The following is a 55,540-nucleotide window of genomic DNA, read 5'->3' on the forward strand; positions in this document are numbered from 1 at the left end:
TTTCTTTCTAGCCGAAACGCCCAGTGATATAGTTCTCGGTCTCCTTCTTCTCCGGCCGGGTGAACATCTGGTTGGTCTCGCCCATCTCGACGAGCCTGCCCGGCTTGCCCGGGGCCGACAGGTTGAAGAACGCGGTCCGGTCGGACACGCGCGCCGCCTGCTGCATGTTGTGGGTGACGATGACGATCGTGTAGTCCTCCTTCAGCTGGTGAATGAGGTCCTCGATCGCCAGGGTCGAGATCGGGTCCAGGGCGGAGCACGGCTCGTCCATCAGCAGCACGGACGGCTTCACGGCCGTCGCGCGGGCGATGCACAGGCGCTGCTGCTGGCCGCCGGAGAGGCCGGAACCGGGCTTGTTCAGCCGGTCCTTGACCTCCTCCCAGAGGTTGGCGCCGCGCAGCGACCGCTCCACCAGCTCGTCGGCCTCGGAGCGGCTCATCCGGCGGTTGTTGAGGCGGGCGCCGGCGATGACGTTGTCGTAGATCGACATGGTCGGGAACGGGTTGGCCTTCTGGAAGACCATGCCGACCTCGCTGCGCACCATGACCGGGTCCACGTCGGGGCCGTAGACGTCCAGGTCGTCCAGGAGGACCTTGCCCTCGGCCCGGGCGCCCGGGGTGACCTCGTGCATCCGGTTGAGGGTCCGCAGGAAGGTGGACTTGCCGCAGCCGGACGACCCGATGAACGCCGTCACCGACCGCGGCTCGATGGTCATCGACACGTCCTCGACGGCCTTGAAGTCGCCGTAGTAGACGTTGAGGCCGGAGACGTCGATTCGTTTCGCCACTGGAAATTCCTCGTGAGTCTGCTCCACGCGCGGGACGTGGGCGGTGGGTGTAGGGATCAACGGGCCTTCGGCGCGAACAGGCGGCCGATCATGCGGGCCAGGAAGAACAGCAGCATGACCACAAGGATCAGCGTCAGCGCCGCGGCCCAGGCCCTCTCGTAGTTGACGGCGCCGCCCATGCGGACCTGGGAGTAGATGAACACCGGAAGGCTCATCATCTGCCCGTCGAACAGGTTCCAGTTGATGGACACCGCCGACGATCCCGCGGTGAGGATCAGGGGCGCCGTCTCTCCGATAACACGCGCGATGGCGAGCATGATTCCTGTGGTCAGCCCGGCGGCCGAGGTGGGGAGCACCACCTTGGTGATGGTCCGCCACTTGGGGACGCCGAGGGCGTACGAGGCCTCGCGCAGGTCCTGGGGCACCAGCCGCAGCATCTCCTCGCTGGAGCGGACCACGACCGGGATCATCAGCACGGCGAGCGAGATCGCGCCCGCGGCGCCGTTGGTCGCGCCCGGTCCGAAGAGGATGATCCACAGCGCCACGACGAACAGACCGGCGACGATCGACGGGATGCCGGTCATGACGTCGACGAAGAACATGATGGTCCGCTTCATGCGGCCCTCGGCGTACTCGACCAGGTACACGGCGGTCATGACGCCGATCGGCACCGAGATGAGCGTGGCCATGCCGGTGATCGCGAGGGTGCCCACGATCGCGTGGTAGGCGCCGCCCGCGTCCATGCTCGGCAGGACGCCGTTCATGGAGACCGACAGGAAGTAGGGGTCGAACCGGGCGAGGCCGTTGCCGAGCACGGTCCACAGCACGGACACCAGCGGCAGCATCGCGAGCAGGAAGCAGCCGTAGACGAGCGAGGTGACCAGGCGGTCCCTGGCCTTGCGGCCGCCCTCGACCCGGGCGGACGCGGTCACGACGATCACCGTGTACGCGACGGCGGTGAGCAGCCCCCACAGGACGAACCCGAAGGAGGAGAAGGCCAGCAGGACCCCCGCCACGACGGCGGCGGTCGCGGCCAGCAGCAGGGCCGGGAAGTGGTGGGGCAGGGAACCGCGGCGCAGGTCGTTGGCGGTGGCGCTCATCCCGGGCCCGGGCGGCGGCGTGGTCGTCAGGCTCATCAGGACTCCTTGTTCCCACGCGCCACGACGTAGCGTGCGCCCATGTTGACAACCAGGGTGATCGCGAACAGCACCAGTCCGGCGGCGATCAGCGCGGACACGCCGTAACCGGTGGCCTCGGGGTACTGGAGCGCGATGTGCCCGGCGATGGTCTGGTTGCCGCTCTGGAGGAGGTTCCAGGAGACGGCGAGGGAGGGGGAGAGGATCATGGCGACGGCCATGGTCTCGCCGAGGGCGCGCCCCATGCCGAGCATGGCGCCGCCGACGATGCCGGACTTGCCGAACGGCAGGACGGCGAGGCGGATCATCTCCCAGCGGGTGGCGCCCATGGCGAGCGCGGCCTCGCGGTGCCCCTGGGGCACCTGGTGGAAGACGTCGCGGGACATCGCGGTGATGATCGGCAGGATCATCACGGCCAGGACGACGCCGGCGGTCAGGATGGTGCGCGCCGACGTGGAGGCGGGGCCCGCGAAGAGGGGGATCCAGCCGAGGTAGCGGGTCATGCCCTCGTACACGGGCACGAGCTGGGGGGCCAGGAAGCCGATGCCCCACAGGCCGTAGACGACGCTGGGGATGGCGGCGAGCAGGTCGACCAGGTAGCCGAGCAGGGACGCCAGCCTGCGGGGCGCGTAGTAGACGATGAAGAGCGCGATGCCGATCGCGACCGGGGTGGCCAGGAGGAGCGCGATCGCGGCGGCGAGCACGGTGCCGAACGCCAGCGCGCCCACGCCGAACGCGGGCGACTCGCGGACGTTGGCCTCCCATTCCTGGGAGGTCAGGAAGTTCGCGGTGTTGGCGGCCAGGGACGGCCAGGCCTGAACGATCAGGAAGGCGGCGACGCCGGCGAGGATCAGCAGGATCAGGATGCCCGAGCCTCGGGCGGTGCCGGCGAAAACGACGTCGCCCATCCGGCGCTTGCCCGTGGGCGGGGGTGCCGCCTTGGGCGCGTCCGTGGTCGTCATGGATTGGCTCCGGTTCGGAAGGGTTGCAGTGCGGGTCGCCGGGGTGGCGCGGTGTGCACCGGACACCCCCGTGTGCGCCTGTTCTCGTTGTTCCGGGCGGTTCCGCCGCTCCCCGCGCGGGGTCGTCCCCGCCGGGGGCGCCGTGCCCGCTCCTGGCCGTCCGGCGGCCGCGGTCTCACGTCCACCGTGCGCGAAATGGTCGTTCCGCGCCGATTGTGAAGGTAGGCGTAGGAGGTGACCAGTTGTCCCAGAGAAGGTGAACGTGGGGTGAACGAGGCGTCGCACTACCGTGGCGGAAGGGCGATTGCCCGGTGAATGTGATCAGCCGCACTCAGGCGGGAGGCCGCCGGTCACCGGTGGCGGGCGGCGCGTACATGACGTCGGTGTCCCACATGCCGAACCCGAGCGACTCGTACAGGCGCACCGCGGCCTCGTTGTCACCGTCCACGTAGAGGTGGACCCACGGCAGGCCGGCGTCGCGCAGGTGCCGCAGACCGGCCAGGGTCAGGGCTCTCCCCAGGCCGCTGCCCTGCCATGACGGGGCCACTCCCACCGCGTAGACCTCGCCGACGGGCTCGCCGTCGGTGAGCCCGGCGCCGTCGGCGTGGGTCTTGGTCCAGTGGAACGCGGCGACCTTCCCCTCCTTGGTGGTGGCGAGGAAGAAGCCGCGCGGGTCGAACCAGTCCTCGACCTCGCGCTGGAGCAGGTCGTCCAGGGTGAGCTGGCCCTGCTCGGGGTGGTCGGCGAACGCGAGCGCGTTGGCGGCCAGCCACGCCTCCTCGTCCTGGCCCACGACGAACTCCCGCACCCGCACGGCGGCGGCCACGTCGGGCCGGAGCGCGGGTTCGGGGAGTTCGGGCGCCGCCCAGGGGCCCCCGGCCTCGTCGGCCGCGATGTCGCGCAGCGGCATCCGCATCTTGTACAGGGAGCGGACGGCGGTCCAGCCGTCGCCCTCCGCGACCGAGACGGCCTGCGGGGTGCGTCCGTGGGCCCACACCCGGACCCCCCGAGGGCCCGCGTCCCGGTCGACGGAGCGGAGCAGGGCCGTGCCGTGTCCGCGGTCCCGGTACTCGGGGCCGACGACGACCTCGCCGGAGTCGGGTTCGCCGGGGACCCGCTCGACGAACGCGAAACCGACCACGCGGCCGTCCTCGGTGACGACGTGGAAGCGGCTGCTCCCGGAGGGCGCGCCGTGGCGGACGCGCAGCAGGGTGTGCTCGGACAGCGGAGCGACGCCGTCCGCGCGGCGGGCGGACTCGGAGAGTGCCAGGACCTGGTCGGCGAGGCCGGAGGCCAGGTCATCGGTGACTAGCGGGGTGCTCATGGACGGAAAGCCTACGACGGGACGCCCATAAAGGTTCCGTCAACCTCGCATAGGGAGGCTTTTGTCCTGTTCAGCGGCTCGGAACCCGGGATGTGGGCCGCGTGGCGCGCTCCTGTTCCGGCGGCGCGGGCCCGGAACGGCGCGCCGGGGCCCGGGACGCTTCCGGCGCCTCCCGGCGTGAAGGGGACCCACGCGGTCCGCGGGGTCACCCCTTGCGGCGCTTGCCCTGGTATCCGCCGCCGATGCGGACGCGGCGCACGGGAGCGAGCGGCGCGGCGAGCAGGAGCGCGAGGAGGAGCGCCGCGAGCAGCACCGCCGGAGCCATGTTCGGCCCCATGTCGCCGTGGTCCGCGGCCACCTCCGTCCCGCCGAGGTCGTCGTCGGACGGGGGGGACACCAGCGGCAGCTCGGCGAGGTCCTCGGAGCCGGGGGCGACCTCGGGCAGGTCGGCGTCGTTGCGCGGCAGGGTCGGGATCTCGGCGCCGGTGGTGGGCACGTCGCCCACGCCGCCGCGGGGGGTACCGGGGCTCGCCGTCGGGCTGCTGGAGCCGCGGTCGCGGTCGCGGCCGTCGCCACCGCCACCGCCACCGGGAGACCGGGTGGGGGCCGGGTCGGAGCTCGAAGGCGGGTCCGACGGGGTGCGGGTCGGTTCCTCGGTGGGCGTTCCGGTGGGTGTCTCGGTGGGAGTCCCGGTGGGCCCGCCGGTGGGGGAGGGCGAGGGGTCCGGCTTGGCCATGGACACCGACCACGTCCCGGTGGAGACGGTGTGGGTGACCGAGGGCTCCAGGACGGAGCAGTCCGCGCCCTCCTCGGCGAGCGCGTAGGTCAGGGTCGCGACGACGTCGGTCGACCGGCGGGGCGAGCCGGTGACGACGCCCGCGGACGCCTCCGCCCCGGGCGCCACCTCCTGCAGGGCGAACCCGGAGGAGGTGAAGTCCTCGCCCCGCACCTCCAGGTCGAGCAGGCAGACGGCGAGGCCGCCGGTGTTGACGGCGGTGACCGCGTTGGGAGGGGCGGGCCTGCCCGGCTCGACCTCGCTGGCGCTGTTCTCGAAGGCGACGACGGCGGAGGGGACGGGGGCGGGGGAGGGGCTCTCGGAACCGGTCTGGTCCGCGTACGCCGGTGACATCACGGCGACGAGGCCGGAACCGACGAAGACGGCGCCGAGGACGACACCCGTACGGCGGCGGTGGGAGGGCGGGGAACTCGCGGCGTTCAGGGGCATCGGGGCGATTCACTCCTCAGGGTGGCGCGCCAAGGCTGCTTCGGCCGCACCCGGCCGCGAGGAGCTCGCCGCGCCTGACCGACCCCGGGGTTCGGGTGCCCCACGATCTTAGGACCTGCGGCCACGGAAGACGAGTGTCCGGGTGATGCCGTTATGTCATCGGTCCGGCCGGGTTCTCCGCGCGCGGTGCGCGGACGACCCCGGGGCGCCGTGCGCTGGTGCGCGGCGCCCCGGAGTGCTCACGGTCGTGGTGTCCCGGCCCTCCTGTGCGGGGCTACTTGGTGCTGGGCTCGGCGGTCCGGGCCGCGGGCAGCGGGTCCGCCGCCTCGGGCGGCGGCACGGGCGCCTTGGCGACCGGGTCGGGGACGAACCTGTACCCGACGTTGCGCACGGTGCCGATCAGCGACTCGTACTCCGAGCCGAGCTTGGCGCGCAGGCGCCGGACGTGGACGTCGATGGTCCGGGTGCCGCCGAAGTAGTCGTAGCCCCATACCTCCTGGAGGAGCTGGGCCCGGGTGAACACCCGGCCGGGGTGCTGCGCCAGGAACTTGAGGAGCTCGAACTCCTTGAAGGTGAGGTCGAGGATGCGTCCCCTCAGTCGTGCGATGTAGGTGGCCTCGTCGATCACGAGGTCGCCCCGGCGGATCTCGTCGGGGTCGTCGGTCCCGGCCTCGGCGGAGCCGACGGCCAGACGGAGCCGTGCCTCGACCTCCGCCGGGCCGGCGGAGGTCAGGATGAAGTCGTGGACCTGCCAGTCGGGTGTGAGCGCCGCGACGCCGCCCTCGGTGAGGACGACGAGCAGCGGGCAGTCCAGCCCCGTGGTGTCGAGCAGGCGGCAGAAGTTCCTGGCCGCGGCGAGGTCGGTACGGGCGTCGACCAGAATGGCGTCGACGGGCGAGTTCGAGTTGCCGCTCACTCCTGACGCCAGCAGGGCTCCGGCCTCCGCGGGAGCCACCCGCACGGAGTGCAGGAGGAGTCCGAGGGCCGGCAGCACGTGGTCGGACGGTTCGTTGGAGTTCGTCAACAGCAGCAGATGGCTCATGCGTCTCTTCTCGTCAACCCGCGCTATGCGGACGATCGAAGGCGCCATTGCCCCCGGTGAAGATTTGTCTAATACGTCGCCTCCGAGCAACACCAAGGATAATCAACAGATGGCGAAGTGCACTATCAGGTACTGGGCAGCGGCCAAGGAAGCGGCCGGAACAGCGCAGGAGGACGTGGAGGCGGACACTCTGGCCGAAGTGCTCGAAGCGGCGTGTCGTCTGCACCCCGACGACCGCTTCCTGCGCGTACTCGGGGCTTCGTCGCTCCTGGTGGACGAGCGGCCCGTGGGAGCGCGGCCCCATGGCGCGGTCGCGGTCGCCGACGGGACTGTGATCGAGGTCCTACCGCCCTTCGCCGGCGGCTGAGATGTTCCGGAATCAGACGCAATCAGGAGGAAACATGACGGAAATCCCCGAATGGGCTGGGCGTGCGCGCGTGGTGATGCTCGGCAGGGCGGGGTGCCACCTGTGCGAGGACGCGTGGCGGACCATCGGCGCCGTCGCGGACGAGGTCGGGGCGAGCCGTGCGGAGGTGGACCTCGACGGGGTGGACGAGGCCGACCGCGAGGAGTACTGGGACAAGATCCCGGTCACGTTCGTGGACGGGAGGCGCCACGACTTCTGGCGTGTCCGGGAGGACCGGCTGCGCTCGGCGCTCGGCGGCTGAAGGGCGGATTCTCCGGGGGCTGAGCGGTTTCGTCCGCGAATACCCCCGCCCGTGCCATTCCGGCTGTCCTGAATCGGTGAGCGTGCTCCCTCCTTTTTCCGAGGGTTCCCGGAGAACCCCGCGCATGGGAACTTCTGATCACGGAGTCACAGCGGGCCCCACTTTGTGCGTGCTTTCACAAGCACGTAATCTAGGTCCACAGCCCCCGTCGGGAGCACACTCGCGCGTATCCCGGGACCCGGCCGCGCACCCGCACCCGCCCCCGTGCCCCGTCCGCACCGACCGCCGCTCAGGAGCGCCCGCCTGTGATCAGTCGTCCACCACGGCCCCGGGAGAGGGGTATCCCGGAGGCCACCGTCGCCCGGCTCCCCGTCTACCTGCGCGCGCTCCAGTCCCTCCAGGACCGCGGCACCCTCACCGTCTCCTCCGAGGACCTCGCCTCCGCCGCCGGCGTCAACTCCGCGAAACTCCGCAAGGACCTGTCCCACCTCGGCTCCTACGGGACCCGCGGGGTGGGCTACGAGGTCCAGTACCTCGTCTATCAGATCTCGCGTGAGCTTGGTCTCACCCAGGACTGGGCCGTGGCCATCGTCGGCATCGGCAACCTCGGCCGCGCACTGGCCAACTACGGGGGTTTCGGCACCCGCGGCTTCCGCATAGCGGCCCTCCTCGACGCCGACCCCGAGATGGTCGGGCAGAGCGTGGCGTCCCTGGACGTGAGGCATATTGACAACCTGGAGGACGTCGTCCGTTCCAAGGGCGTTTCCATAGGAGTCATCACCACGCCCGCGGCCTCGGCCCAGGGCGTCGCCACCCGCTTCGTGGAGGCGGGGGTGAGCAGCATCCTCAACTTCGCGCCGGTCGTGCTCAATGTGCCGGACGGGGTCGATGTGCGTAAGGTCGACTTGTCCATCGAACTCCAGATCCTCGCCTTCCACGCGCAGCGCAGGGCGGACGGCGACGGCCGTGCCGCGGAACGGGCGGGACTGGAACTGACATGAGACGGGTACCGGCCGGAGAAGCCGGTCGGAGCGGTGGGCGAAGAGCGAGCGTGCGCCGCGTTCCGGGGGGCTGGCCACGGGGGCCGGCCGACGTGCCGGAGCATAGAGAGACGCTGTGTCGTGCCTGCATAGGAGAATGCGGATGAGTGTCCTGGCCGTGGGGTTGAGCCACCGGAGTTCGCCGGTGGCGCTGCTCGAACGCGTCGCGCTGAACGGGGAGGCGCGCACCAAGGCGGTCGGGGAGATGGTCGGCTCCGACTCCGTCAACGAGGTCATGGTGGTCTCCACCTGCAACCGGACGGAGGTCTACGCCGACGTCGAGGCCTTCCACGGCGGAGTGGCGGCCATCACCGAACTCCTCTCCTGGCACAGCGGGGTCCCGCTCGGGGAACTCTCCGAACACCTCTACGTGCACTACGAGGACCGCGCCGTCCAGCACCTGTTCTCGGTCACGTGCGGCCTGGACTCCATGGTCGTCGGCGAGGGCCAGATCCTCGGACAGGTGCGCGACGCCCTCAAGGAGGGACAGGACACCGGTTCCGTCGGCCGCGTCCTCAACGACCTCGGCCAGAGGGCCCTGCGGGTGGGCAAGCGCGCCCACACCGAGACCCACCTCGACCACGCGGGCGCCGACATGGTCAGCTTCGGCCTCACCGTCGCCGCCCGCGACCTGGGCCTGGGCCCGACCGGAGCGGACGAGACCACCGCCGACCGGACGGTCCCCGCCGTGGGCGCGGTCCCGCCCGTGGGCTGCCCCATGTCCGCGTCGGCCGGCGACACCGGCGACGGGCCCGGGCTCGCCCGGCCCTCCCGCGGGCCCCTCTCCGGCCTGCGCGTCCTGGTCCTCGGCGCGGGGTCCATGAGCGCGCTGTCGGCCAACACCGTCTCCCGCCAGGGCGCCGCGACCGTCGTCGTCGCCAACCGCACGCCCGAGCGCGCCGCCCGGCTCGCCGAGTGCCTCACCGAGGCCTACGACACCGTCCGCTCCCGGTCCGTCCCCTTCGCGGACGCCGCAGGGGTCCTCGCCGACGTCGACCTCGTCATCTCCTGCACCGGGGCCCAGGGCCTGGTCCTGACCGCCGACGCCGTCGCCGAGGCCACGGCCGGCCGCACCCGGCCCCTGGTCTTCCTCGACCTCGCGCTGCCCCGCGACATCGACCCCGCCGTGCGCGACCTGCCCGGTGTGCGCCTCGTCGACATCGAGGACCTGCGCCTGGCCGCGGCCACCGGCTCCGCCGGCGGGGGCGGCGACCGCTCCAGCGCCCTCACCCTCGTACGCGGGATCGTCGACGAGGAGGTCACCGAGTTCCGCACGGTCCGCCGCGCGAACCAGGTCACCCCCACCGTCGTCGCCCTGCGCTCCCAGGCCAGGGACGTCGTCGAGGCGGAGCTGTCCAGACTCCACGGCCGCCTGCCCGACGACATCGACGACCGCACGCGGGAGGAGATCACCCGCGCGATGCGCCGGGTCGCCGACAAGCTCCTCCACCGGCCCACCGTGCGCGTCAAGGAACTGGCCGCCGCGCCGGACGGCGAGTCCTACGAGGCGGCCCTGCGGCAACTCTTCGACCTCGACCCCAAGACCCCGGAGGCGCTGACCGCCTCCGGCGGTCCCAGCACCGCGGCGCGGTCCGCACAGGAGAAGGCATGACCGGCACTCCCGCCAAACTCGGCACGCGTCGCAGCACCATGGCGACCAGCCAGTCCCGGATGGTCGCGGACGCGATCACCGAGCGCACCGGCCAGGCCATCGAACTGGAGCTGATCACCAGCTTCGGCGACGTCACCAAGGCCCACCTGACCCAGCTCGGCGGCACCGGGGTGTTCGTCAACGCCCTGCGCGACGAACTCGTCGCGGGCACCATCGACTTCGCCGTCCACTCCCTCAAGGACCTGCCCACGGCCCCCGCCGACGGGCTCGTCCTCGCCGCCGTGCCCGAGCGCGACGACCCCCGCGACGCCCTGTGCGCCCGCGACGGGCTCGCGTTCGCCGACCTGCCCGCCGGGGCCAGGGTCGGCACCGGCTCCCCGCGCCGGGTCGCCCAGCTCGCGGCCCTCCGCCCGGACCTCACCTACCTGCCCATCCGAGGAAACGCCGAGACGCGCCTGGGCAAGGTCGCCTCCGGCGAGCTCGACGCGGTCGTCCTCGCCTACGCCGGCCTCGGCCGCGTCGGCCGGATGGACGACGTCACCGACGTCTTCGAGCCGGAGCAGATGCTGCCCGCTCCCGGACAGGGCGCCCTCGCCGTGGAGTGCTCGGCCGAGCGCCGCGACGGCGACCTCGCCTACCTCGCCACCGTCGACCACCCCGCCACCCGCGTCGCCGTCGCCGCCGAGCGCACCGTCCTCTCCGAGCTGGAGGCCGGGTGCGCCGCCCCGGTCGGCGCCTACGCCGAGTACGACGCCGGGACGGGGAGCCTGCGCCTGCGCGCGGCCGTCGTCTCCACCGACGGCACCGCCTCCGTGCGCGGCGAGCGCACCGCCGACCTCGCCTCGACCGGTGACCTGGCCGCCGCCACCGCGCTCGGCCGCGACCTGGCACGCAGCATGATCGGTGAGGGCGCCGACCGGATCGTCGCCGAGGCCTTCGCCGAGAGGGACACACCCTGACCAGGAGTCGACGGCGGGGCGCCTCGGCCGCACCCCGCCGCACCCGCCGGCGCCCCGGAGAACTCCGCGCACGGGGACGCCGGCGACCACACAGAGGAGCCAGTACGTGAACGCCAACGCCAACCCCCAGCCGGAGGAGCCCCGCGCCGCCGCCCGGTCCGGGCACGTCGCCCTGGTCGGGACCGGTCCGGGCGGCGCCGATCTGCTGACCCTGCGCGGCGCCGAGCTGTTGAGGCGCGCCGACGTGGTCGTCACCCTGCGGGAGCCCGCCGCCGAGGAGCTGGCGGGCTTCCGCGAGGAACTCCTCTCCCACTGCTCCGAAGGCGTCTCCGTCCTCCAGGCCGACGAGTGCGGCGGAGACCTCAACGCCCTCGCCGTCGCCCGCGCCCGCGAGGGGCAGCGGGTCGTGCGCCTGTACTCCGGCGACCCGTTCTTCGGCTGCCGCGGCGCCGACCTCGTCGCCGCCTGCGAGGAGGCCGGGGTCGAGGTCGAGGTCGCCCCGGGCGTCTCCGCCGTCACCTCCGTCCCCACGTTCGCGGGCCTTCCGCTGATGGGCGACGGCGTCCCCGAGGTGCGGATCCTCAACGCCCGCCCGCACGGCAAGGCCGAGGTCGACTGGAACGAGGCCGCCGCGAGCGACGCCACCCTGGTCATCATGGGCGGCGACGCCCCCGCCGAGGAGCCGCCCGAACACCGAGGCCCCGGCCTCGACGTGCTCTGCAAGACCCTCGTCGCGGGCGGCCGGCCCGCGAGCACCCCGGTCTCCGTCGTGCGCGCGGGCGGGACCACCCGGCAGACCACGGTCACCTCGACCCTGGCCCGCCTGGTCGCCGACCTGAAGGCCAAGGACGCCAAGAACCACCACGCCACCGCGCCCGCGCTCATGATCGTCGGACCCGGCGCCGCGCGCAGGCCCGAGCTGTCCTGGTACGAGGGGCGCCCGCTCTTCGGCTGGCGCGTCCTGGTGCCCCGCACCAAGGAGCAGGCCGCGGCCCTGTCCGACCAGCTGCGCGGTTACGGCGCGGTGCCGGAGGAGGTGCCGACCATCTCGGTGGAGCCGCCGCGCACCCCGCAGCAGATGGAGCGCGCCGTCCGCGGGCTGGTCACCGGCCGCTACCAGTGGGTGGCGTTCACCTCCGTCAACGCGGTCAGGGCGATCCGCGAGCGCCTGGAGTCCTACGGCCTCGACGCGCGCGCGTTCGCCGGGGTCAAGGTCGCCGTCGTCGGGGAGGCCACCGCCGACGCTGTGCGCGAGTTCGGCATCCAGCCCGACCTGACACCGCCGGAGGACGCCCAGTCCAGCGCCGGCCTGGTGTCGGTGTGGCCGCCCTACGACGACGAGATCGACCCGATCGAGCGGGTCCTGCTGCCCCGCGCCGACATCGCCACCGACACCCTCGTCGCGGGCCTGACCGACCTCGGCTGGGAGACCGACGACGTCACCGCCTACCGCACGGTGCGCGCCGCCCCCCCGCCCGCGCCCGTCCGGGAGGCGATCAAGGGCGGTGGTTTCGACGCGGTCATGTTCACGTCCTCCTCCACGGTGCGCAACCTGGTGGGGATCGCGGGCAAGCCGCACAACACCACCGTCATCGCGGTGATCGGCCCGGAGACGGAGCGGACCGCCGTCGAGTTCGGCCTGCGCGTCGACGTGGTGGCTCCCAAAGCCTCGGTTTCGGCCCTCGCCCGGGCCCTCTCGGAGTACGGTGCCGCCAGGAGCCGCGAAGCCGTCGAGTCCGGCAAGCCCGTCCTCAAGCCCAGCCAGAAGCGCCGCGGACGCCGACGCAAACTGTAGACCGCCCACGCGGTCGGACGCCGTGCAGGCCGGTGCCCCCGGCCGCAGGGGGTGCCGACCCGACGGTGTCCACGGTCCGCCCCGCACGCGCGGGGCCCCGGGAGGCCGGGCCCAGACCACACGTCCACCCCGCGAACCCACGTACGGGAGCCCGCAATGACCGCATCCGGAAACGACGCCGCCTTCCCCGCCGCCCGTCCCCGCCGCCTGCGCCGTGGACCGGCGCTGCGTCGCCTGGTCGCCGAGACCCGGGTGCTCCCGCGCAACCTGGTCCTGCCGATGTTCGTCAAGGAGGGGATCACCGAACCCGTGGCGATCTCCTCGATGCCTGGCCAGGTGCAGCACACGCGCGACAGCCTGCGCAAGGCCGCCCACGAGGCCGCCGCCGCCGGGGTCGGCGGACTCATGCTGTTCGGCATCCCCGCGCACAAGGACGAGCGAGGCTCGGGCGCCGACGACCCCGACGGGATCGTCCAGGCGGCCCTGCGCGACCTCGCGGCCGAGGTCGGCGACGACCTCGTGGTCATGGCCGACCTGTGCCTGTGCGAGTACACCTCGCACGGCCACTGCGGGCCGCTGGAGACCGGCGGGCACGTCGACAACGACCTCACCCTGGAGCGCTACGCGTCCGTCGCCGCCGCACAGGCGGAGGCGGGGGCGGCCGTCGTGGCGCCCAGCGGCATGATGGACGGCCAGGTCGCGGCCATCCGCGCCGGGCTGGACCGCGCGGGGTTCGGGCAGGTGCCGATCCTGGCCTACGCCGCCAAGTACGCGTCGTCCTTCTACGGCCCCTTCCGTGAGGCCGCCGAGGGCGCCCCGCAGTTCGGCGACCGCTCCGGCTACCAGCAGGACCCCGCCAACGTCCGCGAGGCCCTGCGCGAGGTCGCCCTCGACGTCGCGGAGGGCGCCGACATGGTCATGGTCAAACCCGGCCTGGCCTACCTCGACATCGTCGCCAAGGTGGCGGAGGCGTCCCCGGTACCCGTGTCGGCCTACCAGGTCAGCGGTGAGTACGCGATGATCGAGGCGGCGGCGGAGCGCGGCTGGATCGACCGCGAGCGGGCCATCGTGGAGACCCTGACCTCGTACCGGCGGGCGGGGGCCGAGCAGGTCCTCACGTACTGGGCCACCGAGGCGGCACTCCTGCTGCGGTAGCGCGACCAGGCCTTTCGCCCCGGTCGCGGTCGCCGGGCGCGGGGCCCCGGACCGAGGCCGCGCCTGAGCCGAGCACGACCACCGGGGAGGCCCCATGGCCGACGTACTGTACCGACGTAGGCGCCGACATGCGACGGACAGCATGCTCGACGCGGCCCTGCGCTACGCGCGGCTGGGCTGGCCGGTCGCGCGCGGCGCCGCGCCGGGCGAGGACCGCGCGTGCAGCTGCGACCGGATGGGCTGTCCGGACCCGGCGGCGCACCCGGTCACGATGGCCTGGGGGGTGGAGGCCAGCACCGACGCCGCCACCCTCCGGCGCTGGTGGACGGCCACCCCGGACGCCAACGTCATCCTGCCGACCGGCCGGGTCTTCGACGTGTTCGACGTCCCGCGCGAGGCGGGCGTGATGGCCCTGGCGCGGATGGGCCGCTCGGGCGTCCCGGCCGGGCCTGTCGCGGCGGTCGACTCCTCGCGCTACCTGTTCTTCGTGGCCACGCGCTCCCCGGTCGACGAGGACGAGTGGTGGTCCTGCCACCTGGACTGCGTGCCCGAGGACGTCGAGGAGATGCCGGGCCTGCGCTGGCACTGCCGGGACAGCTTCGTCCTCGGCGCGCCGTCCCTGCTGCCCTCGGGCAGCCGGGTCACCTGGATCCGCACACCGCTCGACGCGGGCGAACCGGTCCCGCTCCCCGACCCGATCGCGGTGCTCGGCATCCTCGCCGACGCCAGCGCCGAGTTCTCGGGCTGACGCACGCGGCCCGGCACCGACACGGCGGCCCGGGGCACGGGGCCCCGGGCCGTGGCGCCCCGCCGTCCCGGGGCGGCGGGATCAGGCCCCTCCGCGCTCGCGCACCCACAGCGCCAGCCGCGTCCGGTCCCGCAGGCCGAGCTTGCGCAGGATGCTGGTGACGTGGTTCTTCGCGGTCCCCTCCGTGATGAACAGGGTCCGCGCGATCTCACGGTTGGTGGCCCCGGTCCCCACCAGCCTCGCCACCTCCTCCTCGCGCTCCGACAGCGGGGACGCGGCGGGCGCGGCGGACCCGGTGGCGGGCCCCGCCCCGGGGGCCCGGGCCGGGTCCAGGGCGGCGACGAGCCGCTGGGCGGCGGGCCCGCCCAGGACGGTCTCCCCCCGTGAGGCGCGGCGCAGCGCCGAGACCAGCTCCTCCGGCGGAACGTCCTTGAGCAGGTAGCCGCGGGCCCCGGCGCGCAGACCGCCGAAGATCAGCTCGTCGTCGTCGAACGTGGTCAGCACGACGGCCGGGACGCCCGGGTACTCCTCGCGCATGCGGCCGATGAGGGTCACCCCGTCCATGAGGGGCATGCGGGCGTCCACGAGGGCCACGTCGGGGAGGGGGACGGCCGAGGACAGGAACTCCAGGGCCTCGACCCCGTTCGCCGCCTCGCCGACCACGTCGATGCCCTCCTCGATCTCCAGCAGCTTGCGCAGGCCCTGCCTCAGCAGGATCTGGTCGTCGACGATCAGAACCGAGACGGTGGTCATGCGGTGCCTCCAGCGGTGGTCGGGACGGTCTCCCGTTCGGTGCGCAGCGCGGGGACGGACACCCGGAGCCGGAAGCCCTGCCGCCGCGTCCCCGTGTCCTCCCCCGCGCCCTCCCGGAGCGGGTCCCCGGCCCGGCCGCCCCCGGTGTCCTGCTCCGTGCCAGGGGCGCCGGCCCCGCCCCCGTCGCCGGCCTCCAACGCGCCCCCGACCGAGGCCACCCGCTCCGCCAGCCCGCGCAGGCCGAACCCGCCGAGCGCCGCCCCCTGCGGAGCCCCGGCGCCGTTGTCGGCCACCGTGACCGCCACCCCGGCGGGGTCCGCCGCGACCTCCACCTCCACCAGGTCCGCGCCCGAGTGGCGCATCGCGTTGGTCAGGCCCTCCTGGAGGGCGCGGTAGCAGACCAGCTCGGCCTCCTCCGACAGCTCCGGCCAGTCGCCGGCGTCGGTGAAGGCGATGCGGATGCCCCCGCCGTCGAACGAGTCCGCCATCGCGCGCATGGCGGCCACCCCCGCGCGCCCCTCCAGCCGCAGCGGTCGCAGCGCGCGCACCCACCTGCGCGTGTCGGTGAGGGCCTCGCCCGCCAGCTCCCTGGCCTGTTCCACCTCGCCCCAGGCCCGGTCGGGACGGGCGGTGCGGAAGCGCAGCGCGTTGGACAGGGACATGGCGAGCGCGGTCAGGTAGTGGCCGGTGCTGTCGTGCATCTCCCGGGACATGCGCGCGCGCTCCTCGGCCACGGTCAGCTCCCGTACCCGGGCGGCGCGCAGGCGCAGGTCCTCGTGGGCCTCCTCCAGCTCGGCGAGGAGGGCCGTGGTGCGCTCGGCGCGCTCCCCGGCGACGACGAGCCCCACGAAGGCCATGCCCGACACGGCCACGATGAAGAGGAGGCTCGTCCCCATCACCAGCCCCGCCCAGAGCGGCACCACCCCGGGCAGGAAGAGGGCGAGCACCACGCTGAGCGCGAAGACGGAGGCCCCGTAGCCGACCCCGCCGAGGAGGCCGAACACGGCCACCGCGTTCATCGTCCCCACGCAGACCAGCAGGAACATCGTGTAGTTGTTCGTGATCAGGCACAGCACGGTCAGCACCAGGAAGACCACGCTGGCCGCCCGCCGCAGCGGAGGGGAGTCCGCGGACCAGGCGAGGAACGGCCACAGCGCGCACGAGGCGACCGCCGCGCCGAAGCTGGCGAACACCATGGCCCTCAGCGCGGGCGGCTCGTCCGCCAGGCCCATGTCGAACACGAGGCCCATGGTCTGGAGCACGAGCGCGATCCCCGTCGCACCCCAGAACAGCAGCTGCAGCATGCGCGGCGGGCGGTCCCTGTACAGGGTGACCCAGGCCGACAGGTCGGGGAGCGAACCGGACGTGTTCATCCCACGAGCGTAGCCACGCCCCGACGGTGGGCGGAGTGGCCCGGGGTCATGTCCGGAGCACGTTCCGGCCATGACCTCCGGCATGCCCCGGACGCGGAGAACGCCATGACCGCACCGTGCCGCACGGTCGATGCGGCCGTTCCGCGCCTTTCCCTAATGTTCTCCGTGAAAGGTAGGAGGCGGAGGGGAAAAGCGCGGGAGAACGGCCTCGGCGAACACGGGAAAGTCCCCTCCCCCCTCGGTGGACACCGCCTTTCCGGCGGACGGGACCTCGCGGTACGCCGGCGCGCCGACCGTGCCGGATCCGCCGCTGACCTCACCCGACGCCCCGACCGTCCCCGCAGCGCGGACGGGGGTCGCGGGCGCCGCCGCGCTCCGCACCCGATTCCGACCCGACCCCGAAAGGACACACGGACGCCGATGAACGGCACGCCTGTGATCACCACCGAGAAACTCACCAGGGACTACGGAAACGGCGCGGGAGTCTTCGACGTCGACCTCTCCGTTCCGCGCGGAACCGTTTTCGGACTCGTCGGCCCCAACGGGGCCGGAAAGACCACGCTCCTCTCCGTCCTCGCCGGGCTCAGGAGGGCGGGGAGCGGGAACGTGCGCGTGGACACCGCGGGCGGACGGGTCCTGCTCTGCCCCGACGTCCCGGACTTCGAGCCCTGGCTCACCGCCGCCGAGGTCGTCGTCCTCAGCGCCGAGGCCGCCGGGGTCCCGGTCACCCCGGAGGACGCGGCCCTCGCCCTGGAACGGGTCGGGCTCACGGAGGCCGCGCACCGCCGCAACGCCCGCTTCTCCCGGGGCATGCGGCAGCGGCTGGGACTCGCCGCCGCACTGGTCTGCCGGCCCGAGGTGCTCATCCTGGACGAGCCCGCCTCCGGGCTGGACCCGCGGGGGCGGGTGGACGTGCTCGCCCTCATCCGCTCCCTCCGCGAGCACTGCACGGTCATCCTGGCCAGCCACCTGCTCGGCGACGTGCAGAGGGTGTGCGACGACGTCGCCGTCCTGGTCCGGGGGCGTGTGGTCTACCAGGGGCCCGTCGCCGACATCGCCGACCGCGGACGCCCCAGCGCCTGGCACGTGCGGGTCCGCGGCACGGCCCGGGAGGTCGTGGAGCTCCTCTCCGCCGAACCGTGGGTGACCCGGGCGACCCCCGTCGAGGCCGAACCCGACCTCGTCTTCGTCGAGGCCGTCGCCGCCGAGCACGGGGAGACCGGCATCCCGCGCACGCTCGTGGAGCACGGCGTCCCGCTGGTCTCCATGAACGGCTACGAGGCCGACCTGGAGTCGGCCTTCCTCTCCCTCACCTCGACGGACGCCACCGACGGGAGCACCCGATGAACACCGCGCTCTACCGCAACGAGATCCGGCGCATGACGCGCACCCACACCCTCGCCGGGCTCATGGCGTTCTTCGTCTTCTTCGGGGCGGCCTCGCCGGTCCTGGTGTTCCTCCTGCCCGACCTGCTGGCGGCCATGGAGGGTGTGGAGGGGGTCCAGACCGGCATGGCGGACCTCATGCCGGAGGCCACCCCGGTCGCCGCGCTCGGCTCCTACGTGGAGAACGCGCAGATCCTCGGCGTGCTGTTCGTGCTCCTGGTGGCCGCGGGCGCCCTGGCGCTGGACGGCAGCGTCGGCCGCTCGACGTTCTACCGGGTCCGGGTCCCCGGTCCCGCCGCGCTGGTGCTGCCGCGCTTCGCGGTCCCCGCGATGGCCGCCGTCGCCGCGTACACGGCCGGCGCCGTGGCCGCCTGGGCGACCACGCTGCTGCTGATCGGGGAGCTCCCCCTCGGGGCCACCCTCGCGGGCGCGCTGTTCACGGGGCTGTTCCTGGTGTTCGCCGTCGCGGTGACGGCGCTGGTCGCCGGTCGGGCCGGCGGCCTCCTGCCCACGGTCGGGTTCTCCGTGGCCGCACTGGTCCTGCTCGTCCTGCTGGGCCAGCTGCCGGTGGTGGGGGAGTGGTCGCCCACCACCCTCTTCGCCGCGCAGGCCGCCCTGCCCGACGGTGCGCCGGTCACCGACTTCCTGCCCGCCGTGGTCAGCACCCTCGTGGGGACCGCCGCCCTCCTCGCACTGGCCGTGCGCGGGTTCGGCGCCCGGGAGGTCTGAGGGGAGGGGCGCCGGGAGAAACCGGCGGAGGGGGTCATCGGACGGACCCCCTCCGTCGGCGTCCTGTTGGGCCCGGGGGCGTCCTAGATCTCCGTGGCGTTCACCACGATCCCGTCCTCGTCGCTGTAGAGCCACTCGCCCGGGACGAACACGACGTCGCCGAAGGCCACCGGCACGTCGAGGCGCCCCGCGCCGTCCTTCGCGGACTTGCGGGGGTTGGATCCCAGGGCCTTGACCCCCAGGTCGAGACCGCCGAGGGCCCTGGTGTCGCGCACCGCGCCGAGGATGACGACGCCGGCCCACGCGTTCTCCACGGCCGCCGCGGCGATCATGTCGCCCATCAGTGCGGACCGGAGCGAGCCGCCGCCGTCCACGACCAGTACCGCCCCCTCACCAGGGGTGTTGAGGACCTGCTTGACCAGGCCGTTGTCCTCGTGGCACTTGACGGTGCGGATGCGGCCCGAGAAGACCGCCCGCCCGCCGTACCGGCGGAACTGCGTGGAACAGCTGCGCAGGGTGTCGCCGTGGTCGTCGACGAGGTCCGCGGTGGAGAAGTCGGGGGTCATGTCGGCTCCGGTTCGGGTCGTGGGCGGGCACCGTCGAAGCTACCCGCCGGCGCCCGGAGTTCTTTCGTCGGTCCGGAACGTCTCTTTCGTCTGTGGGGCCGCCTCTCCGGCCCTGAACGGTCGAAGTTGATGACAGGATAAGGACCTTCCCGTCATCACCTCGTGGGAGTCCCGTCACCCGCCGACCGGACGTCGCCCGGCCCTTCCCCCTGCTCGCGCGCGACCCTCCCCGTACGACTTCTTCTGGAGAGAGATGGTCTCCGAGATCTTCGCCGTCAGTGCCGCCTGGTCCCGGGCCGTGATCGAGTTCACCGCCGGCCTCGACCCCTGGGTCCAGCAGGCCGCCTACCTGGGCACCGACCTCTTCCTCGGCGTGTTCGCGGTGCTCTTCCTCGCCGCCTGGTGGCGCGCCAGGTCCCACAGCTCCCGCGCGGTCGGCCTGGCGCTGTTCGCCCCCGTCGCCACCGTCGTCGCCTACGCCGTCAGCCGCACCGTCAAGTCGTTCTTCGAGCAGTTGCGGCCCTGCCAGGCCATGACCGACCTGACCACCATCGCCACCTGCGACCCCATCGGCGACTGGTCGTTCCCCAGCAACCACGCCGCCATCGCCGGCGCCGCCGCCGCGGCCGTCGTCGTCGCCTGGCGCCGCTTCGCCGTCGTCGCCGTGGTGTTCGCCGTCCTCGAGGCCTTCTCCCGGGTCTTCGTCGGTGCCCACTACCCCCACGACGTCACCGTCGGCCTGCTCGTCGGCGCCGCCGTCGCCACCCTCGCCTCCCTCGCCATGGCCCGCCCGATGACCGCGGTCGTCGACCGCATCGCCGCCACCGAGCGCCTCCGCCCCCTCGTCCGGGCCGAGGGCGCCGCCGCCGACGGCGCCGAACCGCCCGCGGAGCCGGCGTCCGGCAACACCTACGCGCGCTCCTGACCCTTCCTCACCGTGCCCCGTCCCGCCCCGGGACGGGGCACACGTGTGCCCGGGGGCCGGGCCAGGGGCGGAGAACCCCTGGGGGCGGACGGCGCCCGGCCCCCGAAGCGGGGGAGCCGCGCCCGTCGACGGGGTCCATGTTCGCGGCCACGGGGTCGTGGCATGCTTGGCGTGTGTGGGTATTCCACGCAGAACGCGGTCGAGCCACTGAAAAACGGGGGAGAAGGCCACGATGCTGCTGAGTTTCCGCGTCGAGAACCACAAGTCCATCCGGGACGAGCAGCAACTCCTCCTCACCCCCGTCTACGACGACGCCCGCCCCGAGAAGGCCGGTTGGGAGGCCTCCACCGTCGCGGGGATCTTCGGCGCCAACGCCTCCGGCAAGTCCAACATCCTGGACTCCCTCTCGCTGATGCGCGACACGGTTCGCTGGTCGATGCGGGACAACGAGCCGGGAGCGGGGATGCGGCGCCATCCCTTCGCCCTGGGCGGGGCCCGGGGAGAGCCCACGACGTTCGTGGTCGATCTCGAGGCCGACGGAGTCCGGTACACCTACGGTTTCGCGATCGACGACCGGAGGGTGGCCGAGGAGTGGCTCTACAGCTATCCGAAACAGCGCAAGCGGGTCGTCTTCGAGCGCGAGGGCAGTGACTTCGAGTTCGGGGAGCACGCTCCGGGGAAGCTGCGGCAGGTCGCGGAGATCACCGGGGAGAACGTCCTCTTCCTCACCGTCGCCGCCCGGGCCTCGAACGAGGTCGTGGAACCCGTCTACCGGTGGTTCTCCGACCGCCTCGTCTTCGCGGCGGAACGTCTTCCCGGACGCCCCCTGTGGCTGCGGCGCGGTGGGGTTCCCGAAGACGCACTGAACGCTCTGTCCGACCTCCTGAGGTCCGCCGACACCGGTATCCGGAGCGTCGAGCTCAGGGAGGAGGAACCGATCGACCTCCTCGACCGGGCCCTGAGCCGTCAGCAGGGAACACGTGACACCTCTACGGAGCGAATTTTCCGTGAGCTGCTGAAGGCCCGGCTCGCCCAGGACGGGGATGTCGAACCGCAGGGCAGACGCCCCCGCAGGGACCTTCCGCCGACGCTTGTGTTCAACCACGGCGGCACGGCCCCCGACCGCCCCCTGCGATGGGAGGAGGAGTCTCTGGGGACCAGAGCCCTCGCCGCACTCGGCTTCGAGGCCCAGCGCGTCCTGGAGCGTGGCGGGGTACTCGTCGTGGACGAGATCGACGCCAGCCTCCACCCCTACCTCTCCGCCCGGGTGATCTCGCTCTTCCAGGACGAGGAGCAGAACCCCGCGGGCGCACAGCTCGTCTTCACCAGCCACGACGCCGCACTCCTCGGACGGGTCCGGGGAGCAGAGGTCCTCAAGCGCGACCACATCTGGTTCGTGGACAAGGACGGCGAGGGCCGCACGTCCCTCTACCCGCTCAGCGACTTCAAGCCCAGGGGCGACGACAACCGGGCCAGGCGCTACCTCACCGGGCGCTACGGGGCCGTCCCCGACGTGGACGACGAGCTGTTCCGCGAGGCCCTCGCCAGGAGGGAACGGCACCCGGCCGAGGACGGGGAAGGGGCGGCACGCCGGTGAGCAAGAGGGCCAGAGGGAGCGCGAGACCGGGCTCGAACGCCGCCGCCCCCACCGGGAGGAACGGCGCGTCTACCTCGTCGTCTGCGAGGGCGGGACCGAGAAGGCCTACTTCGACGGCATGAAGAGGCACCCCGACGTGCACATGCACACGCTGCACGTGCGCAGGTCCAAGCATCCCCAGCGCGAAATCGTGGTGCGGAGCGCGGCCGAGGCAGGACGGGACGAGTACACGCAGATCTGCCGTGTTCGACACCGACGGAGAGGACGTCGCCTCCCTCGTCGCGGAGGCCCGGCGCTCCGGGGTCGAGGCCGCCCACTCCACCCCCACGTTCGAGACCTGGCTCATCCTCCATTTCAAGGACCACCGGTCCGCGCTCGTCGACGGGGCCCGGGCCGCGGGAGCGCTGAAGGCGCCCCTGCCCCGGTGGAGCAAGGGCGGGACGCGCTTCGAGGACTTCTCGGACGGACTCCGCGACGCCTGTGCGCGGGCGGAACGCCTTCCGCCCGGGGGAGATCCGGGGACGCGGGTCCATCTCCTCGTCGGGGCCGTCCTACGCCCCTGACCTCGGAGGCGGGTCACGGTTCCGTGACCGGGCACAGCTGACACACTGGTGAGGTGGGTACTCAACAGACTTCAGCAGAGCTCTTCGAGCGGGCAGCCGCCGTCGTTCCCGGTGGCGTGAACTCGCCCGTGCGCGCCTTCGGCGCGGTCGGCGGCACCCCGCCCTTCTTCGTCCGGGGCGAGGGCCCCTACCTCACCGACTCCGACGGCCGCCGGTACGTCGACCTGGTGTGCTCGTGGGGACCGCTGATCCTCGGGCACGCCGCCCCCGCCGTCGTGGACGCCCTCCACACGGCGGTCGACGCGGGGACGTCCTACGGGGCGCCGACGCCGGGCGAGGTCGAGCTCGCCGAGCTGATCGTCGGCCGCACCCCCGTGGAGAAGGTCCGCCTGGTCAACTCCGGCACCGAGGCGACCATGTCCGCGATCCGCCTCGCGCGGGGATTCACCGGCCGCAGCAAGATCGTCAAGTTCGCGGGCAACTACCACGGCCACGTCGACGCGCTCCTGGCCGCCGCCGGCTCCGGTCTCGCGACGTTCGCGCTCCCCGACTCCCCGGGCGTGACCGGCGCCAGCGCGGCCGACACCCTGGTGCTGCCCTACAACGACGCCGAGGCCGTCGAGCGGGCGTTCGCCGAGCACGGCGACGACATCGCCTGCGTCATCGCGGAGGCCTGCCCCGCCAACATGGGCGTGGTCCCGCCCCGGGCCGGGTTCAACGCCCGCCTCAAGGAGATCGCGCACGCCAACGGCGCCCTGCTGATCCTCGACGAGGTCCTGACCGGATTCCGCGTCAGCGCGTCCGGGTGGTACGGCCTGGAGGGCGTCGCCCCCGACCTGATGACCTTCGGCAAGGTCATGGGGGGCGGCCTGCCCGCCGCGGCGTTCGGCGGACGGGCCGAGATCATGGACCGGCTGGCCCCCGGGGGCCCCGTGTACCAGGCGGGCACCCTCTCCGGGAACCCCCTCGCCACCGCGGCCGGGCTCGCCACCCTGCGCGGCGCGACCCCCGAGGTGTACGAGCACATCGACCGCGTGTCCGCGCAGGTGCGGGCGGAGGTCTCCGGGGCGCTCGACGCCGCCGGGGTCGTCCACCGGGTCCAGGGCGGCGGCAACCTCTTCACGGTGTTCTTCACCGACCGGGAGGCCGTCGACTTCGACAGCGCCCGCACCACGGACACGGGCGTGTTCGCCGCGTTCTTCCACGCGATGCTCGACCAGGGCGTGTACCTGCCCCCCGCGGCCTTCGAGGCCTGGTTCTTCTCCGCCGCGCACGACGAGGCGGCCGTGGACAGGGTGGTCTCGGCACTGCCCCGAGCGGCCCAGGCAGCGGCAGAGGCCCAGGGCTGATCCCCGCGGTCCGCCCCATGACCCCGAAAGAAAGACTCACACGATGACGACGACGACCGTCGTGCACCTGCTGCGGCACGGAGAGGTGTACAACCCGGACAAGGTGCTCTACGGAAGGCTTCCCGACTTCCACCTGAGCGAGCGGGGCCGGCAGATGGCCGAGATGGCCGCGGAGTGGTTCGAGGGCCACGACATCGCCGCGCTGTTCTCCTCCCCGCTGGACCGGACCCAGGAGACAGCCGTCCCGCTCCAGAAGATGCTCGGCCTCCCGGTCACCCTCGACGACCGGCTCATCGAGTCGGCCAACAAGTTCGAGGGGATGGCGCTGTCCCGGAGGTCGATGCGCGACCCCCGCGTGTTCAGCCGCGTCTACAACCCGTTCCTGCCGTCCTGGGGGGAGCCGTACTCCGAGATCGTCACCCGGATGGTCTCCGCCGTCAAGGTCGCCCGCCGTGCGGCCTGGGGGCGCGAGACGGTGCTCGTCAGCCACCAGCTGCCGATCTGGATGGTCCGCCGCGCCGCCGAGGCGAAGAGGCTCTGGCACCGGCCGGACCTGCGCGAGTGCAATCTGGCGAGCGTCACGTCCCTGACCTTCGCCGACCAGCGGCTGGCCAGCGTCAGTTACGCCGAGCCGGCCGCCGAGTTGTACCGCGACGAGCCGTCGGTGCCCGGGGCGTGACACGGAGCGCGTACCCGTAGCGGTAAGCTGGTGCTTCGGGTGCGGTAGGCGTGCGCTTTTCCGGCGTTCGGCCTTCCCGGGGCACGCCCCGGTCGCATCGGCCACCCCGCGCCCTGAGCGCGTCGGTGCCAGCGGGCCCAGCAGCCGCATCCGAACCCCTTGCCGGTTTTCACCGCCCAGCGGTTCGGCATGTCCGTACTCATCGTGAGCGAGAAGGTGATCCCATGGGTTCCGTCATCAAGAAGCGTCGCAAGCGGATGGCGAAGAAGAAGCACCGCAAGCTGCTCAAGCGCACGCGTATCGCGCGTCGCAACAAGAAGTAGGAACGGTCGCGGCGAAGTCGTCTCTCCGCGGGCGTGGGCGTGCCCCCGGTTCGCCCCGGACGCGGAGACACCTTCCCCCTTTGCGCGCGCTTTGCCGCCGCAATGGAATTTTCTGGGTGAGGCGCTGTTGTGTCTCACGGGTCGCGGTCGCCGGTTCACCCTCGTGGTGAACGGTCCGCGGACCTCCCGGAACAGCTCCCGTCTCCTTCCAAGGAACGTGTCGCCATGGCTCGTGTCGTACTCGTCACCGGGGTGTCCAGCCCCCTTGCCGCCAGGGTCGCGCAGACCCTGAGCGAGGAGCCCGGTGTCCGCCGGGTGATCGGCGCCGACTCGTCGCCGCCGCCCCAGGACACGCGGGGTATCGAGTACGCCCATGTCGACCTGCACGACGGGAGCCTCGACCGGATCGTCACCGACTCCGGTGCCGAGCTGGTGCTGCACCTCGGGCTGGACACCGAGGGCGCCCCGAACCGGGAGGACAACCTCCTGGGGACGATGCGGGTGCTGGGCGCGGCCCAGCGCTCCACCTCCGTCCGGCGCCTGGTGGTGCGCTCCAGCGCCACCCTCGACGCCGACGACGCGGCCGAGGTCGAGCGCCACACGCGCGGCCTCCAGCGCCGCCGCCCCGACCTCTCGGTGGCCCTCCTGAGGTTCGCCAACCTCATCGGCCCCTCGGCCGACACCCCCCTCACCCGCTACCTCGACTCGCGCCTCGTGCCCACGGTGCTCGGCAACGACCCGCGGGTGCGCTTCCTGCACGAGGACGACGGCGCCGAGGCGCTGGTGCGCATGGCGCTCAGCGACGGGACCGGCTTCTTCGACGTGGCCGGAGCCGATCCCGTGCCGCTCTCGCAGTGCCTGCGCCGCGTCGGCGGCCAGCGGCTGCCGGTCCCCGCCCGCGGCCTCAAGGTGCTGAGCGGCCTGGCCAAGCACGGCCGCATCGGCTACGCGAGCTCCAGCACGACGCGTGCCGTCCACGCGGGACTGCACACCGCGGGGATGGACTCCGACTCCCTGGAGCGGGTGCTGGACTGGTCCCCCGCGTACTCCTCCGCCGAGGCCTTCGAGTCCTACGCGCACAGCCGCGCGTCGTCCTCGCCGCGGCACGGACTGCGCCCGGTCCACGTGCTCGCGCTCGCCCGGGCCACGCTGGGGCGCTGAGCCCCCCTCTCACGGTGTCCGCGCCCGTTCCGCACGGGACCCGCCGACCCCCGCCGTTCCGGCCCCGAGCGGTTCCCGGCCCGCGGCCCCGCCGCCCTGGGCGTGCAGCCGCGGTCCCCGCGACCCCGTTGCGGCCCGTGCCCGCCGCGCGCAGGCCGTCGTGGACGCCTCCGGGGGCCGTGACGCGCGGTCCCGCCCGGCCGCGGGCCTCCCGCTTCGCCTCAGACCGCTCTGCGCTGTCTGACCGCGCGCATGGCGACCGCGCCCGCCACCGCGCCCGCCACCGCCGCGGGGACCGCCACCTTCAGCGCGGCCCGGTGCCGCCGGAAGTCGTGGACCGGCCAACCGTGCGTGCGCGCGTACCGGCGCAGGTCCCCGTCGGGGTTGACCGCGTGGGGCCGTCCCACGAGGGACAGCAGCGGCAGGTCGTTGGAGGAGTCGCTGTAGGCCGAGCACGCGGCCAGGTCCCAGCCCTCCTTGCGGGCGAGCGCGCGCACCGCCACGGCCTTGGCGGGCCCGTGCAGGAGGTCACCGTTGAGCCGTCCCGTGTACACGCCGTCGACGCTCTCCGCCTCGGTGCCGAGGGCGCCGGTCAGGCCGAGCCGCCGCCCGATGATCTGCGCGAGCTCCACCGGGGTGGCGGTGACCAGCCACACCGGTTCGCCGGCGTCGAGGTGGCGCTGCACCAGCGCGCGCGTGCCCTCCCAGATCCGGTCGGCCATGGTGTCGTCGTAGATCTCCTCGCAGAGGGTGACCAGGTCGGCCAGGTCGTGGCCGGCGACGAACGCCAGGGCGGCCTCGCGCGCGGCGTTGATGTGCTCGGGCTGTTCGCTCCCGGTGACCCTGAAGACCGTCTGCCCCCACGCGAAACGCATCAGGTCGCGCGTGGTGAACAGGTCGCGGGCCGCCAGGCCCCGGGCGAAGTGGTAGATCGAGGCGCCCCGCATCAGGGTGTTGTCCACGTCGAAGAAGGCGGCCCCCGGACCGACCGGAGTCGGGGACACGGCGTCGTATGACACGGTTCTCTCCTGGCTTGGGTGGGGGAGGCGGCCCTCCGGTGTCGGGGTGGCGAGCCCCGCGTAGTGCGAGCCTACGACCACCCGCGGGTCGTGCGGGGCCGCTGGGATGCGGTGACAAACCAGGTGATGAAGCTCACAGTGTAAATCCCTGTTGTGGGCCCCACTCTGCGGGATCTTCCCCGAAACTGCCCCCGCCATTCTGGTCAAAGTGCACATCCACCCGTTGGCGTGCAGCATCATTGTCGGGATGGTGACGGTAGGACTGGCATTCATAAGCGCGTTGGTGGGCTGGAGCGCCACCGCCGCGCTCGCCGCGTACGCCCAACGCCGTCCCGGTGTGGCCGCGATCGGGTGGCTCGTCGCGGCACTGGGGATGACGGTGGGCCTCAGCGCGGCCGTGATCGGGGCGATGTTCGACTTCGGCGAACTCACCTTCCGGCTGCTCCAGATCGGTATCAGCCTCCTCGGGCCGCTCTACATGGCCTGGGGCGCCTTCGAGTACGGCGTCCGATCTCCCCGCGGCGTGTTCACCTCGCGGCTGCTGCTGAGCGCGTTCACCATCGTTCCCCTGGTGGTGCTGTCCGTCGACCGGGTGAGCACCCGGTTCGGCGACACCTTCCCCGCCCTGGGCGACCACTACGACCTCATCCCGCGCTCGCTCGTCAACGTCACACAGGTCGTCGCCGCCGTCCTGCTGGTCACCGCGGTCGCCGCGGTGGCCAGGCGCGCCTCCGCCCACCGCAACGCCGACCTGGCGGTGCTCGGCCTGGTCTCCCTCGCCACGGTGCTCGCGGTGCTGGTCGGCCGGTTCGGGCTCGGCCTCGTCGGGCCCCTGCTGATGCTCGGCGCGGTCGCGGCCCTGTGGTGCGCCGCCGCGATGGTCGCGCGCCCTCGCCGCGACCCCTACGACGATGACGACTACTACGACGACTACGACGACGTGGCCGAGGACACCGAAGACGAACTCCCGGAGGAGCCCGTGCGCCGCAAGCGTCGCAACGCCGACCCCTACGACGACTACTACGACGGTCCGCCGACCCGGCAGGCCCCGCCCGCCAAGCTGCGCGGCGTCATCACGATCTACACGCTCGCCGACGGCCAGGGCCCGGGCTTCGACCGCCTCGCCGACGCCGTCGTCGCCCAGGTCGCCGAGCGTGAGCCGGACACCCTGCTGTTCGCCTGCCACACGGTTCCCAGCGCGCCCTCGCAGCGCATCGTCTACGCGATCTACCGGGACGAGCTGGCGCAGGAGGAGCACGAGCAGCAGCCGCACGTCGTGGAGTTCGCCCGGATCGGCGCGAACCACGTCGTCGCCACCAACGTGATCGAACTCTCCCTGGCGGGCGCCTCGGCCAGCGACGGCCTCGCCGGCCTGCTGATGCCCCGCTGACCTGTGCCTTCAAGGCCCGCATGGCAAGGGCGGACGGCGGTGCGGCCCCTGGCCCCCACCAGGGGAGGTCTCGAACCGGTGTCTTCTCCCCGGAACGCCGAACCGGTCGAGGGGCCCCGGCGTCCAACCCCGGGTGAAGTACCCTTCCCTACAGGTTTCTCCTGACCGGTGCCCGTCGGGCACCGATGGCGTGTGACCGAGACCGGCCGGACAGCCCAGCCGAGAGGCGCGCCGGAGCGAAAGAAAGTGTGCTGGGATTCCCGATGCGTAAATTTCTTGTCGTCCTCCTGATCCTCCTGGTCGCCCTCGTGGTGGCGGCCGACGTCGGGGGACGCAGCTTCGCGCAGAGCGCCGTGGCGCGCCAGCTCGCACAGCAGCTCCAGATGGCGGAGGAGCCGACCGTCGAGATCGAGGGCTGGGCGTTCCTGCCGCAGGTGTTCGGGGGCGAGTACTCCGAGATCCGCATCACCGCCGACACCGCCACCCTCAACGGCGTCACCCTCGAGCAGATCGACGCGACCGCCGCCGGCGTGCGGGCGCCCCTGGCGGACATGCTCGACCAGCCCAGTGTGGTCGCGGGGCAGCTGGACGGCTCGGCCGTCGTCCCCTACTCCTACTTCAACGCCTACCTGCCCGAGGGCATCACCATCACGACGGAGAACGGGCAGCCCCGGATCACCGGTGAGCTCGCCCTCCCGGAGCTCGGCCTGAGCACCTCGGTCAACGCGGGCGGGGAGTTCGGCGTGGACGGCGACACGCTGTCCTTCACCCCCGACGACATCCAGGTCGACGGTGTCCCGGGCGACGTCAGCGGCCTGGTCTCCGGTTCCCTCACCTTCAGCGCGCAGGCGCCCGCCCTCCCCTTCGGCCTGGCCGTCACCGACATGGAGCCCACCTCCACCGGGCTGCGGATCACCGGCACCGGGTCCGACGTCCCCCTGATGGGGGCCGACGCGGCCTGACGGCCCGCACCCGGCGGCGGGGTTCCGGGCGCCGCCGGGAACGCACGGCGCGGGGCGCGCCGACGGCACACCAGGAGGAGGACGGAGCGGTGACGACACGGGGCGAGGGCACGCCGGGGGACCGGCCCGCCGCGGTGCGGCCCGGTGCGGCCGACGCGCTGACCTCCGACGAGATCGGCGCCGAACTGGGCGAGCGGGCCACGCTCGTCCAGTTCTCCAGCGCCTTCTGCCAGCCCTGCCGCGCCACCCGGCGGGTCCTCGGCGAGGTCGCCGGGATGGTCGACGGCGTCGCCCACGTGGAGATCGACGCCGAGGCCCGGCTCGACCTCGTCCGCAGGCTCGACGTCGCGGGCACCCCCACGGTCCTCGTCCTCGACGCCGGGGGCCGGATCGTGCGCCGGGCCGGCGGCCAGCCGCGCAAGGCGGACGTCATCGCCGCGCTCGGCCGGGCCGTCCGCTGATCGGTGGGTCCCCGTACGCCCCGGCGCGAACGTTCCCCCTGTGATCTACCCCACGCGTGACAAACGCGTCACGGGGACTGTAGCGTCTAGAACGTGACTTCCTTGACGAGCGCGTATCTGACGAAGCGACGGGCAGTGGACTTCTGCCGCGTCGCCGCCGCGCTCTGTCTGTGTCCCTAGGGCGGACGGGCTTCCCGGCCCCCGCTCCCTCCGTGCGACTGGCCTTCCACCGTGTACGCAGCAGGGGACGACACACCATGCAGGCCGACCCTCGCGGGCAGTGCTCAACCGCTGTCCCGACCGCACCCGTGACGGCCGCCGCCGCGTACCCCGGGGTCCACGGCCTCCGGGCACCGGTCCTCGCGTTCGCGGTGGTCGCCGGGGTGGCCCACCCGCCGCCCGGCCTGCCGTTCCCCGCCTCCGTACGCCCCCGTTCCGGCCCACCGGCCGAACCGGGGGCCGGCCGGTCGCCACGGTCCGCACAGGGAGCAGGACACGCCTCCGCCGTTCCCGGACCCGCCGGTCACCCGGCGGGCACGGAGCGGCCCGGTATCGCCGCGTCCGCCCCCGCACCCCCCGCAGCCCTCCCCGTAGGCCGTCCGGCCTCCGCCACGGCTGCGGGAAGCACCTTCTCGCCCTCCGCCGCACGGCGTCGGGCAGGACGGCTCGACCCCACGCGTCCCGGGACGGCAGCACCCCGGGAGCACCGACCGCACACGCGACACCGCACAAGAAACACAGGAGGTTCCCTATGAGCCGCTCCGACGTCCTCGTGGACGCCGACTGGGTGGAGGCTCACCTGGACGATGACAACGTGGTCCTCGTCGAGGTCGACGAGGACACGTCCGCCTACGACAAGGGACACATCCGCGGCGCCGTCAAGATCGACTGGAAGACGGACCTCCAGGACCCTGTCCGCCGCGACTTCGTGGACCGGACCGGGTTCGAGAAGCTGCTGTCCGCCAAGGGCATCGGCAACGACGACCAGGTGATCCTGTACGGCGGCAACAACAACTGGTTCGCGGCCTACGCCTACTGGTACTTCAAGCTGTACGGCCACGACGCCGTCCGCCTGCTCGACGGCGGGCGCAAGAAGTGGGAGCTGGACTCCCGCGAGCTGGTGGAGGAGGTGCCCGAGCGCGCCGCCACCGAGTACACCGCCAAGGAGCAGGACACCTCGATCCGCGCCTTCCGCGACGAGGTCGTCGAGGCCATCGGCACCAAGGACCTGGTCGACGTCCGCTCGCCCGACGAGTTCACCGGGAAGCTGCTCGCCCCCGCGCACCTGCCGCAGGAGACCTCGCAGCGCCCCGGCCACATCCCGACCGCGCGCAACATCCCGTGGGCCAAGACCGCCAACGAGGACGGCACGTTCAAGAGCGCCGAGGAGCTGCGGGAGCTGTACACCGGGGCCGGCGTCGACCTGGACAAGGACATCATCGCCTACTGCCGCATCGGCGAGCGCTCCTCGCACACCTGGTTCGCCCTGCACGAGATCGTGGGCCTGGAGAACGTCAAGAACTACGACGGCTCCTGGACCGAGTACGGGTCCCTGGTGGGCGTGCCCGTCGAGCTCGGAGAGGCGGAGGCCAAGTGAGCGACAGCTGCGGAGCGCCGGTCGGCGGGGTCGCCCTCGCCGACGTCGACGCGGGGAACCAGGCGGTCATCCAGGGCACGGTGACGCGTGACGGCGAGCCGCTGCGCGGCGCCTACGCCCGCCTGCTCAACGCCTCCGACGACTTCGTCGGCGAGGTGGCCACCGGGGACGAGGGGACCTTCCGCTTCTTCGCCGCCGACGGCGACTGGAAGGTCCGCGTCCTGGCGTCCAAGGGCTTCACCGGCGAGTACCCGGTGCGGGCCGAGGTGGGCAAGGTCATCGACCTCCGGGTCCAGGCCTGACCCACGGCCGACACGACAGTTCGGGCGCGGAGCGCCGGTACCGACGGGAGACCGTCCGGGACCGGCGCTCCGCGCTGTCGGGGGCCGGGCGCCGGGGACGGCCGTCCCGCCCGGCCCGGGGGCTCCGGAGCCGCCCCGCCGCCGGGGCGGTCGCGCGTTCGTCCACAGGGCGCGTCCTGGTCTGGCAGGCCGTTCAGGGTCCTGCTTCACTGGAGGGAGCGCGGGGCCCGGTCGGCCGCCCGGCCGGTACCGGCGTCCGACAGCGTGTCGACCGCGGTGGGACCGTGACAAGCACGCCGGGCAGCTGGCAGCATCGGGCCCACGCTCCGGCCACCGCCGGGGTCCCGCGTGAACGACCCCGGCCGCTCCCTCCCCAGCGGCCGGTCAGGAGGTGTGAGGACGGTGCCCGACCCCCGAACCGGCGGCACGGCCAGAGGAGAGGCCGGGCGGACCTACGTCGGCTGGCGCCACGCGGTGCTCCTCCCGCCTCCGGGACCGGCACCCCGCAGGCCCGTGCCCGCCGACTCCGAGAGCGTCAGCGAGGAGTGGATCGCCGCCCAGCGCGACAGCGAGGCCCGGACCAACCGCCCCCTCTACTACGCCCTGGGCGGGCTCGGCCTGTTCGCCCTGCTGTGCCCGCTGCTGTGGAGCCTGCGCATCCTCCCCGGCAGCTTCGCCCTCGGCGGCGTGTTCGCGTGCGCCGCCGTCGCGGCCCCCGTCGTCTTCGCCCTGGTCCAGAGCCGGCAGGTCGTCGCGGAGCGGCTGGAGAGGGCCCGTGAGCGGCTGGCGGCCGAGCGCGACGAGCGCGAGCGGGTGCTGCACCAGCAGCAGCGCGACCACGCCCGCCGGTACACCGAGTGGCAGGCGGCCTCCCGGGCCTACGAGGCCCAGCCCCGCTGGTACGGGGTGACCGTCCCCGCCGACGCCGGAGCCGTCGTCGTGGTCGGCGGCACGGAGGCGGGGTGGTCGGCGCTGCTCGCCACCGTCGGCGTCTCCCGGCTCCGGGAGGGGGGCGACCTCACCGTCGTCGACCTCACCGGGCGCTCCGTGGCCCGGGAGCTCGTCCGGCTCGCCCGCCGCTGCGCCGTCGACCCGCGCCGCTGGGTGCTGCCCGCCGACCTGCCCCGGATGACGCTGGGCACCAACCTGGACGCGGGCCAGCGGGCGCGCATCCTGTCCGCCGTCGCCGCCGCGTCCGGCGAGGCCGACGACGCCGACGCCGACGAGACCCTGATCCTGCGCCTGCTGGAGGTCCTGGGACCGCGCGTCGGCATCGCCGAGCTCATCGGCGGCCTGCGCGCCCTCATCACCCCTCTGGAGGACGCGGCCGAGGACGACCCGGCGCTCGCCCTGCTCACCCCCGACCAGCGCGTCCGGGTGCGCGAGCGCTGCGCGGACCGTCCCGACGTCCGTGAGCGGGCCTGGGAGCTCGAACGCCGCCTCAGCCCCTTCGAGGCCGTCGGCACCCGGGCGGACGACGGCGAGTACGCGCAGGTCAAGATCATCTCCACCGACCGGGCCTCCGGCCGTGCCGCGGCCCGCGTGTACGGGACCTACGCCGTCTCCGCGCTCAGCGAGCTCCTGGAGGGGGCGGCCCCGCCCCCCGGCGGCGGGGTCCGGGGCCGCCGGCAGGACCGCACGCGGACCGTCGTGGTCTGCGGCGCCGAGACGCTCCCCCCGGAGGAGGTCGAGCAGGTCCTCTCCGCCGGGGCCGACAGCGGGGTGGAGGTCGTCCTGATGTTCCGCACGCCCTCGCCCGCGGCCCTCGCCAGGTTCGCGGACCCCGCCTGCCTGCCGGTGGTGATGCGCCAGCACGGGGAGTCCGCGGAGACCGTCGAGCGGGCGGTGGCCGCGGCCCCGGGCCCGCACGATCCCGCGCGGATGAGGCTGCACCGCCTGACCGAGGCGGTCGGCGAGGCGGCGGGCGGCCCGCCCCCCGGCGCGGAGGAGGGGGCCGAGGACGAGATCGAGGCCGACGACCGGTTCTTCGCCTCCCCCCACACCGAGTCCGGAGCGGTCATCCGCAACGCCGCCGCCGCTATCGCCCCCTTGGACCTGGTTCGTCATGTGAGATCCGCCACGTCATGGGGTCGCGCCACCGCCCAGGCGGCGGGAATCGACGCACCTGGCGCCGACGGGGAGGAAGAGGACGCCTCCGTCCGCGTCAGCCTGCTCGACGCCGGGGCGCTCCGCGGACTGCCCCCCACCGCCGCGGTGGTCCTGACCGCCGACGGCCCTGTCCTCGCGGACACCAACCCGGGTATCCTCACCCTGTCCACAGCCACACTGGCCACCGTGGACGACTCCCAGAACTCCAGCACCACGCCGCCGGCCGTACGCGGCACCGGGGCGGCCGAGGGCCGCCGGGGCGGGAGGGGACGGCACGCCGAGGGCGGTCGCCCCCGCGCCGACGTCTCCGGCGCCGCCTCCGACACACCCGACGGCACCGCGGTCCGAGACGGATCGCCGGCTCCCGCGGGAGCGGGCGAGTCCCGGGGGCAGGTACCGCCCAACCTGGGACCGCCGCCGGAGAGGCTGGACTGGCGGGTCTGATCCCAGGTGGACAATAAGCTTGGCCCGACACATCGCCCGCCGCCTCCCAGGAGCGAACGGCGCGGGTGATCCAGCAATTCTGGAGAGTAGATGAGCGAGCTTCCCTTGCGCGCCCAACTGGCATCGGTTCTGGGAAGGAGCGCAGCCAGCCTGTCCCGCGCCACCGGGCGGGGAGACGGCTCCGTCATCGGTGGCAGGGTGGCGCTCAAGGTCGAACCCGACCTGCTCGCCAAGCTCGCCCGGGGCCGCAGGCTCGCCCTGGTCAGCGCCACGAACGGCAAGACCACCACCACCAGGCTCATCGCGCAGGCCCTGCGCGAGTTCGGCGACGTGGCCACCAACGAGTACGGCGCCAACATGCCCACCGGGCACATCACGGCGCTGTCCGACAACCGCTCGGCCGTCAACGGCGTGCTGGAGGTCGACGAGAAGTACCTCCCGCAGGTGCTGCTCGCCACCCAGCCGGCGTTCGTGGTCCTCATGAACCTGAGCCGCGACCAGATGGACCGCGCCTCGGAGATCAACCTGCTCGCCAAGAAGTGGCGCACCGCCCTGGGCAAGAGCAACGCGCACGTCATCGCCAACGCCGACGACCCCCTCGTCGCCTGGGCGGGCCTGGGCGCTCCCAACGCCACCTGGGTCTCCGCCGGCCAGCGCTGGAAGGAGGACTCCTGGTGCTGCCCCGAGTGCGGCGGCCACCTCCGGCGCGAGGCCGACCCGCACTGGGAGTGCCCCGAGTGCGGTCTGGCGCGGCCCCGGACGAGCTGGGCGGTCGAGAACGAGACCGACACCCTGGTCACGCCCGAGGGCCAGAGGATCAAGCTGCGCATGAACCTGCCCGGGGACGCCAACCGGGCCAACGCGGCGATCGCCGCCGCGACCGCCGCCGGGTACGGCATCCACCCGGAGCGCACCGTGGAGCGCCTGCGCGAGGTCACCTCCGTCGCGGGCCGCTACACGTCCGTGGTGACCATGGGCGTCGAGGTCCGGCTGCTGCTCTCCAAGAACCCCGCCGGGTGGCTGGAGTCGTTCGCCGTGCTGGACCCGCCCCGGACGCCGGTGATCCTCGCGGTCAACGCCCAGATCCCCGACGGCAAGGACACGTCCTGGCTGTGGGACGTCGACTACACGGTCCTGCGCGACCGCCGCGTGTTCGTCATGGGCGAGCGCCGCACCGACCTGGCCCTGCGCCTGGAGACCGACGGGGTCCGGTTCGAGATCGCCGACCGCGTGGACGAGGTGCTGGGCCGCCTCAAGGCCGAGCAGCCCGACATCACCAAGGTCGACCTCATCGCCAACTACACCGCCTTCCAGCAGATCCGCACGGCGTACGGCCGCGTCCAGTAGGGGAGAGTCATGACGAACACCAGTGCGTTGCGGATCGTGTGGATCTATCCCGACCTCCTGAGCACCTACGGCGACCAGGGCAACGTCCTCATCCTCAAGCGCCGGGCCGAGCTGCGGGGCATTCCGACCGAGATCGTGCACGTCCACTCCAGCGACTCGGTGCCCGAGCAGGGGGACATCTACCTGCTCGGCGGCGGCGAGGACCGGCCGCAGATCCTCGCGGCCGAGCGCCTGCGCGCCGACGGCGGGCTGGCCCGCGCCGCCGCCCGCGGCGCGTGCGTCTTCGCGGTGTGCGCCGGCTACCAGATCATCGGCGAGACCTACGGCGACGACGAGGCCAACCCGCTGCCGGGCGTGGGCATCCTCGACATCCGCAGCGGCCGCGGCCAGACGCGCGCGGTCGGCGAGATCGTCGCCGACGTCGAGCCCTCCCTGGGCGTCGGACGGATCACCGGCTTCGAGAACCACCAGGGCCGCACGGCCATCGGCCCCTCGGCCCGCCCGCTGTCGACCACGGTCCGGGGCATCGGCAACGACGACCGCACCGAGGGCGCCTACCAGGGCCAGGTGCTGGGCACGTACCTGCACGGACCCGCCCTGCCCCGCAACCCGCAGCTGGCCGACCTGCTGCTGCGCTGGCGCGTGGGCCAGCTGGCCCCGCTCGCGCCGTCCTGGGGCGAGCGGCTGCACGACGAGCGCATGGCCGCGGCGCTGCGCCAGTAGCGCCGCGCACGGAGCACGGCCGCGGGGCCCGGCGGACACGGAACCACTCCCTGTCCTCCGGGCCCCGCCCGCGTCCGCGCCGGTGTGCCGCCCGTGCGGGCGGGGCCCGGCGCCCGCGCGGCCGCGGGGCCCGTGGAATGAACGGGCCCCCCACAACGCTGCCCTGGGCATGAAGGCAATGGCACTGCACCAGTACGGTTCCGCTGACGACCTGGCCCTCGTGGAGCTTCCCGAGCCCAAGGTGGCGCCGGGGGAGGTCCTGATCCGCGTGAAGGCGGCGGGGGTGAACCCGGTCGACTGGAAGCTCGCGGCCGGAGGGCTCGACCCCGTCATGGAGGCGGGGTTCCCGCTGATCCCGGGGTGGGACGTCGCGGGCGTCGTCGAGGCGGTCGGGTTCGACTCGACCGAGTACGGGATCGGGGACGAGGTCTACGGGTACCTCCGCAAGGACTGGGCGAAGAACGGCACCTACGCCGAGCTGGTCTCGGCGAGCGTGCGCATGCTCGCCCCCAAGCCGGTGTCGCTGGGCTGGGAGGAGTCCGCGGGGGTCCCGCTCGCGGGCCTGACCGCCTACCAGGCGTCGAGGCGCGTCGGCGTGGGAGCCGGTGACACGGTGCTCGTCCACGCCGCCGCCGGCGGCGTCGGGTCGTTCGGCGTCCAGATCGCGGTGGCGCGGGGCGCCCGCGTCATCGGCACCGCCAGCGAGCGCAACCACGACTACCTGCGCTCCCTGGGGGCCGAGCCCGTCGTCTACGGCGACGGCCTGGCCGACCGGGTCCGGGCCCTGGCGCCCGGGGGCGTCGACGCCGTGCTGGACTTCGTCGGCGGCGGGGCGGCCGAGCAGTCCCTTCCGCTGGTCGGGAGCCCGGGCCGGGTCGCCTCCGTCGCGGACGCCGACGTCCTGGAGAGGGGCGGCCACTACGTGTGGGTGCGCCCCGACTCCGCCGACCTCGTCGAGCTGTCCCGTCTCATCGACGACGGCAAGGTATCCGTGTACGTCGAGCGCGCGTTCCCGCTGGCGGAGGCGGCCGACGCCTGGCGCCTGAGCCAGGCCGGCCGGACCCGGGGGAAGATCGTCCTGACGGTCTGACCGGCACGGGAGCCCCGGAGTCCGCCGAGGGCCTGCGCGGACGCGGTCCGCGCAGGCCCTCGCCCCCTGGTACCGCCGACCGGGACGGGGCGGCCGGGCTCCCCGGGCAAAGAGGTCACAACTCCGGAATGTCGGGAAAGTGACTTGCGTCACATGTATATGGGTACCAGTGATAGACGGCCGTCACCGTCCGGGCGGGGTTCCGTCGTGCGGGCGCTTGCCGTCCCGGTGGCGGTCTTCCTGGCGGCGGCAGGATGCGTGGGGACCGTCGTCTCCCTGAACAGCGTCCCGTCACCCGACGTCCGGGTCACCGTCGGTGAGGAGGAACCCGGCCCGTCACCCGGCCGCGAGCCCGAGGAGGGCGACCCCGGGACCGCGGAGCCGCCCGGATCCGGTACGGCCGGCCCCGAGGAGCCGGAGACCGCCGAGCCGGAGACCGGCGGGACCGGGTCCGTCCCGCCCGGATCGTACGACGGCGTCTCCGTCGCGGTCGGGGAGTTCGCGGTCACGGTGGAGACGGCCTACACCGACGCGACCATCACGGACGGCATGGGCATGCACGACACCGCGCCCGAGGGCTGGGAGTACTTCATCCTCCGCCTCGACGTGACCAACGCGGGGTCCGCGCCGGCGGCCTTCGACCCGGTCGGGTCGCTCGGGCTGGCCACCGACGGGAGCGAGTACACGAACGACCCCGGGGCCGAGTACACGGTCGCCCACGACTACTTCTGGGACGACCTCGCCCCGGGGGAGACGGTCACCACCCACATCCTGTTCCTGGTCCCCGCCGGGACCGAGCTCTCCTCGGTCCTGATCAACGGGGAGGTCAGGCTCAGCCCGAACTGACGGTCGACCGGCCGCACCGCACGCGGGCGTCGTCGGCGCGGCCGGACAGCGCCGGGGGAGACGGCTAGCGGGGGCGCCTGCGGAGGGTGATCTGGGCGTTGGCCCCGGTGTCCGGGTCCACCACGACCTCCTGCCCGGCGGCGATGCCCTCCACCACCAGGTCGGCGTCCACGGGCGCGGAGCGCTTGAGCACGCCGAGGGCGATCGGTCCCAGTTCGTGGTGCCGGGCCGAGGTGCCCACCCGGCCGACGGGGCGGCCCTCCAGCTCGATCGGGCTGCCCACCTCGGGCAGGCGCTCCGCGGTGCCGTCCAGGTGCAGCATCACCAGCCGGCGCGGGGGCCGGCCCAGGTTGTGCACCCGGGCGACCGTCTCCTGGCCCGGGTAGCAGCCCTTCTCCAGGTGGACGGCCCTGCCCACCCAGTCCACCTCGTGCGGGATGGTGCGGTCGTCGGTGTCCAGCCCGGGGCGCACCCGGTGCCCGGCGATCCGCTGCGCCTCGTACGCCCACATCCCCGCGGGACGCGCCCCGGCGGCCGTCAGGGCCTCGGCGGCGGCGGAGAGGCGCTCGACCGGAAGGAACAGGTCGGTGCCGTCCTCCGCCGCGCGCACGGGCACGTCGCCGAGCGAGGCGGCCTCGACGGCCTTCGCACGGTCCGGGCCGAGCACGGTCAGGACCGCGCGGGAGTCGCCGAGGTCCTCCACCTCGACGCGCAGCATGAACCTCATGGAGTCCAGGAACGCGGCCAGCGGGGCCCCGCCGCCGGGCTCCGTGTGGATCCAGACGGCCTCGCCGTCGTCCACGAGGGACAGGTGGTGGCGGAGGTGGCCCCGGGTGTCCAGGATCAGGGCCTCGGTGGCGGTTCCCGGGGCCAGGCCCTTGGTCGACTGGCTCGTGAGGTCGTTCAGCCACCCCAGGCGGTCGGGGCCGCCGACCCGGACCACGCCCCGGTTGCTCCGGTCGACCCACGCGCTCGAACGTTCCATGGCGCGCCCCTCGTGGGCCGGGTCGCCGTAGTGCGCGGCGACCCCGGAGTCGGGGGACTCGGCGCCCACGGCGCCCGGTGTGCTCATCAGCGGCGAAGTCATACAGCCGAGACTAGCCGCCCCGTAAAGAGTCCGAAAACACCGCTCTGACCTGCGGTTTCGCGCACAGGAAAAACATTTGCCCCGGGCCCGCCGCGGGACGTATCGTCGGTGTCACGCAAGAAAGGAGGTGGTCTGAGAGTGATTGATCTCAGGACTGGCGAGGTGGCCGTCCGCTAGGGCGACGCTCGCGTTCGCGCGGCGTCGCCCGCAGCGAATCCCAGACGGACACCCGGACCCCGGGCTGCCGGACTCGTCCGACCGGCCCCGCCCCCGCGGCGGGAACCAGCCCGGGGTCTGTCCTTGCCCGGACCCCGCCCCTACTTGCCGGCGCCGGTCCGCTTGAGCTGCGCCGACATGTACGAGCGCAGGCTGTGGCCGCGCGCCGCCAGGTCCCAGGCGTACCCCAGCGTGTCCCGGTCGTCGCCGAACAGGCCGTAGAGCCTGTGCGAGGCCGTCGCGTCGATGCCGGTCTCGGTGTGCACCACCGCGTCGGTGTGCATCTCCACCCGGTTCGCGAACACGTTGCCCAGGTAGACCTCGATGAAGCCCTCGGGGTGCGAGATCAGCGCCTCCAGGTGCACGACCTGCTCGCCGTCCTCGCGCTTGCCGGCATCGGAGTCCGGGCGCGCGCGCCAGTACCCCGACTCCTCGGCGACGAGCTCGCCCGGCTTGCCGTCCGCGCCCATCCGCCAGGCCCTGCTGGTGAAGGCGAGGTACGGAAGACCGGCCGTGTGTGTGAACTCGATCTCCTGTCCGAACTGGAACTCTTCCACGTCGGCGTAACCGGCGACGCCGACGCCCTCCCAGTGACCGATCAGGAAGGACAGTTTCGCCAGATCGGGATGTGCCTCAGCGTCCATGACACCAGAGCGTAGCGGCGGCGGACGAGTGGCGGTGACCACCGCCGTGCGAGCGGCGGCTCCGGCCACTCCCGTGCCGTGGTCCGGACATGCCCAATTGGCCCCGCTTTCCCGGAGAACTGGTAAAGATTGTCAGCAACGCGGTGTGGCCACGGGGTGTTACGCCAACCGCCGACGAAGACCTCCGACGCACTTCCATAAGGGGCGGCCTGTGTTACTGGTGATCGGTTCGGCGCTGCTCGTGGCCGCGGTGGTCCTCCTCCCGCTGACCGTTCTCGCCCTCCGGCGCTGGCTCCGGCAGCGCGGACTCGCCCAGCTCCGGCCGGGCGCCCTCACCGCCCAGGAGGGCCGGAGGGTCACGCTGACCGGAGTGGCCGCGCCGGGGCCGGACGGCCCCATCACCTCCGGTCTCGCGGGCGTGGAGTGCGTGTGGCACGGCCACGAGGTGCTCCGCCACTACTGGCCGCTCAACCGCGACCGGGCCGAGGGCGCGGTCCGCGAACGGGCCTGCGACTCCATCGCCGACTACGGCTCCGACGACCTGTTCGGTCTGGTCGCCGAGGGGCGCGGGGGCGACGCCGACCGCGTCTTCGTCGTCCCGGGCGACACCGGCCCCAAGGGCGCCGAACTCTGCCTGAAGCGCCTGGTCGGCCGCCCCCAGCCCGGCGTGGCCTCGCCCGCCGACGACCTGCTGCCCCGCGTGCGGGGGCGGATCTCGGGTGTCTTCCGGGGGGAGACCATCGAGTTCGAGTACCGGGAGTGGGTGATCCGGCCCGGGGCCCGCGTGCGCGTCACCGGGCAGCTCCGGGTACGGGACGGACGCGTGCTCCTGACCGCGCCCGAGGACGGCTCGATCACCATCGAGCACGGTGTGGACGAGCAGCCGGTGCGTGTGTCGCCCCGCAGGACGGAGGCGATGGTCCTCACCGCCGCCTTCGGCTTCTGCGCTGTGGCGGGGGCGATACTGACCCTCACGGCCCTGTGAGTAGGCTGACGACCATGTCTCGTTCCTTGGTGATCAAGGTCACCGCCGGTGAGGACGACCCGGAGCGGTGCAACCAGGCGTTCACGGTCGCCGCCGCGGCCCTGGCCAGCGGGGTCGGCGTCTCCCTCTGGCTGACCGGTGAGTCCGCGTGGTTCGCCGTCCCCGGCCGGGCGGAGGAGTTCTCCCTCCCGCACGCCGCTCCCCTGAAGGACCTCCTCGACGCGGTGCTCGCCGCGGGCCGGGTCACCGTGTGCACGCAGTGCGCGGCACGGCGGGAGCTCGCCCCGGGCGACCTCCTGGACGGCGTGCGCATCGCCGGGGCCCCCTCCTTCGTGGAGGAGGCGGTCCAGGACGGCGCGCAGGCCCTCGTGTACTGACCGGGTCCGGACGCGGCCGTGCCCGTGCCGCCGACGGCGGCACGGGCACGGGAAGGCGGAGTGGCAGCTACTTCTTGCCCTGGTTGGCGACGGCCTCGATGGCGGCCTTGGCGGCCTCGGGGTCGAGGTAGGTGCCGCCCGGGTTGGTCGGCTCGAAGGAGTCGTCCAGGTCGTAGACCAGCGGGATGCCCGTCGGGATGTTCAGCCCGGCGATGTCGGCGTCGCTGACGCCGTCCAGGTGCTTGACCAGTGCGCGCAGCGAGTTGCCGTGCGCCGCGACCAGTACGGTCTTCCCCGCGGAGAGGTCCGGGACGATGGAGTCGTACCAGTACGGCAGGGCGCGGTCCAGGACGTCCTTGAGGCATTCCGTGCGCGGCAGCAGCTCCGGCGGGAGCTGGGCGTAGCGGGCGTCACCGGCCTGCGAGTAGGGGTCGTCGTCCGCGATGGGCGGCGGAGGGGTGTCGTAGGAGCGGCGCCAGATCATGAACTGCTCGTCGCCGTACTCCTCGCGCGTCTGCGCCTTGTCCTTGCCCTGGAGGGCGCCGTAGTGGCGCTCGTTGAGGCGCCAGCTGCGCTCGACGGGCAGCCAGTGCAGGTCGGCGGTGTCCAGGGCGAGGTTCGCCGTGCGGATGGCGCGCTTGAGGAGGGAGGTGTGCAGGACGTCCGGCCTCACACCGGCGTCCTTGAGCAGCTCCCCGCCCCGGCGGGCCTCGTCCTCGCCCGTCGCGGAAAGGTCGACGTCCACCCAGCCGGTGAACAGGCCCTTCGCGTTCCAGACGCTCTCACCGTGTCGCAGAAGTACCAGAGTTCCCATGGGGGCAAGCCTAGCCACCCGGCGACCGGGCCCGGTCGCCCGCCCGCCATCTGGGGGCCGCGGCGGCGCTGCCTGCGGGTAGGGCCGTGCCCGGCCCGGACGGCGCGGCCGGAGGCGCCCCGTACGGGACCCGGCGGCGCGGGGCCGGGCCGCCCTACAGGTCGTCCGCGGGTTCGGCCAGGTGTGCGAACGCCCGCAGGTTGCGCATGTCGTGGCCCCGTTCGGCGCGCCACTTCCACTCCCTGCGGATCGCCGACGCGAACCCGCGCTCCAGGGCCCCGTTGAAGTTCTCGTCCGAGTAGGTGAGCACGCAACCGAGCAGGCGGTCGACCTCGTCGGGGGTGACGCCCTCCAGCGGGAGACGGCCGCGGAGGTAGACGTCGCCGGCCTCGTCCGCGGCGAACGCCATCCCGTACATGTCGGAGTTCTTGCGCATCAGCCACAGGTAGAAGTCGGCGTGGTTCTCGTCCGGCTGCCGGCAGAAGAACGAGGTGAGGGTGAGGCTGTGCGGACCGGTCTCCAGCCACACGAGGGTCTTGAGCTTGGCCCTGCCCGGGAGCGTGACGAGGAACGACCCCTCGCGCGGGCACTCCGCCTCCAGCCCCGCCTCGGTCACCGCGGCGGTGATCGCCGCGACCGCGGCCTCGCGCGCCCCATCGGTACCCACCTGGTACGCCTCCCTCACTCGGTCACCTGTTCGCGGCCAGCGGCAGCGCGGGCGGGCTGATGCTCGCGCTGTACACGTCCAGCAGCTCGTCCACCGTCCGCGACCAGCCCAGGGTGGCGGCGTGCTCGGGCGCCGCCAACGCCAGCTTGGCACGCCAGGCCGGTTCGCTGATCATCCTGTGCAGCTGGGCCGCGTAGTCCGCCGGGTCGTGCCCGTCCACCAGGACCCCGGACACCCCGTCCGCCACGGCCGTGGTCAGCCCTCCCACGCGCGCCGCGAGGACCGGGGTGCCGCACGCCTGGGACTCCACCGCCACCAGGCCGAAAGACTCGGAGTAGGACGGCACCACGGTCACCGCGGCCGCACGGTAGTGGTCGGCCAGCCGCTCCCGGGACTGCGGCGGCTCGATCCGCACCACGTCCGCCACGCCCAGGGACCGGGCCAGGTCGGTGAGCATCCGGGGCTCGCGCATCCCGCCGCCGGACAGGCCGCCGACCACGCCCACCACCAGCCGCGACCGCAGGGAGGGGTCGCGCCGCAGGAGGTCCGCCGCCGCGCGGATCAGCACGTCCGGGGCCTTCAGCCGCTGCACGCGGCCCACGAAGAGCAGCAGCTCGGTGTCCTGCGGGAGGCCGATGCGGGTCAGCGCGTCCCGGCGCGAACCGGGGCTGAACACCTCCAGGTCCACCCCGGGCGGGATCACGCTGATCTGGCCGTCGCGCGCGCCGTAGTGCTCGCGGAGCTGGCGGGCCTCGTCCTCGGTGTTGGCGATCAGCCGGTCGGCCTGGTGGACCAGCTGGTCCTCGCCGCGCACGCGCATCTCGGGTTCGGGCACGTCGCCCTCCGCCAGGGCGGCGTTCTTCACCCGGGCCATGGTGTGCATCGACTGGACCATCGGCACGCCCCAGCGGCGGGCGGCCACCACGCCGGCGCGGCCGGAGAGCCAGTAGTGGCCGTGCACGAGGTCGTAGTGGCCGGGGTCGCCCTGGGCCTCGGCGCGCAGCAGGCCGAAGATGAACGGGCACAGGTGCTCGGCGAGGGTGTTCTTGTCCAGGCGGCCGTAGGGCCCGGCGGGTATGTGCCGCACGTTCACGCCCGGGGCGAGCTCCACGACCGGGGGCATGTCGCGTTCGGTCGCGCGGGTGAAGACGTCGACGGCCACGCCGCGTTCGGCCATCCGGCGGGCCACCTCGACCACGTAGACGTTCATCCCTCCGGCGTCACCGGTGCCCGGCTGGTCGAGCGGCGAGGTGTGCAGACTGACGGTCGCGACTCGGGAAGGGACCGCCGCCTGTTCTCCCACGGGAACGATTCCAGACACCGGTGGGTCCCTTCAGATCGCGTATACAGCCGCTGTCGTCAACAGCGACGAAGGTACACACTGTTCCCGCCCGGATTGTCCGAGGGGCCTGCTATTGACCGTTCGGCATCCGAGGTGTAGCGGACCGGCCCGCGGCCGGGAGGTCCGCCGTGGTGGGAAAGCCGCGCTCGCACGCGCCGGAGCCGTTCCCCCGGCCGGGACGGACTGTGGCCACCGTCATACCGCTTGCGGCGAGGAGGCGGGAGGGGCGGTCGGTCCGGCCGCGGACACGGCCCTCCCCGGGAGGGGGCGGTCGTCGAGGCCGGCCACCGGAGCGAACCCGGCGCCGCCCGCCCCCGGGCCCGGTGGCCGGTCGGAGGAACGGGCCCCGGCACCGCCTCGGAGGGGGCGGCGCGGGGTCATCCGCACGGACGGGGCAGCCCCGGGAGCCGCCTGCGCACCGGACCCGGGCCCGCGCAGGGCTTCGGGCCGCATGCCGGACCGGCCGCTCAGACCGCGATGGCGTGCCGGAGCCGGAGGTCGTCGGGGTAGGGGCGCAGGTACGTCTGGTCCCTGACCCACGCGACGTCCTCCCCCGCGCAGTGGTGGCGCAGCAGCGCCACCGGGACGCTCAGCGGCGCCTGCTCCCTCCGGTAGTCCTGGATCGCCTCGAGCAGGTCGTGCCTGCGGGAGTCGTCCAGGAGGGGGCTCAGCATCCCGAAGGCGTGCTGGAGGGCGTTGACGTGCCTGCCCCGGCTCGGCACGACCGCCATCGTCCGGTGGAAGGCCTCGGTGTACGCGGCGACGGTCTCCTCCCGTTCGGCGGTGCCGGCGCGGGCGACGATCCGCCCCGTCTCCCGGTACCCCTCGGGGGAGTGGGACATCAGCTGCAACTTGTGCCGTGCGTGCAGCTCCACCAGGTCGCGGGTCCGCCACGGCGACTCCCAGAGCGTCCGCAGCCTCGCGTGCGCGAACACGCGCTGGGCGAACAGCTCGCGCAGGACCGGATCGGACAGGCGCCCCTGCTCCTCCACGGGGAGGGACGGCAGCAGCTCGGTCAGCCTGCGGGCGAAGGCGCCCCGTCCCTTGCCGTCCACGCGGCCGCCGTCCTCGTCGAACACCGGCAGCGCGTACAGCCCGCAGCTGGGCGACTTGTTCTTGAGGACGTACCCGTCCAGGCGGCGCAGCTGGGCGAGGTGCCGGTCGGCGGTCCGCGCGAGCTCCTCCGAGACGTCGGCCCCGCTCTTGCTGGAGACCACCCTGTCCTCCCCGTCCCGCCGTTGGAGGCGCAGCGTCGGGCGCGGGACGCCCAGGCCGATCTCGGCCTCCGGGCAGACGGGGAGCCAGCCGACGTGCCGGTCGAGCTCGTCGGTGAGGAAGCGTGAGCGCGAGTGCCCCCCGTTGTAGCGGACCGGCGCCCCCAACAGGCAGCTGGACACCCCGACCAACGGACGCGGAGGGGTCTCCGCGGTGGTCTGTGCAGGTGGAAGGCGTGTCGTCATACGTCATCCCTACCCGGTCCGGGGAACCGCCACCGGTATTCTCCCGGGGCGTTCCGTGGCTCTAGGGTATCCGAGTGAACACGTTGCGTAGTGTTTCGCTCGATCCAGGCAAGGAGCGCCGCTTGTCCGCCCCGACACTCGTCCTGTTCACCCAGGACCTCCGCGTCCGCGACCACCCCGCGCTCACGGCCGCGATCGAACGCACCCGGACCGTCGTCCCGGTGTTCGTGCTCGACCCCGCCGTCGCGGACCGCTCCGCCCGCAACCGGGTCGCGCACCTGGCCGACGCGCTCGCCTCCCTGCGCGCCGGCCTCCGCGAGCGCGGCGGCGACCTGGCGGTCCTCCGGGGGGACACCGCCGAGGAGGTCTCGGCCCTGGCCCGGGCCGTCGGCGCGGACACCGTCCACACGACCGCCGGGGTCACCGCCCTCGCCGCGCGCCGGGTCGGCCGCCTGCGCGCGGCGGGCCTGGCCGTGGAGTGCTTCCCCGGCCTGACCGTGGTCCCGCCCGGGGAGGTCGCCCCGGCGGGCGGGGACCACTACAAGGTGTTCACCCCCTACTGGCGGGCCTGGGAGGCGCACACGTGGCGCGATCCGCTCCCCGCCCCGGACCGGGTGGCCCTGCCGAAGGGCGTGCGGACCGGCCGCCTGCCCGGGGACGACGGCCGGGGCAGGGGCGCCCTGGCGGGGGAGCTGCCCGAGGGCGGTGAGCGCGCGGCCCGGAAGCGGCTGGCCGACTGGACGCTGCACGGCCTGGCCGACTACCCCGACCGCCACGACGACCTCGCCGGCGACGCCACCTCCCGCCTGTCCGCGGACCTGCGCCTCGGCTGCCTGTCACCGCTGGAGACCGCGCTGGCCGCGGACGGGCGCCCCGGGGGGTCGGAGTTCGTCCGCCAGCTCGCATGGCGCGACTTCCACCACCAGGTCACCGCGGCCTTCCCGGCCGTGAACGTCCGCGACTACCGGCCGCGGGGCAAGGAGTGGCGGCGCGACCCCGACGCCCTCGCGGCGTGGAAGGAGGGCCGCACCGGGGTGCCGATCGTCGACGCGGGCATGCGCCAGCTGCTCCGTGAGGGGTTCGTCCACAACAGGGCCCGCATGATCACGGCCGCCTTCCTCACCCGGACTCTGCGCGTGCACTGGAGGGAGGGTGCCGACCACTTCTTCGAGAACCTCCTCGACGGGGACGTGGCGAACAACTACGGGAACTGGCAGTGGGTGGCCGGAACGGGCAACGACACCCGGCCGAACCGGTCGTTCAACCCGCTCCGCCAGGCGAGGCGCTTCGACCCCGACGGTGTGTACGTCCGCCGCTACCTGCCCGAACTCGCCGACCTGCCGGGGGCCCGGGCCCACACCCCCTGGAGGGAGGAGGCGCCCCCGGAGGGCTATCCGCCGCCGATCGCCGACCCCGGCCACTGACCGGGGGGCGGCTCCGGGCCCCGGACCGGGCCCGGGCGCCGGGACAGCGGCCCGTCCGGGCCCGCGGCCGTCCGCCCGGGGCGGGCGGCGCTCACGGACACGGTCCGGTCCTCCGGCGGGGCGGGCTGCGACGGTCAGGACGCCTCGAAGGCCGCCCGGAAGGCCGCCAGCGCCGCGTCGTCGAACAGCACCATCCGGATCTCCGGCACACGCGGCCGCGCGGTGCGGATCGCGTGCGCCGCCACGCGCGCCGCATCGTCCACCGGCCAGCGGTAGACGCCGGTGGAGATCGCGGGGAACGCGACCGACTCCGCACCCAGCTCGTGGGCGACCCGCAGGGACTCGCCGTAGCAGGAGGCCAGCAGCGCGCTCCGGTCCTCGGTGGAGCTGTACACCGGTCCCACGGTGTGGATCACCCACCGCGCGGGCAGCCTGCCCGCGGTGGTCGCCACCGCCTGCCCGACGGGCAGACCGCCCCCGTAGTGCCCGGCGCGCAGCGCGCGGCACTCCGCCAGGATCTCCTTCCCTCCCCTGCGGTGGATGGCGCCGTCCACCCCTCCGCCGCCCAGGAGGGAGCTGTTGGCGGCGTTGACGACCGCGTCGACGCCCTGCTCGGTGATGTCGCCGCGGACGAGGTCGACGCGGTGGCGCTCTGGGGAACCCATGGTGCTTCCTTCCGGTGCGGAGGGGCAGTATCGCACCGGTCGCACCTCGAACCCCGGACGCCCCGCGCGACCCGCCTCCCGCCGGACAGCCCCGCGCGACCGGCGCCCGGCGCGGACGCGCGCCCCGCGGCGGACCGTCCCACCCGCCCCGCCCCACCCGCCACCGCCCCCGGGCCCCTGACCAGGGTCCCCGTGAACGCGATCCGCCTCACTTCGGGCGGGGCGGCGGCGCCCCGGACCGGTCCCGCACCCCTCCGGCGCCGGGCCCGGGGCCCGGAATCGGAGGGCGCAATCCCTTGTCCCGCAGGAGACGAGGATTTAACGTGGGGGTACGACGGCCTGTAGTACGACCCCAAGTAGACTCGTGGTCATGAATCGGCTCGGCGAACTCGAACGCGCGGTGATGGATGTACTGTGGGCACGGAATGAACCGATGACGGTTCGTGAGGTCGGCAAAGCGCTCGCGGAGCGCGACCTGGCGCACACGACCGTCATGACCGTGCTCGACAGGCTCGCCAAGAAGAAGGTCGTCACCCGGGCACGCGAGGGTCGTGCGTGGCGATACCGTCCGGCAGCCAGCCGTGAGGCCTACGTCTCCGAGTTGATGTTCGACGCGCTCGGACAGACCGGTGACCGCGACGCCGCCCTGGCCGCCTTCGTCCAGTCCATGGACGGCAAGGAGGCTGCCGCGCTCCGGCGCGCACTCTCGGAAATCGAGCAGCCAAGGAACTAGTCCGTATGGTCAGTGCCGCCCTACTCTCCCTCGTCGCGGTCGGCTGCCTCATCGCCATGGAGGCGCTCCACCGGGCCAAGTGGCCCTCGCGTGGTCCCTACACGGCGGTGATCACCTGGCAGACCCTGGGCCTGGCCTGGGGCGTGTCCACCATCGGCGCCCTCCTGGCCTTCGGGCTGTCCTCCTACCAGCTCGGCGCGGCCGGCGGTTCCCTGGCCCTCGCCACCGACCTCGTCACGGGTCGGCTGATCCTCACGGAGCTCTCCCAGGGCGTCGAGGGCGTCAGCCACGTCGTGGCCGTCGTCCTCGCCCTCGTACTGACCCTCGTGCTGTTCTACGGCCTCGTCTCCTCCTTCGTGCAGGTCGTCCGCGTCCGCCGGCGCCACCACGACCTCCTCGAACTCGTCGCGAGCGAGCACCCCGACGTGCCCGGGGCCCGGGTGGTCGACCACCCGGCCGCAGCCGCCTACTGCCTGCCGGGCGTCCTGCGCTCCCAGGTCGTCATCAGCGCCGGAGCGCTCGCGGTCCTCGACAACCGCGAGCTGGCCGCAGTCCTGGCCCACGAGCACGCCCACCTGCGCCAGCGCCACGACCTGGTGCTCCTGCCGTTCTCGTCGCTCAAGCGCGCGTTCCCGCGGGTCCGCCTGGTCCGCACCTACTACGAGACCGTCGCCCTGCTCATCGAGATGTGCGCCGACGACCAGGCCAGCCGCCGCAGCTCCTCCCGCGAGCTCGCCATGGCACTGCTGCGCTTCGGCGCCGCCGGCCCCGCGCCGGTCCCCGCCGGGGCCATGGCCGCGGTCAGCGAGGCCGAACCCGGCGTCATGCAGCGGGTCAACCGGCTCCTGCGCCCCGCCGAAGAACTCCCGTACCACGCGGGCGCGGTCATCATGGGCGGCTCGGCGTTCCTCCTGGCGGCGGTCACCTGCCTCTGGCACATCCCGGTGTGACCTCCGGCCCCGCAGGTCGCGGATCCGCCTCCGCGGGCGCCACCGGTCCACCCGGCCGCGCGGGAGGCGCGACACGTGTGATCCGAACCTCCGCGGGCACGATCGGCGCCCGCGATCCGTTTACGGTGGAGAGCGGGCGGTCCCCCCGCTCGGAACGTCTTCGGGAGTGTGCGTCTTGTTCGGACTGATCTGGCAGGCCATCTACCTGGTCACCTTCGTGGCCAGTCTGTACGCGCTGATCGAGGCGATCCGCACGCCCGCCGCGGCGTTCGAGCTGATGGACAAGCAGACCAAGAAGCTGTGGATCGTCCTCACCGGCCTGGCCTCGGGCCTCTCCCTGCTGGCGGTGTTCTCCGGCCGCGGGATGTTCGTGATCCTCGGCCTGGTGGCCACCCTGGTCTTCCTCCTCGACGTGCGCCCGGCGGTCAAGGGCGTGGGCGGCAACCGCAACAACGGCCCCTACGGTCCCTGGTAGGCCGCCTCCGCCCGGCGGTCACGGGCGCCCCTCCGGGGCCGCGTCCGTCCGGGAGGCGTCCGCGCAGTTCATGGCGCCCATCACCCGCCAGAGCGCCCCGGCGTAGGCCGGGTCGCCCGTGTAGTCCGAGTGGCCCAGGATCTCGGGCCTCCTGGCCTCGCCCGGCGGGGCGTCGTAGCCCCGCGGGTCCGGGATCGGCTCCGCCTGTTCCACGGTGAGCAGGTCCCCCTCCCCTCCGGACGCGTCCCGCAACCGCACCGGTCCGGCGATCGCGTCCGTGACGCGCCACAGGTTGTGCCACACCGACACCCGCTCCCGCAGGTCGGCGAACGGCCCCGGCCCGAAGTAGGCCGGGAAGTACCTGGCGTACAGGCGGTCCAGCGGTGAGCCGTGCGTGATCAGCGCGATCCGGCCCAGGCAGTCGGACGGCAGCTGCCACACCGTCGCCGCCGCCAGCACCGAACCCTGTGAGTGCCCGGACAGCACCACGTCGGTGTCCTCCCGGGTCATCCTCGCCACCCTCGCGGACAGCTGGGGCACGGCACGCTCCGCGTAGGACGGCGGCGCCAGCGGGTGGGCCGCACGCGGCCAGAACGTGCCGACGTCCCACAGCGCTCCGACCGCCTGCCGCGTCGGCCGGTCGCGGTACGCGCTGCGCCCGATCAGCGCCAGCGCCACCAGGGACGCCCCGCCGAGCAGCGAACCGACGCCGATCAGACCCGACACCGTGCCCTGGGCGACCCCCTGGGCCCCGCCCGCCACGGCCGTCGCCGCGGGGACCGGTCCGGCCCCCAGGTTGCCGGTCAGGGTCGAGTAGAGCGCCAGGACCCCCAGCGCCCCCGCGGGGAGGAGGAGGGCCACCATCACGGAGGGCAGCACCTCGGTCATCCGCCCCGCCGCCCGCGCCCGCGCGATCTCCCAGGTACGGCGGTCGCGCACGCTGCGCGCGTAGTCCTCGGCGACCTTCGGCAGGTGCGCCCGCGTGCTCCGGCGCAGTTCCAGCGCGAGCATCGCCACCAGCCCCACCGCGATGGCCGCCTCCAGCGCGAAGGTCAGCTGGAGCCACGAGTAGGCCGAGGGCGCGGACAGGGGCAGGCAGGGGGCGCCGGGCGCGGACAGGGAGCCGCAGCCGCTCAGCCACAGCGAGCCCTGGTAGACCAGGGCCGCGGAGAAGCCGCCGCCCAGGAGGGCGCCCAGGGCGGCCGTGGCCGGTCCGGCCAGGCCGCGCATCGCCGCCCCGTCGTGGGCCCGGTCGGCGGCGAACAGCACCAGCGCGGCGGCCAGCATCAGCAGGACCAGGGACGCCTGCACGGCGAACAGCGTGTTGAGGATCGCCCCGTTGCCGGGCAGCCGTCCGGCGGCAGCCCACTCCGGGCGCGGCCACGCCGTGTACACGGCCACCGCGATGCCCAGGACCAGGGTGGCGTCGCGCAGGAGGCGGCAGACCCGGTCGGCCCGGGCGTTCCAGCGCGGGTCCACGCCGGGGACCAGGACGCTCAGGGCGCTCCCCCCGACCACCGCCGAGAGCAGGACCGCCAGCACGGTCCCGGCCCCCCACAGGACGGAGTCGCCGCCGGGTCCGCCCGACGGGGAGATCAGGTCGTGCCGGAGGGCGGGGACGAGCAGGAGCGCGGCGACGGTCCCCAGCGCCACCGAGATGTGGGCCGAGCGCAGCCTGGCCATGGTCTCGCTGTTGCGCCAGAAGTCGGCGTGGCTCAGCGGCGCCGCCGCGCTCTCCCGGGGCGGCACCGCCGGGGAGACCACCTCGTAGTCGGCGGCGGTGCGCCGCGACAGCCGCCACAGCACCAGCACCACGGCCACCGGCAGCACGGCGCCGACCAGCAGGGCCGTCCCCGGCGCGGACAGCAGCGACGCGGGCGAGGCCAGGAACGCCAGCCACGGGAGCACCCGGACGCACTCCTCGCCCTGCCCGGCGGCGCACTGCCAGGCGACGAGGTCCATGCCGATCCCCCCGGCGGCCAGGGTGATGAGCATCGTCAGCGTCAGCGCCAGCAGGCGCACGCCCGCCCCGTACGCGTTGTTGGCCAGCCGGCGCACGCCCGTGGGGGAGCGGTCCATCCGCCCGGGCCGCATCCAGTACGCGACGTTGATCAGCATGAACGGCAGCAGGAGCAGCCACAGCGCCCGGGAGGACCTGCCGGAGGTGAGGTTGCCCCAGGCGAAGATCTCCCGGCGCACCCCGGGAACGGTCTCGGTGTCGGCCTTGCGCCGCCACCGGAAGAAACCGGCCAGGCGGTCGCCGCCCACCCGCATGGCGGGCTCGACGTCCAGCAGCTCCTCGGCCTGGCCGCCGCTGACGCCGTGCACGCGCAGCTCCACGCAGTTGTGCGCGGCGGGGCCCGGTGCGGTCGGGGCGGAGGCGGGCTCGGGGGCGGACGGGGAGGAGACGACGACGGGGGGGACGGGGGCGGTCGGGTCAGGCTCATGGGCGCTGAGGGGGGCGGTGAGGTCCGACATGTCAAGCATCCTGCCACGCTGCGTGTCCGAGCGACAGCACCGGAGAAGACCTGGGGACGGCCCCGACGGGCCGGGCCGACCGCGCGGATCCCCTGTCCCGCAGCGCTTCCGCGCCGTCCCGCGCGCCCGCGCCGCCCGGGACGCGGGGCCCGCGGCCGGTCCGGCGCACCGGGCGGCCCGGTCCGGTGCACCGCCCGCGTGACCGGAGCCGGCGCTCAGTGCACGAGCGTCTCGTCGTCCAGGTCCCAGGTGTTGCAGGCGGCCGGCGTCTGCTCCTCCCAGCCCCGGCTGGTCCAGTGCACGCTGTTGTCCGCCGACCCGTGCGTGCGCTCCTCCTCGCCGCCGTCCTCGCGGTCGGCGGTCGCCCTGGCGTCGCCGAGGACCGCCTCGAAGTCGTCCTCGTCCAGCGGGAAGCTCACGCGGACGGAGGCCAGGAACGCACCGGACAGGCAGTTCGCCTGGAGCTCGCTGCGGCGCGTCCACGCGTTCCGCTCCAGGGGGTCCTCCTCCAGCTGGCGCTGCTCGTGGTAGTACTCCAGCAGCCCCGACTCGCCCTGGACGTGGTGGCCGTACTCGTGGGCCAGCAGGGACGCGTACACCACCGGCCGCGTGGCGCCGTTCCACTTCTCCACCACGTCGGCGGTCCCGATGTAGATGCTCGTGCTCGCACGGCAGTAGAACGCGCCCGCCTGCGACGGGTAGGGGCGGCACGGGCTCACCCCGGGCTCGTCCCAGAACACCCGCTCCGGCGGGGTGAAGGGGATGCCCGCGCGGGCGAACTGGGTCGCCCAGGCGTCGTCGAGGCAGTCCGCCACCGAGTCCAGGAAGTCCTTCATCGACTCCGTGTCGTCCACGTCCAGCCCGGGCGCCGGGCACGGGCGCGGACTCAGGCGGCCGGTCCCGTACAGCGGGTTCGCGACCAGGGCCTCGTGCCCCGACGGGCTCTCCCGCTGCCCGAACGGGTCGGCCAGGCCGGTGGCCGCGGCGTCCCCCGAGGGGCTCTGCCCCGGCTTGTCGTCGAAGTCGGTGTCGGGCGCCGCGCCGTCACCGGCCCCCTCGGGCGCCGCGCCGTCACCGGCCCCCTCGGGCGCCGCGCCGGAACCGGAGGCCTCCTCGCTGACGGTCGTCCAGGACAGCATCGCCAGCGCCAGGAGCACCACCACGAGGGCGGTCACCATACCGAGCGCCCGCCGGTCGGCGCGCCGCGCCTGACCGGGCGGCGTTGAACGGGGAGACTCACCGAACCCTGCGTACACCCCTGTCCGCCCGCCCTGTCGTCGCCGTCGGCCGGGCCGGACGGCCAGGCCCCTGTCCGCGCCCCCGCGAGCGCCTCACTCGACCAGGTCCTCGGGGGCGTCCCAGGTGTTGCACGCCCCCGGGTCCACGCGGTCCATGCCGTGCGCCGTCCACAGCCGGCCGTTGCGCGCCGAGCCGTGGGTGTGGTCCCCGCCGCGGTCGGACCGGAGGCCGACGTCGTCGAGGATATTCTCCCGCTCGGCCCCGCCGTGGCCGAGCCCCGGGCCGGAGGCGCCCAGGAACACCCCGCCCAGGCAGTTCGCCTGGAGCTCGTTGCGCCTGGTCAGCTCGTCGGCGGTCTCGCGGTCCACCCCGGCGCGGGCCTCGTGGAACTCGGCGAGGATGCGCGACTGGCCCTGCACGTGGTGCCCGTACTCGTGGCTGAGCAGGAACGTGTACGCCTCGGGCCTGTCGCTCCCGGCCGAGGCCTCCACGATGTCCTCGACCCCCAGGTAGAGGCCCTGGTTGGCCTGGCAGTAGAACGCGGCGGTGCCCTGCGTCGGGAACGCGCCGCACGGGCTGTGCCCCGCCGAGTACCAGTACACGCGGTTGGGGGACGAGAACTCCATCCCCGCCGACGCGAAGTAGGCGCTCCACGCCCGGTCGAGGCAGTCGGCGATCTCGTGGACGAACCCCTCCACGGACTCCGGGTCCTCCGGGTCCAGCTCGGGGGCCTCGCAGGTGACCTCGCCGAGCTCCCCGATCCGGTACAGCGGGTTGTCGCCGAGCATGTCCCCTCCCGTGGACACGGCCCGCTGGTGCTCGCCGCCCCCGTCGGCCGGGCCGGCCGACGCCACCGGGTGGGACCACGCGGCGTCGGAGGAGGACAGCATCGCCGAGAACGCCAGGAAACCGGTGAAGGCGACCGCGGCCAGCCCCGTTCCGAGCGTGAGGGACACGCCGAGCCCCATCCGCTGGAAGAACCCGGGCCGCTCCGACCAGAACTCCGGGACCGGGGCCGGCCCGCGCCTCACCACGGCCGCCTCCCGGGGGCCGGGAGCACGGAGCCGCCCGCGGTGCCCTGTGACAACAGCGCGCGGGGGGACCGGATAGGCTCTCGCGTCATGTGGTGGGTCGGCTCCTGGCGCCCGGCCGTCGTGGCGACGACGGTCCTCTCGGTGTGCTCCGTGCTGGTCACGGCGCCTGGCGTCGTGTGGCCGGAAGGGGAGGCCCACGCCGCGACGGCAGCCGCGCCGGCCACCACAGTACCGGGGGGCGCGCCGGACCGGACCGGCGCGGTCGGTCTCGGGAGCGCGGCCGATCCGCTGATCACCAACGACGTCAGACTGGAGCTCGACCGCGCGGGGGTCCTCCACGGCGAGGAGACCATCACCTTCAGCGGCGGGGCCCCCGCGGAGTTCACCAGGGCCCTCACCGAGACGATGCTCTACGACACGGACCACGACAGGAAGTTCGAGGTCACCGGTGTCGAGGCGACCGACCTGGACGGCAGCCCCCTGGCCGTCGAGGTCGAGAAGACGGACGGGACGCTGTACGCGCGGATCCCCACCGCGGCCACCGCCGGCGTGGTGCTCACCTACAGGGTGGGCGGGACCGTGAGCGAGGTCACCCAGGGCGTCCAGATGGAGTGGAGGGCCGTCGGCGCCTACAGCCACACCGTGGAGTCCACCGACGTCACCGTGACCGCGCCCATGCCGCCCGAGGCGCTCTCGTGCCTGGCGGGCGAACCGCGCAGCGCCATGTACTGCACCGCGTCCGACATGGGGCCGGAGGCGGGCGTCGCCCACTTCCTCCAGGCGGACATGGAGCCCGACGACCGG

55 protein-coding genes (1 of these 55 cut by a window edge) are annotated in these 55,540 nt (G+C 73.5%); 35 read left to right on the forward strand and 20 right to left on the reverse strand.

The window, feature by feature from the left end:
- Positions 1 to 7: 7 nt before the first annotated feature.
- From pstB to ACFQBR_RS20345, 6 genes are all read right to left on the reverse strand, one after another.
- Positions 8 to 787, reverse strand: a complete 780-nt coding sequence (gene pstB, locus ACFQBR_RS20320) for a phosphate ABC transporter ATP-binding protein PstB (RefSeq protein WP_267947753.1) — start codon at positions 785 to 787, stop codon at positions 8 to 10.
- Positions 788 to 843: 56 nt separating this feature from the next.
- On the reverse strand, positions 844 to 1,923 hold the full coding sequence (gene pstA / locus ACFQBR_RS20325) for a phosphate ABC transporter permease PstA (RefSeq protein ID WP_267947754.1): 1,080 nt from the start codon (positions 1,921 to 1,923) through the stop codon (positions 844 to 846).
- Positions 1,923 to 2,885, reverse strand: coding sequence for a phosphate ABC transporter permease subunit PstC (pstC, locus tag ACFQBR_RS20330; protein WP_267947755.1), 963 nt, complete (start codon positions 2,883 to 2,885; stop codon positions 1,923 to 1,925). Before pstC ends, pstA begins: the two co-directional genes overlap by 1 nt.
- A 331-nt stretch (positions 2,886 to 3,216) precedes the next feature.
- Positions 3,217 to 4,209: a mycothiol synthase gene (mshD, locus tag ACFQBR_RS20335; protein WP_344176635.1), complete on the reverse strand. Its 993-nt coding sequence runs from the start codon at positions 4,207 to 4,209 to the stop codon at positions 3,217 to 3,219.
- Between the two features lie 205 nt (positions 4,210 to 4,414).
- The gene (locus ACFQBR_RS20340; protein WP_344176633.1) at positions 4,415 to 5,434 is read right to left on the reverse strand and encodes a hypothetical protein; all 1,020 of its coding nucleotides are present in this window, start codon (positions 5,432 to 5,434) and stop codon (positions 4,415 to 4,417) included.
- A gap of 274 nt (positions 5,435 to 5,708) precedes the next feature.
- Positions 5,709 to 6,476, reverse strand: a complete 768-nt coding sequence (locus ACFQBR_RS20345; RefSeq protein ID WP_267947758.1) for a winged helix-turn-helix transcriptional regulator — start codon at positions 6,474 to 6,476, stop codon at positions 5,709 to 5,711.
- 109 nt (positions 6,477 to 6,585) lie between these two features.
- Between ACFQBR_RS20345 and ACFQBR_RS20350 the strand changes: the two genes are divergently transcribed.
- The 8 genes from ACFQBR_RS20350 (at position 6,586) to ACFQBR_RS20385 (ending at position 14,453) form a co-directional block, all read left to right on the forward strand.
- A complete protein-coding gene (locus ACFQBR_RS20350; protein WP_344176631.1) occupies positions 6,586 to 6,843 on the forward strand; it encodes a MoaD/ThiS family protein in 258 nt (85 codons plus the stop codon).
- A 34-nt stretch (positions 6,844 to 6,877) separates the two neighbouring features.
- Entirely contained in the window at positions 6,878 to 7,144 is a 267-nt protein-coding gene (locus tag ACFQBR_RS20355; protein WP_267947760.1) for a glutaredoxin family protein, read from the forward strand.
- Between the two features lie 305 nt (positions 7,145 to 7,449).
- Complete coding sequence (locus ACFQBR_RS20360; RefSeq protein WP_267947761.1) at positions 7,450 to 8,145, forward strand: redox-sensing transcriptional repressor Rex; 696 nt, start codon at positions 7,450 to 7,452, stop codon at positions 8,143 to 8,145.
- Between the two features lie 142 nt (positions 8,146 to 8,287).
- Positions 8,288 to 9,796 (forward strand): glutamyl-tRNA reductase, encoded by a 1,509-nt coding sequence (locus tag ACFQBR_RS20365; RefSeq protein ID WP_267947762.1) that lies wholly within the window; start codon positions 8,288 to 8,290, stop codon positions 9,794 to 9,796.
- Positions 9,793 to 10,755 carry a hydroxymethylbilane synthase gene (gene hemC / locus ACFQBR_RS20370; RefSeq protein WP_344176628.1) on the forward strand — a complete coding sequence of 321 codons (963 nt, stop codon included), beginning with the start codon at positions 9,793 to 9,795 and terminating at the stop codon, positions 10,753 to 10,755. The genes ACFQBR_RS20365 and hemC overlap by 4 nt, the downstream gene beginning before the upstream one ends.
- A gap of 106 nt (positions 10,756 to 10,861) precedes the next feature.
- Positions 10,862 to 12,550: a bifunctional uroporphyrinogen-III C-methyltransferase/uroporphyrinogen-III synthase gene (locus ACFQBR_RS20375; RefSeq protein WP_344176626.1), complete on the forward strand. Its 1,689-nt coding sequence runs from the start codon at positions 10,862 to 10,864 to the stop codon at positions 12,548 to 12,550.
- 156 nt (positions 12,551 to 12,706) lie between these two features.
- A complete protein-coding gene (gene hemB / locus ACFQBR_RS20380) occupies positions 12,707 to 13,705 on the forward strand; it encodes a porphobilinogen synthase (RefSeq protein WP_267947765.1) in 999 nt (332 codons plus the stop codon).
- 94 nt (positions 13,706 to 13,799) lie between these two features.
- Positions 13,800 to 14,453, forward strand: coding sequence for a bifunctional DNA primase/polymerase (locus ACFQBR_RS20385; RefSeq protein WP_267947766.1), 654 nt, complete (start codon positions 13,800 to 13,802; stop codon positions 14,451 to 14,453).
- An 81-nt stretch (positions 14,454 to 14,534) separates the two neighbouring features.
- Here the strand turns inward: ACFQBR_RS20385 and ACFQBR_RS20390 are convergent, their stop codons facing one another.
- The gene (locus tag ACFQBR_RS20390) at positions 14,535 to 15,206 is read right to left on the reverse strand and encodes a response regulator transcription factor (RefSeq protein WP_344176624.1); all 672 of its coding nucleotides are present in this window, start codon (positions 15,204 to 15,206) and stop codon (positions 14,535 to 14,537) included.
- Positions 15,203 to 16,579, reverse strand: coding sequence for a sensor histidine kinase (locus ACFQBR_RS20395; protein ID WP_344176622.1), 1,377 nt, complete (start codon positions 16,577 to 16,579; stop codon positions 15,203 to 15,205). Before ACFQBR_RS20395 ends, ACFQBR_RS20390 begins: the two co-directional genes overlap by 4 nt.
- Before the next feature lie 420 nt (positions 16,580 to 16,999).
- Between ACFQBR_RS20395 and ACFQBR_RS20400 the strand changes: the two genes are divergently transcribed.
- Complete coding sequence (locus ACFQBR_RS20400; protein WP_267947769.1) at positions 17,000 to 17,926, forward strand: ABC transporter ATP-binding protein; 927 nt, start codon at positions 17,000 to 17,002, stop codon at positions 17,924 to 17,926.
- Positions 17,923 to 18,693: an ABC transporter gene (locus ACFQBR_RS20405; protein ID WP_344176620.1), complete on the forward strand. Its 771-nt coding sequence runs from the start codon at positions 17,923 to 17,925 to the stop codon at positions 18,691 to 18,693. The genes ACFQBR_RS20400 and ACFQBR_RS20405 overlap by 4 nt, the downstream gene beginning before the upstream one ends.
- 83 nt (positions 18,694 to 18,776) lie before the next feature.
- Here the strand turns inward: ACFQBR_RS20405 and rraA are convergent, their stop codons facing one another.
- The gene (gene rraA / locus ACFQBR_RS20410; RefSeq protein ID WP_344176618.1) at positions 18,777 to 19,259 is read right to left on the reverse strand and encodes a ribonuclease E activity regulator RraA; all 483 of its coding nucleotides are present in this window, start codon (positions 19,257 to 19,259) and stop codon (positions 18,777 to 18,779) included.
- A gap of 253 nt (positions 19,260 to 19,512) precedes the next feature.
- Between rraA and ACFQBR_RS20415 the strand changes: the two genes are divergently transcribed.
- The 7 genes from ACFQBR_RS20415 (at position 19,513) to ACFQBR_RS20445 (ending at position 25,856) form a co-directional block, all read left to right on the forward strand.
- Positions 19,513 to 20,184: a phosphatase PAP2 family protein gene (locus tag ACFQBR_RS20415; protein ID WP_344176615.1), complete on the forward strand. Its 672-nt coding sequence runs from the start codon at positions 19,513 to 19,515 to the stop codon at positions 20,182 to 20,184.
- Between the two features lie 232 nt (positions 20,185 to 20,416).
- The gene (locus ACFQBR_RS20420) at positions 20,417 to 21,781 is read left to right on the forward strand and encodes an AAA family ATPase (RefSeq protein WP_344176613.1); all 1,365 of its coding nucleotides are present in this window, start codon (positions 20,417 to 20,419) and stop codon (positions 21,779 to 21,781) included.
- A gap of 242 nt (positions 21,782 to 22,023) precedes the next feature.
- Positions 22,024 to 22,344, forward strand: coding sequence for an RloB domain-containing protein (locus tag ACFQBR_RS20425; protein ID WP_344176611.1), 321 nt, complete (start codon positions 22,024 to 22,026; stop codon positions 22,342 to 22,344).
- A gap of 53 nt (positions 22,345 to 22,397) precedes the next feature.
- On the forward strand, positions 22,398 to 23,693 hold the full coding sequence (hemL, locus tag ACFQBR_RS20430; RefSeq protein ID WP_344176609.1) for a glutamate-1-semialdehyde 2,1-aminomutase: 1,296 nt from the start codon (positions 22,398 to 22,400) through the stop codon (positions 23,691 to 23,693).
- A 43-nt stretch (positions 23,694 to 23,736) separates the two neighbouring features.
- Positions 23,737 to 24,372, forward strand: a complete 636-nt coding sequence (locus ACFQBR_RS20435) for a histidine phosphatase family protein (protein WP_267947776.1) — start codon at positions 23,737 to 23,739, stop codon at positions 24,370 to 24,372.
- Between the two features lie 224 nt (positions 24,373 to 24,596).
- On the forward strand, positions 24,597 to 24,695 hold the full coding sequence (locus ACFQBR_RS20440) for a 30S ribosomal protein bS22 (RefSeq protein ID WP_017621272.1): 99 nt from the start codon (positions 24,597 to 24,599) through the stop codon (positions 24,693 to 24,695).
- A 225-nt stretch (positions 24,696 to 24,920) separates the two neighbouring features.
- Entirely contained in the window at positions 24,921 to 25,856 is a 936-nt protein-coding gene (locus ACFQBR_RS20445) for an NAD-dependent epimerase/dehydratase family protein (RefSeq protein WP_267947777.1), read from the forward strand.
- A 221-nt stretch (positions 25,857 to 26,077) separates the two neighbouring features.
- On the opposite strand, the gene ACFQBR_RS20450 is transcribed toward ACFQBR_RS20445, so the two are convergent.
- Complete coding sequence (locus ACFQBR_RS20450) at positions 26,078 to 26,875, reverse strand: HAD family hydrolase (protein ID WP_267947778.1); 798 nt, start codon at positions 26,873 to 26,875, stop codon at positions 26,078 to 26,080.
- Positions 26,876 to 27,122: 247 nt separating this feature from the next.
- Between ACFQBR_RS20450 and ACFQBR_RS20455 the strand changes: the two genes are divergently transcribed.
- The 11 genes from ACFQBR_RS20455 to ACFQBR_RS20505 all read left to right on the forward strand — a co-directional run bounded on the left by ACFQBR_RS20455 (position 27,123) and on the right by ACFQBR_RS20505 (position 38,146).
- Complete coding sequence (locus tag ACFQBR_RS20455; RefSeq protein WP_344176606.1) at positions 27,123 to 28,265, forward strand: putative quinol monooxygenase; 1,143 nt, start codon at positions 27,123 to 27,125, stop codon at positions 28,263 to 28,265.
- 263 nt (positions 28,266 to 28,528) lie between these two features.
- Positions 28,529 to 29,227 (forward strand): LmeA family phospholipid-binding protein, encoded by a 699-nt coding sequence (locus ACFQBR_RS20460; RefSeq protein WP_267947780.1) that lies wholly within the window; start codon positions 28,529 to 28,531, stop codon positions 29,225 to 29,227.
- 134 nt (positions 29,228 to 29,361) lie between these two features.
- Complete coding sequence (locus ACFQBR_RS20465) at positions 29,362 to 29,688, forward strand: TlpA family protein disulfide reductase (protein ID WP_267950222.1); 327 nt, start codon at positions 29,362 to 29,364, stop codon at positions 29,686 to 29,688.
- Between the two features lie 93 nt (positions 29,689 to 29,781).
- Entirely contained in the window at positions 29,782 to 29,868 is an 87-nt protein-coding gene (locus ACFQBR_RS20470) for a putative leader peptide (protein WP_352983320.1), read from the forward strand.
- 571 nt (positions 29,869 to 30,439) lie between these two features.
- Positions 30,440 to 31,285, forward strand: coding sequence for a sulfurtransferase (locus ACFQBR_RS20475; RefSeq protein WP_267947781.1), 846 nt, complete (start codon positions 30,440 to 30,442; stop codon positions 31,283 to 31,285).
- Positions 31,282 to 31,587, forward strand: coding sequence for a DUF1416 domain-containing protein (locus ACFQBR_RS20480; protein ID WP_267947782.1), 306 nt, complete (start codon positions 31,282 to 31,284; stop codon positions 31,585 to 31,587). Before ACFQBR_RS20475 ends, ACFQBR_RS20480 begins: the two co-directional genes overlap by 4 nt.
- A gap of 402 nt (positions 31,588 to 31,989) precedes the next feature.
- Complete coding sequence (locus tag ACFQBR_RS20485) at positions 31,990 to 34,140, forward strand: hypothetical protein (RefSeq protein WP_378554117.1); 2,151 nt, start codon at positions 31,990 to 31,992, stop codon at positions 34,138 to 34,140.
- Between the two features lie 90 nt (positions 34,141 to 34,230).
- A complete protein-coding gene (locus ACFQBR_RS20490; protein WP_267947783.1) occupies positions 34,231 to 35,487 on the forward strand; it encodes a Mur ligase family protein in 1,257 nt (418 codons plus the stop codon).
- A 9-nt stretch (positions 35,488 to 35,496) separates the two neighbouring features.
- Entirely contained in the window at positions 35,497 to 36,210 is a 714-nt protein-coding gene (locus tag ACFQBR_RS20495; RefSeq protein ID WP_330158663.1) for a type 1 glutamine amidotransferase, read from the forward strand.
- A 169-nt stretch (positions 36,211 to 36,379) separates the two neighbouring features.
- On the forward strand, positions 36,380 to 37,300 hold the full coding sequence (locus tag ACFQBR_RS20500) for an NADP-dependent oxidoreductase (RefSeq protein ID WP_378554120.1): 921 nt from the start codon (positions 36,380 to 36,382) through the stop codon (positions 37,298 to 37,300).
- A 207-nt stretch (positions 37,301 to 37,507) separates the two neighbouring features.
- Positions 37,508 to 38,146, forward strand: a complete 639-nt coding sequence (locus ACFQBR_RS20505) for a DUF4352 domain-containing protein (RefSeq protein WP_344176600.1) — start codon at positions 37,508 to 37,510, stop codon at positions 38,144 to 38,146.
- A 64-nt stretch (positions 38,147 to 38,210) separates the two neighbouring features.
- Here ACFQBR_RS20505 and ygfZ read toward each other — a convergent pair whose 3' ends face one another.
- Complete coding sequence (gene ygfZ, locus ACFQBR_RS20510) at positions 38,211 to 39,233, reverse strand: CAF17-like 4Fe-4S cluster assembly/insertion protein YgfZ (protein WP_267947787.1); 1,023 nt, start codon at positions 39,231 to 39,233, stop codon at positions 38,211 to 38,213.
- Positions 39,234 to 39,550: 317 nt separating this feature from the next.
- Complete coding sequence (locus ACFQBR_RS20515; RefSeq protein WP_267947788.1) at positions 39,551 to 40,093, reverse strand: nitrobindin family protein; 543 nt, start codon at positions 40,091 to 40,093, stop codon at positions 39,551 to 39,553.
- A gap of 211 nt (positions 40,094 to 40,304) precedes the next feature.
- Between ACFQBR_RS20515 and ACFQBR_RS20520 the strand changes: the two genes are divergently transcribed.
- Entirely contained in the window at positions 40,305 to 41,078 is a 774-nt protein-coding gene (locus ACFQBR_RS20520; RefSeq protein WP_344176598.1) for a GIDE domain-containing protein, read from the forward strand.
- 14 nt (positions 41,079 to 41,092) lie between these two features.
- On the forward strand, positions 41,093 to 41,455 hold the full coding sequence (locus tag ACFQBR_RS20525) for a DsrE family protein (protein ID WP_267947790.1): 363 nt from the start codon (positions 41,093 to 41,095) through the stop codon (positions 41,453 to 41,455).
- Between the two features lie 67 nt (positions 41,456 to 41,522).
- Here the strand turns inward: ACFQBR_RS20525 and ACFQBR_RS20530 are convergent, their stop codons facing one another.
- The 4 genes from ACFQBR_RS20530 to ACFQBR_RS20545 all read right to left on the reverse strand — a co-directional run bounded on the left by ACFQBR_RS20530 (position 41,523) and on the right by ACFQBR_RS20545 (position 45,738).
- Complete coding sequence (locus ACFQBR_RS20530) at positions 41,523 to 42,269, reverse strand: phosphoglyceromutase (protein ID WP_267947791.1); 747 nt, start codon at positions 42,267 to 42,269, stop codon at positions 41,523 to 41,525.
- A gap of 154 nt (positions 42,270 to 42,423) precedes the next feature.
- Entirely contained in the window at positions 42,424 to 42,936 is a 513-nt protein-coding gene (locus ACFQBR_RS20535) for a YbjN domain-containing protein (protein ID WP_352983108.1), read from the reverse strand.
- 22 nt (positions 42,937 to 42,958) lie between these two features.
- Positions 42,959 to 44,257 (reverse strand): D-inositol-3-phosphate glycosyltransferase, encoded by a 1,299-nt coding sequence (mshA, locus tag ACFQBR_RS20540; RefSeq protein WP_267947793.1) that lies wholly within the window; start codon positions 44,255 to 44,257, stop codon positions 42,959 to 42,961.
- Between the two features lie 488 nt (positions 44,258 to 44,745).
- Positions 44,746 to 45,738: a YbgA family protein gene (locus ACFQBR_RS20545; RefSeq protein WP_344176593.1), complete on the reverse strand. Its 993-nt coding sequence runs from the start codon at positions 45,736 to 45,738 to the stop codon at positions 44,746 to 44,748.
- 122 nt (positions 45,739 to 45,860) lie between these two features.
- Between ACFQBR_RS20545 and ACFQBR_RS20550 the strand changes: the two genes are divergently transcribed.
- Positions 45,861 to 47,162 (forward strand): cryptochrome/photolyase family protein, encoded by a 1,302-nt coding sequence (locus ACFQBR_RS20550; protein ID WP_344176591.1) that lies wholly within the window; start codon positions 45,861 to 45,863, stop codon positions 47,160 to 47,162.
- A 134-nt stretch (positions 47,163 to 47,296) separates the two neighbouring features.
- Here the strand turns inward: ACFQBR_RS20550 and ACFQBR_RS20555 are convergent, their stop codons facing one another.
- Positions 47,297 to 47,827 (reverse strand): O-acetyl-ADP-ribose deacetylase, encoded by a 531-nt coding sequence (locus tag ACFQBR_RS20555; RefSeq protein ID WP_344176589.1) that lies wholly within the window; start codon positions 47,825 to 47,827, stop codon positions 47,297 to 47,299.
- A gap of 370 nt (positions 47,828 to 48,197) precedes the next feature.
- On the opposite strand from ACFQBR_RS20555, the gene ACFQBR_RS20560 reads away from it, so the two are divergent.
- From ACFQBR_RS20560 to ACFQBR_RS20570, 3 genes are all read left to right on the forward strand, one after another.
- Positions 48,198 to 48,560: a BlaI/MecI/CopY family transcriptional regulator gene (locus ACFQBR_RS20560; RefSeq protein ID WP_267947797.1), complete on the forward strand. Its 363-nt coding sequence runs from the start codon at positions 48,198 to 48,200 to the stop codon at positions 48,558 to 48,560.
- A gap of 5 nt (positions 48,561 to 48,565) precedes the next feature.
- Complete coding sequence (locus ACFQBR_RS20565; protein ID WP_344176587.1) at positions 48,566 to 49,510, forward strand: M56 family metallopeptidase; 945 nt, start codon at positions 48,566 to 48,568, stop codon at positions 49,508 to 49,510.
- A gap of 175 nt (positions 49,511 to 49,685) precedes the next feature.
- Positions 49,686 to 49,985 (forward strand): DUF2516 family protein, encoded by a 300-nt coding sequence (locus ACFQBR_RS20570; protein WP_267947799.1) that lies wholly within the window; start codon positions 49,686 to 49,688, stop codon positions 49,983 to 49,985.
- A gap of 18 nt (positions 49,986 to 50,003) precedes the next feature.
- Here ACFQBR_RS20570 and ACFQBR_RS20575 read toward each other — a convergent pair whose 3' ends face one another.
- From ACFQBR_RS20575 to ACFQBR_RS20585, 3 genes are all read right to left on the reverse strand, one after another.
- Entirely contained in the window at positions 50,004 to 52,463 is a 2,460-nt protein-coding gene (locus tag ACFQBR_RS20575) for a hypothetical protein (protein WP_344176697.1), read from the reverse strand.
- Positions 52,464 to 52,678: 215 nt separating this feature from the next.
- Positions 52,679 to 53,719 carry a neutral zinc metallopeptidase gene (locus tag ACFQBR_RS20580; protein ID WP_378554128.1) on the reverse strand — a complete coding sequence of 347 codons (1,041 nt, stop codon included), beginning with the start codon at positions 53,717 to 53,719 and terminating at the stop codon, positions 52,679 to 52,681.
- 75 nt (positions 53,720 to 53,794) lie between these two features.
- A complete protein-coding gene (locus ACFQBR_RS20585; protein ID WP_431061476.1) occupies positions 53,795 to 54,736 on the reverse strand; it encodes a neutral zinc metallopeptidase in 942 nt (313 codons plus the stop codon).
- Positions 54,737 to 54,823: 87 nt separating this feature from the next.
- Here ACFQBR_RS20585 and ACFQBR_RS20590 point away from each other — a divergent pair, with 87 nt between their 5' ends.
- On the forward strand, positions 54,824 to 55,540 hold the start of the coding sequence (locus ACFQBR_RS20590) for a DUF2207 domain-containing protein (protein WP_344176582.1). The gene runs 1,143 nt beyond the window's last position; the window shows 717 of its 1,860 coding nt (coding positions 1–717); it begins with the start codon at positions 54,824 to 54,826; its stop codon lies beyond the right edge, outside the window.

This window comes from Nocardiopsis tropica (genome assembly GCF_042660575.1).
GTDB lineage: Bacteria > Actinomycetota > Actinomycetes > Streptosporangiales > Streptosporangiaceae > Nocardiopsis > Nocardiopsis tropica.

What these genes read in the sequence shown, in the direction of transcription:
- hemB (WP_267947765.1), top strand. Translation starts at nt 12,707, where the DNA reads ATGACCGCATCCGGAAACGACGCCGCCTTCCCCGCCGCCCGTCCCCGC.
- ACFQBR_RS20530 (WP_267947791.1), bottom strand. Translation starts at nt 42,269, where the DNA reads ATGGGAACTCTGGTACTTCTGCGACACGGTGAGAGCGTCTGGAACGCG.
- ACFQBR_RS20340 (WP_344176633.1), bottom strand. Translation starts at nt 5,434, where the DNA reads ATGCCCCTGAACGCCGCGAGTTCCCCGCCCTCCCACCGCCGCCGTACG.
- ygfZ (WP_267947787.1), bottom strand. Translation starts at nt 39,233, where the DNA reads ATGACTTCGCCGCTGATGAGCACACCGGGCGCCGTGGGCGCCGAGTCC.
- ACFQBR_RS20415 (WP_344176615.1), top strand. Translation starts at nt 19,513, where the DNA reads ATGGTCTCCGAGATCTTCGCCGTCAGTGCCGCCTGGTCCCGGGCCGTG.
- ACFQBR_RS20475 (WP_267947781.1), top strand. Translation starts at nt 30,440, where the DNA reads ATGAGCCGCTCCGACGTCCTCGTGGACGCCGACTGGGTGGAGGCTCAC.
- ACFQBR_RS20500 (WP_378554120.1), top strand. Translation starts at nt 36,380, where the DNA reads ATGAAGGCAATGGCACTGCACCAGTACGGTTCCGCTGACGACCTGGCC.
- ACFQBR_RS20455 (WP_344176606.1), top strand. Translation starts at nt 27,123, where the DNA reads ATGGTGACGGTAGGACTGGCATTCATAAGCGCGTTGGTGGGCTGGAGC.
- ACFQBR_RS20495 (WP_330158663.1), top strand. Translation starts at nt 35,497, where the DNA reads ATGACGAACACCAGTGCGTTGCGGATCGTGTGGATCTATCCCGACCTC.
- pstC (WP_267947755.1), bottom strand. Translation starts at nt 2,885, where the DNA reads ATGACGACCACGGACGCGCCCAAGGCGGCACCCCCGCCCACGGGCAAG.
- ACFQBR_RS20555 (WP_344176589.1), bottom strand. Translation starts at nt 47,827, where the DNA reads ATGGGTTCCCCAGAGCGCCACCGCGTCGACCTCGTCCGCGGCGACATC.
- ACFQBR_RS20350 (WP_344176631.1), top strand. Translation starts at nt 6,586, where the DNA reads ATGGCGAAGTGCACTATCAGGTACTGGGCAGCGGCCAAGGAAGCGGCC.
- ACFQBR_RS20525 (WP_267947790.1), top strand. Translation starts at nt 41,093, where the DNA reads ATGTCTCGTTCCTTGGTGATCAAGGTCACCGCCGGTGAGGACGACCCG.
- rraA (WP_344176618.1), bottom strand. Translation starts at nt 19,259, where the DNA reads ATGACCCCCGACTTCTCCACCGCGGACCTCGTCGACGACCACGGCGAC.
- pstA (WP_267947754.1), bottom strand. Translation starts at nt 1,923, where the DNA reads ATGAGCCTGACGACCACGCCGCCGCCCGGGCCCGGGATGAGCGCCACC.
- ACFQBR_RS20575 (WP_344176697.1), bottom strand. Translation starts at nt 52,463, where the DNA reads ATGTCGGACCTCACCGCCCCCCTCAGCGCCCATGAGCCTGACCCGACC.
- ACFQBR_RS20390 (WP_344176624.1), bottom strand. Translation starts at nt 15,206, where the DNA reads ATGACCACCGTCTCGGTTCTGATCGTCGACGACCAGATCCTGCTGAGG.
- ACFQBR_RS20515 (WP_267947788.1), bottom strand. Translation starts at nt 40,093, where the DNA reads ATGGACGCTGAGGCACATCCCGATCTGGCGAAACTGTCCTTCCTGATC.
- ACFQBR_RS20355 (WP_267947760.1), top strand. Translation starts at nt 6,878, where the DNA reads ATGACGGAAATCCCCGAATGGGCTGGGCGTGCGCGCGTGGTGATGCTC.
- ACFQBR_RS20435 (WP_267947776.1), top strand. Translation starts at nt 23,737, where the DNA reads ATGACGACGACGACCGTCGTGCACCTGCTGCGGCACGGAGAGGTGTAC.
- ACFQBR_RS20545 (WP_344176593.1), bottom strand. Translation starts at nt 45,738, where the DNA reads ATGACGACACGCCTTCCACCTGCACAGACCACCGCGGAGACCCCTCCG.
- ACFQBR_RS20490 (WP_267947783.1), top strand. Translation starts at nt 34,231, where the DNA reads ATGAGCGAGCTTCCCTTGCGCGCCCAACTGGCATCGGTTCTGGGAAGG.
- ACFQBR_RS20440 (WP_017621272.1), top strand. Translation starts at nt 24,597, where the DNA reads ATGGGTTCCGTCATCAAGAAGCGTCGCAAGCGGATGGCGAAGAAGAAG.
- ACFQBR_RS20565 (WP_344176587.1), top strand. Translation starts at nt 48,566, where the DNA reads ATGGTCAGTGCCGCCCTACTCTCCCTCGTCGCGGTCGGCTGCCTCATC.
- hemC (WP_344176628.1), top strand. Translation starts at nt 9,793, where the DNA reads ATGACCGGCACTCCCGCCAAACTCGGCACGCGTCGCAGCACCATGGCG.
- ACFQBR_RS20560 (WP_267947797.1), top strand. Translation starts at nt 48,198, where the DNA reads ATGAATCGGCTCGGCGAACTCGAACGCGCGGTGATGGATGTACTGTGG.
- ACFQBR_RS20345 (WP_267947758.1), bottom strand. Translation starts at nt 6,476, where the DNA reads ATGAGCCATCTGCTGCTGTTGACGAACTCCAACGAACCGTCCGACCAC.
- ACFQBR_RS20420 (WP_344176613.1), top strand. Translation starts at nt 20,417, where the DNA reads ATGCTGCTGAGTTTCCGCGTCGAGAACCACAAGTCCATCCGGGACGAG.
- mshD (WP_344176635.1), bottom strand. Translation starts at nt 4,209, where the DNA reads ATGAGCACCCCGCTAGTCACCGATGACCTGGCCTCCGGCCTCGCCGAC.
- ACFQBR_RS20405 (WP_344176620.1), top strand. Translation starts at nt 17,923, where the DNA reads ATGAACACCGCGCTCTACCGCAACGAGATCCGGCGCATGACGCGCACC.
- ACFQBR_RS20400 (WP_267947769.1), top strand. Translation starts at nt 17,000, where the DNA reads ATGAACGGCACGCCTGTGATCACCACCGAGAAACTCACCAGGGACTAC.
- ACFQBR_RS20445 (WP_267947777.1), top strand. Translation starts at nt 24,921, where the DNA reads ATGGCTCGTGTCGTACTCGTCACCGGGGTGTCCAGCCCCCTTGCCGCC.
- ACFQBR_RS20395 (WP_344176622.1), bottom strand. Translation starts at nt 16,579, where the DNA reads ATGAACACGTCCGGTTCGCTCCCCGACCTGTCGGCCTGGGTCACCCTG.
- ACFQBR_RS20365 (WP_267947762.1), top strand. Translation starts at nt 8,288, where the DNA reads ATGAGTGTCCTGGCCGTGGGGTTGAGCCACCGGAGTTCGCCGGTGGCG.
- ACFQBR_RS20385 (WP_267947766.1), top strand. Translation starts at nt 13,800, where the DNA reads ATGGCCGACGTACTGTACCGACGTAGGCGCCGACATGCGACGGACAGC.
- ACFQBR_RS20460 (WP_267947780.1), top strand. Translation starts at nt 28,529, where the DNA reads ATGCGTAAATTTCTTGTCGTCCTCCTGATCCTCCTGGTCGCCCTCGTG.